At 67.1% G+C, this 57,671-nt stretch carries 55 protein-coding genes and 1 tRNA gene (3 of these 56 cut by a window edge); 25 read left to right on the top strand and 31 right to left on the bottom strand.

The genetic code is table 11. The features are described from left to right. The 3 genes from hisC to F4X41_08870 all read left to right on the top strand — a co-directional run. Nucleotides 1-514, top strand: partial view of a histidinol-phosphate transaminase gene (gene hisC, locus F4X41_08880; protein ID MYB17124.1) — the 3' portion only. 542 nt of this gene lie to the left of the window's left edge; only the last 514 of its 1,056 coding nucleotides appear in the window; its start codon lies beyond the left edge, outside the window; its stop codon occupies nt 512-514. A 128-nt stretch (nt 515-642) separates the two neighbouring features. Then, a complete protein-coding gene (locus F4X41_08875) occupies nt 643-2,778 on the top strand; it encodes a sodium-translocating pyrophosphatase (GenBank protein ID MYB17123.1) in 2,136 nt (711 codons plus the stop codon). 41 nt (nt 2,779-2,819) lie between these two features. After that, nucleotides 2,820-3,650 (top strand): undecaprenyl-diphosphate phosphatase, encoded by an 831-nt coding sequence (locus F4X41_08870; GenBank protein MYB17122.1) that lies wholly within the window; start codon nt 2,820-2,822, stop codon nt 3,648-3,650. A gap of 1 nt (nt 3,651) precedes the next feature. On the opposite strand, the gene F4X41_08865 is transcribed toward F4X41_08870, so the two are convergent. The 21 genes from F4X41_08865 to coaBC all read right to left on the bottom strand — a co-directional run bounded on the left by F4X41_08865 (nt 3,652) and on the right by coaBC (nt 27,583). Next, the gene (locus F4X41_08865; GenBank protein ID MYB17121.1) at nt 3,652-4,827 is read right to left on the bottom strand and encodes a hypothetical protein; all 1,176 of its coding nucleotides are present in this window, start codon (nt 4,825-4,827) and stop codon (nt 3,652-3,654) included. A 45-nt stretch (nt 4,828-4,872) separates the two neighbouring features. Next, nucleotides 4,873-5,859 carry a 3-phosphoglycerate dehydrogenase gene (locus F4X41_08860; GenBank protein MYB17120.1) on the bottom strand — a complete coding sequence of 329 codons (987 nt, stop codon included), beginning with the start codon at nt 5,857-5,859 and terminating at the stop codon, nt 4,873-4,875. After that, nucleotides 5,856-6,863, bottom strand: a complete 1,008-nt coding sequence (locus F4X41_08855; GenBank protein MYB17119.1) for a rod shape-determining protein — start codon at nt 6,861-6,863, stop codon at nt 5,856-5,858. Before F4X41_08855 ends, F4X41_08860 begins: the two co-directional genes overlap by 4 nt. 25 nt (nt 6,864-6,888) lie before the next feature. Next, nucleotides 6,889-8,169: a UDP-N-acetylglucosamine 1-carboxyvinyltransferase gene (gene murA / locus F4X41_08850; GenBank protein ID MYB17118.1), complete on the bottom strand. Its 1,281-nt coding sequence runs from the start codon at nt 8,167-8,169 to the stop codon at nt 6,889-6,891. 64 nt (nt 8,170-8,233) lie between these two features. Further along, nucleotides 8,234-8,650 carry a F0F1 ATP synthase subunit epsilon gene (locus tag F4X41_08845; protein MYB17117.1) on the bottom strand — a complete coding sequence of 139 codons (417 nt, stop codon included), beginning with the start codon at nt 8,648-8,650 and terminating at the stop codon, nt 8,234-8,236. A gap of 39 nt (nt 8,651-8,689) precedes the next feature. Further along, entirely contained in the window at nt 8,690-10,090 is a 1,401-nt protein-coding gene (gene atpD, locus F4X41_08840; protein ID MYB17116.1) for a F0F1 ATP synthase subunit beta, read from the bottom strand. A gap of 46 nt (nt 10,091-10,136) precedes the next feature. Further along, a complete protein-coding gene (gene atpG, locus F4X41_08835) occupies nt 10,137-11,015 on the bottom strand; it encodes an ATP synthase F1 subunit gamma (protein MYB17115.1) in 879 nt (292 codons plus the stop codon). A gap of 11 nt (nt 11,016-11,026) precedes the next feature. Next, nucleotides 11,027-12,550: a F0F1 ATP synthase subunit alpha gene (locus F4X41_08830; protein ID MYB17114.1), complete on the bottom strand. Its 1,524-nt coding sequence runs from the start codon at nt 12,548-12,550 to the stop codon at nt 11,027-11,029. A gap of 20 nt (nt 12,551-12,570) precedes the next feature. Further along, nucleotides 12,571-13,101 (bottom strand): ATP synthase F1 subunit delta, encoded by a 531-nt coding sequence (atpH, locus tag F4X41_08825; GenBank protein MYB17113.1) that lies wholly within the window; start codon nt 13,099-13,101, stop codon nt 12,571-12,573. Beyond that, nucleotides 13,098-13,607 (bottom strand): F0F1 ATP synthase subunit B, encoded by a 510-nt coding sequence (atpF, locus tag F4X41_08820; GenBank protein MYB17112.1) that lies wholly within the window; start codon nt 13,605-13,607, stop codon nt 13,098-13,100. The genes atpH and atpF overlap by 4 nt, the downstream gene beginning before the upstream one ends. Before the next feature lie 69 nt (nt 13,608-13,676). Continuing rightward, a complete protein-coding gene (locus F4X41_08815) occupies nt 13,677-13,904 on the bottom strand; it encodes an ATP synthase F0 subunit C (protein ID MYB17111.1) in 228 nt (75 codons plus the stop codon). Between the two features lie 68 nt (nt 13,905-13,972). Beyond that, nucleotides 13,973-14,752, bottom strand: a complete 780-nt coding sequence (locus F4X41_08810) for a F0F1 ATP synthase subunit A (GenBank protein ID MYB17110.1) — start codon at nt 14,750-14,752, stop codon at nt 13,973-13,975. Between the two features lie 16 nt (nt 14,753-14,768). Next, a complete protein-coding gene (locus tag F4X41_08805; GenBank protein MYB17109.1) occupies nt 14,769-14,945 on the bottom strand; it encodes an AtpZ/AtpI family protein in 177 nt (58 codons plus the stop codon). A gap of 346 nt (nt 14,946-15,291) precedes the next feature. Next, nucleotides 15,292-16,716: a hypothetical protein gene (locus F4X41_08800; GenBank protein MYB17108.1), complete on the bottom strand. Its 1,425-nt coding sequence runs from the start codon at nt 16,714-16,716 to the stop codon at nt 15,292-15,294. Beyond that, nucleotides 16,703-18,742, bottom strand: coding sequence for a hypothetical protein (locus F4X41_08795; GenBank protein ID MYB17107.1), 2,040 nt, complete (start codon nt 18,740-18,742; stop codon nt 16,703-16,705). Before F4X41_08795 ends, F4X41_08800 begins: the two co-directional genes overlap by 14 nt. A 253-nt stretch (nt 18,743-18,995) precedes the next feature. Continuing rightward, a complete protein-coding gene (locus F4X41_08790) occupies nt 18,996-19,505 on the bottom strand; it encodes a LysM peptidoglycan-binding domain-containing protein (GenBank protein ID MYB17106.1) in 510 nt (169 codons plus the stop codon). Next, nucleotides 19,502-20,824, bottom strand: a complete 1,323-nt coding sequence (locus F4X41_08785) for a DUF4147 domain-containing protein (GenBank protein ID MYB17105.1) — start codon at nt 20,822-20,824, stop codon at nt 19,502-19,504. Before F4X41_08785 ends, F4X41_08790 begins: the two co-directional genes overlap by 4 nt. Before the next feature lie 7 nt (nt 20,825-20,831). After that, nucleotides 20,832-21,947 carry a M24 family metallopeptidase gene (locus tag F4X41_08780; GenBank protein ID MYB17104.1) on the bottom strand — a complete coding sequence of 372 codons (1,116 nt, stop codon included), beginning with the start codon at nt 21,945-21,947 and terminating at the stop codon, nt 20,832-20,834. Further along, nucleotides 21,928-24,153: a bifunctional (p)ppGpp synthetase/guanosine-3',5'-bis(diphosphate) 3'-pyrophosphohydrolase gene (locus tag F4X41_08775; GenBank protein MYB17103.1), complete on the bottom strand. Its 2,226-nt coding sequence runs from the start codon at nt 24,151-24,153 to the stop codon at nt 21,928-21,930. The genes F4X41_08780 and F4X41_08775 overlap by 20 nt, the downstream gene beginning before the upstream one ends. Next, nucleotides 24,150-25,811: a hypothetical protein gene (locus F4X41_08770; protein MYB17102.1), complete on the bottom strand. Its 1,662-nt coding sequence runs from the start codon at nt 25,809-25,811 to the stop codon at nt 24,150-24,152. The genes F4X41_08775 and F4X41_08770 overlap by 4 nt, the downstream gene beginning before the upstream one ends. Beyond that, nucleotides 25,808-27,583, bottom strand: coding sequence for a bifunctional phosphopantothenoylcysteine decarboxylase/phosphopantothenate--cysteine ligase CoaBC (gene coaBC / locus F4X41_08765; GenBank protein ID MYB17101.1), 1,776 nt, complete (start codon nt 27,581-27,583; stop codon nt 25,808-25,810). Before coaBC ends, F4X41_08770 begins: the two co-directional genes overlap by 4 nt. Nucleotides 27,584-27,855: 272 nt before the next feature. Here coaBC and F4X41_08760 point away from each other — a divergent pair. Next, nucleotides 27,856-27,939 (top strand) — tRNA-Leu (locus tag F4X41_08760). Between the two features lie 5 nt (nt 27,940-27,944). Here F4X41_08760 and F4X41_08755 read toward each other — a convergent pair. After that, nucleotides 27,945-28,739: an aldo/keto reductase gene (locus F4X41_08755; GenBank protein ID MYB17100.1), complete on the bottom strand. Its 795-nt coding sequence runs from the start codon at nt 28,737-28,739 to the stop codon at nt 27,945-27,947. 11 nt (nt 28,740-28,750) lie between these two features. After that, nucleotides 28,751-29,698 carry an alpha/beta hydrolase gene (locus F4X41_08750; protein MYB17099.1) on the bottom strand — a complete coding sequence of 316 codons (948 nt, stop codon included), beginning with the start codon at nt 29,696-29,698 and terminating at the stop codon, nt 28,751-28,753. Between the two features lie 221 nt (nt 29,699-29,919). Between F4X41_08750 and rpsF the strand changes: the two genes are divergently transcribed. The 4 genes from rpsF (at nt 29,920) to F4X41_08730 (ending at nt 32,343) form a co-directional block, all read left to right on the top strand. Then, a complete protein-coding gene (gene rpsF, locus F4X41_08745) occupies nt 29,920-30,288 on the top strand; it encodes a 30S ribosomal protein S6 (GenBank protein MYB17098.1) in 369 nt (122 codons plus the stop codon). Next, nucleotides 30,285-30,800: a single-stranded DNA-binding protein gene (locus F4X41_08740; GenBank protein MYB17097.1), complete on the top strand. Its 516-nt coding sequence runs from the start codon at nt 30,285-30,287 to the stop codon at nt 30,798-30,800. Before rpsF ends, F4X41_08740 begins: the two co-directional genes overlap by 4 nt. A 117-nt stretch (nt 30,801-30,917) precedes the next feature. Next, nucleotides 30,918-31,142: a 30S ribosomal protein S18 gene (gene rpsR / locus F4X41_08735; GenBank protein ID MYB17096.1), complete on the top strand. Its 225-nt coding sequence runs from the start codon at nt 30,918-30,920 to the stop codon at nt 31,140-31,142. A 31-nt stretch (nt 31,143-31,173) separates the two neighbouring features. Then, complete coding sequence (locus F4X41_08730) at nt 31,174-32,343, top strand: hypothetical protein (GenBank protein MYB17095.1); 1,170 nt, start codon at nt 31,174-31,176, stop codon at nt 32,341-32,343. Nucleotides 32,344-32,374: 31 nt separating this feature from the next. Here the strand turns inward: F4X41_08730 and obgE are convergent, their stop codons facing one another. Further along, entirely contained in the window at nt 32,375-33,676 is a 1,302-nt protein-coding gene (obgE, locus tag F4X41_08725) for a GTPase ObgE (protein ID MYB17094.1), read from the bottom strand. A 28-nt stretch (nt 33,677-33,704) separates the two neighbouring features. Between obgE and F4X41_08720 the strand changes: the two genes are divergently transcribed. The 3 genes from F4X41_08720 to F4X41_08710 all read left to right on the top strand — a co-directional run bounded on the left by F4X41_08720 (nt 33,705) and on the right by F4X41_08710 (nt 35,690). Continuing rightward, a complete protein-coding gene (locus tag F4X41_08720) occupies nt 33,705-34,376 on the top strand; it encodes a hypothetical protein (protein ID MYB17093.1) in 672 nt (223 codons plus the stop codon). 71 nt (nt 34,377-34,447) lie between these two features. Further along, a complete protein-coding gene (locus F4X41_08715) occupies nt 34,448-34,987 on the top strand; it encodes a uracil-DNA glycosylase (GenBank protein ID MYB17092.1) in 540 nt (179 codons plus the stop codon). A gap of 175 nt (nt 34,988-35,162) precedes the next feature. Then, entirely contained in the window at nt 35,163-35,690 is a 528-nt protein-coding gene (locus F4X41_08710; GenBank protein MYB17091.1) for an adenine phosphoribosyltransferase, read from the top strand. Between the two features lie 57 nt (nt 35,691-35,747). On the opposite strand, the gene F4X41_08705 is transcribed toward F4X41_08710, so the two are convergent. Continuing rightward, nucleotides 35,748-36,848, bottom strand: coding sequence for a hypothetical protein (locus F4X41_08705; protein MYB17090.1), 1,101 nt, complete (start codon nt 36,846-36,848; stop codon nt 35,748-35,750). After that, nucleotides 36,845-37,117 carry a hypothetical protein gene (locus tag F4X41_08700; GenBank protein MYB17089.1) on the bottom strand — a complete coding sequence of 91 codons (273 nt, stop codon included), beginning with the start codon at nt 37,115-37,117 and terminating at the stop codon, nt 36,845-36,847. The genes F4X41_08705 and F4X41_08700 overlap by 4 nt, the downstream gene beginning before the upstream one ends. Before the next feature lie 156 nt (nt 37,118-37,273). Here F4X41_08700 and thyX point away from each other — a divergent pair, with 156 nt between their 5' ends. From thyX to rsgA, 8 genes are all read left to right on the top strand, one after another. Then, nucleotides 37,274-37,996, top strand: a complete 723-nt coding sequence (thyX, locus tag F4X41_08695) for an FAD-dependent thymidylate synthase (protein ID MYB17088.1) — start codon at nt 37,274-37,276, stop codon at nt 37,994-37,996. Between the two features lie 72 nt (nt 37,997-38,068). Next, a complete protein-coding gene (locus F4X41_08690) occupies nt 38,069-38,962 on the top strand; it encodes a 4-hydroxy-3-methylbut-2-enyl diphosphate reductase (GenBank protein MYB17087.1) in 894 nt (297 codons plus the stop codon). Continuing rightward, nucleotides 38,959-40,605, top strand: a complete 1,647-nt coding sequence (locus tag F4X41_08685) for a hypothetical protein (GenBank protein MYB17086.1) — start codon at nt 38,959-38,961, stop codon at nt 40,603-40,605. The genes F4X41_08690 and F4X41_08685 overlap by 4 nt, the downstream gene beginning before the upstream one ends. Before the next feature lie 16 nt (nt 40,606-40,621). Beyond that, nucleotides 40,622-41,800 carry a hypothetical protein gene (locus tag F4X41_08680; GenBank protein ID MYB17085.1) on the top strand — a complete coding sequence of 393 codons (1,179 nt, stop codon included), beginning with the start codon at nt 40,622-40,624 and terminating at the stop codon, nt 41,798-41,800. 81 nt (nt 41,801-41,881) lie between these two features. After that, nucleotides 41,882-42,337, top strand: a complete 456-nt coding sequence (locus tag F4X41_08675) for a RidA family protein (GenBank protein ID MYB17084.1) — start codon at nt 41,882-41,884, stop codon at nt 42,335-42,337. A 44-nt stretch (nt 42,338-42,381) separates the two neighbouring features. Continuing rightward, nucleotides 42,382-44,622, top strand: coding sequence for a hypothetical protein (locus tag F4X41_08670; GenBank protein MYB17083.1), 2,241 nt, complete (start codon nt 42,382-42,384; stop codon nt 44,620-44,622). Beyond that, nucleotides 44,619-46,310, top strand: coding sequence for a TIGR03663 family protein (locus F4X41_08665; GenBank protein ID MYB17082.1), 1,692 nt, complete (start codon nt 44,619-44,621; stop codon nt 46,308-46,310). The genes F4X41_08670 and F4X41_08665 overlap by 4 nt, the downstream gene beginning before the upstream one ends. Continuing rightward, complete coding sequence (gene rsgA / locus F4X41_08660) at nt 46,307-47,230, top strand: ribosome small subunit-dependent GTPase A (protein MYB17081.1); 924 nt, start codon at nt 46,307-46,309, stop codon at nt 47,228-47,230. Before F4X41_08665 ends, rsgA begins: the two co-directional genes overlap by 4 nt. Here the strand turns inward: rsgA and F4X41_08655 are convergent. The 3 genes from F4X41_08655 to F4X41_08645 are packed head-to-tail and all read right to left on the bottom strand — an operon-like array spanning nt 47,204 to nt 49,725. Then, on the bottom strand, nt 47,204-48,076 hold the full coding sequence (locus F4X41_08655; protein MYB17080.1) for a purine-nucleoside phosphorylase: 873 nt from the start codon (nt 48,074-48,076) through the stop codon (nt 47,204-47,206). The two genes, rsgA and F4X41_08655, sit on opposite strands and share 27 nt — an antisense overlap. Continuing rightward, nucleotides 48,076-48,987 carry a tyrosine-type recombinase/integrase gene (locus F4X41_08650; GenBank protein MYB17079.1) on the bottom strand — a complete coding sequence of 304 codons (912 nt, stop codon included), beginning with the start codon at nt 48,985-48,987 and terminating at the stop codon, nt 48,076-48,078. The genes F4X41_08655 and F4X41_08650 overlap by 1 nt, the downstream gene beginning before the upstream one ends. Before the next feature lie 15 nt (nt 48,988-49,002). Then, on the bottom strand, nt 49,003-49,725 hold the full coding sequence (locus tag F4X41_08645; GenBank protein MYB17078.1) for a cyclase family protein: 723 nt from the start codon (nt 49,723-49,725) through the stop codon (nt 49,003-49,005). A 77-nt stretch (nt 49,726-49,802) separates the two neighbouring features. Here F4X41_08645 and larA point away from each other — a divergent pair, with 77 nt between their 5' ends. From larA to F4X41_08615, 6 genes are all read left to right on the top strand, one after another. After that, a complete protein-coding gene (larA, locus tag F4X41_08640; protein MYB17077.1) occupies nt 49,803-51,059 on the top strand; it encodes a nickel-dependent lactate racemase in 1,257 nt (418 codons plus the stop codon). Nucleotides 51,060-51,203: 144 nt separating this feature from the next. Beyond that, nucleotides 51,204-51,494 carry a co-chaperone GroES gene (locus tag F4X41_08635; protein ID MYB17076.1) on the top strand — a complete coding sequence of 97 codons (291 nt, stop codon included), beginning with the start codon at nt 51,204-51,206 and terminating at the stop codon, nt 51,492-51,494. A 61-nt stretch (nt 51,495-51,555) separates the two neighbouring features. Then, a complete protein-coding gene (gene groL / locus F4X41_08630) occupies nt 51,556-53,211 on the top strand; it encodes a chaperonin GroEL (protein ID MYB17075.1) in 1,656 nt (551 codons plus the stop codon). 31 nt (nt 53,212-53,242) lie between these two features. Beyond that, a complete protein-coding gene (locus F4X41_08625) occupies nt 53,243-54,397 on the top strand; it encodes an FAD-binding oxidoreductase (GenBank protein ID MYB17074.1) in 1,155 nt (384 codons plus the stop codon). Continuing rightward, the gene (locus F4X41_08620) at nt 54,394-55,596 is read left to right on the top strand and encodes a PLP-dependent aminotransferase family protein (GenBank protein MYB17073.1); all 1,203 of its coding nucleotides are present in this window, start codon (nt 54,394-54,396) and stop codon (nt 55,594-55,596) included. Before F4X41_08625 ends, F4X41_08620 begins: the two co-directional genes overlap by 4 nt. Further along, nucleotides 55,362-56,702 (top strand): Ldh family oxidoreductase, encoded by a 1,341-nt coding sequence (locus tag F4X41_08615; protein MYB17072.1) that lies wholly within the window; start codon nt 55,362-55,364, stop codon nt 56,700-56,702. Before F4X41_08620 ends, F4X41_08615 begins: the two co-directional genes overlap by 235 nt. Nucleotides 56,703-56,777: 75 nt before the next feature. Here F4X41_08615 and F4X41_08610 read toward each other — a convergent pair whose 3' ends face one another. Then, nucleotides 56,778-57,671: the 3' portion of a metal ABC transporter permease gene (locus F4X41_08610; GenBank protein ID MYB17071.1), read on the bottom strand. Its footprint extends 90 nt past the window's final position; the window shows 894 of its 984 coding nt (coding positions 91-984); the start codon falls outside the window, past its right edge — the gene reads right to left on this strand; its stop codon occupies nt 56,778-56,780. Next, on the bottom strand, nt 57,617-57,671 hold the 3' end of the coding sequence (locus F4X41_08605; protein MYB17070.1) for a metal ABC transporter ATP-binding protein. The gene runs 788 nt beyond the window's last position; only the last 55 of its 843 coding nucleotides appear in the window; its start codon lies off the right edge, out of view; it ends in the stop codon at nt 57,617-57,619. The genes F4X41_08610 and F4X41_08605 overlap by 145 nt, the downstream gene beginning before the upstream one ends.

The raw sequence follows: 57,671 nt of genomic DNA, 5'->3' as shown, positions 1-57,671 counted from the left end.
CTACGCCGAATTCGCGGAATCGAACGCGCTCGGCCTTTTGGGCGAATTCCCCAATCTGGCGATTGCGCGGACGTTTTCCAAGGCCTACGGGCTGGCCGGTGCGCGGGTCGGCTACCTGCTGGGCCCGGCCGAACTGTGCCAGACCTTGCTGGCCATAAAAGATGCCTACAACATCTCGGCGGCGGCCCAGGCGGCGGCCCAGGCGGCGCTGCGCGACCGTGACTGGGCCGAAGCGATGTGGGAATCGGTACGATCCCGCCGGTCCCGTTTGATCGCCGGACTTTCCTTGATACCGGGGCTTGAACCGCACCCGTCGCAGGCAAATTTCGTGCTCGTCGACTGCGGCCCCCATAGCGCTCCCTGGCTGCTCGAGCAACTGGCCGCCCGAAAAATCCTGGTTCGCCACCTCGGCCACGTTCGGGGCGCCGAGAACGCGCTTCGCATTACCGTCGGCAAGGTCTCCGAAATCGAACGGTTGCTCGGCGAACTTTCGGCGATCTGTCACGCCTGCTGACGCAGAGTCCGCGGCCCGGCGCGGCCGCGAGTTGCCGATAATGGGTCTGCCCCAAAAAAGGTTCTTCCCATGCCCGGCCCCGGCCGGGCGTTTCTTTGCCCCCTAATCGCCGTCAGGGATAACTCGCCTTGGAAGATTTCGCCCTCTGGTTCATACCCGCCGTCGCCGTCCTGGCGCTGTTTTTCTCCGCCTATCTGGCCATCGACGTCCTCAAGTCCGATACCGGCGACGAGCGGATGCGCGAAGTCGGCGGGTACATCTACGAAGGCGCGATGGCGTTTATCCGGCGCCAGTATCGAACGATCGCCCTGCTGGCAATCCTGGTGGCGGTAGTGGTGTCCGGAATTGTCGGAATCTTCGGCAGCGAGGACACTCCCGGCGGCGGCAAGATCGAAGGATTCGACATCGCTTGGCGGACCGGGGTGGCGTTCGTGATCGGCGCCGCGATGTCAGCAATCGCCGGCATCATCGGGTTGATCACGGCGGTCAAGTCCAACGTCCGAACGGCTTCCGCCGCGACCCGTTCGCTCGGCGAGGCGCTGCGGATCGGCCTGCGTGGCGGAGCGGTAACCGGGTTCACGGTTACCAGCCTGAGCCTGCTCGGCGTCTACGTGCTTTACCTGGTCTACGGGGGCCTGGACGATCCCCAGACGACCCCGTACCTGATCGTCGGTTACGGATTCGGCGCAAGTTTCGTCGCCCTTTTCGCCCTTCTCGGCGGTGGGATCTACACCAAGGCCGCTGACGTCGCGGCCGACCTGGTGGGCAAGGTCGAAGCCCGCATCCCCGAAGACGATCCGCGCAACGCGGCGGTCGTGGCCGACCTCGTCGGCGACAACGTCGGTGACTGCGCCGGCAGGGGCGCCGACCTTTTCGAATCGACGGCGGCCGAAAACATCGGCTCGATGATCCTGGGCATTTCGCTCTACCTGGCCGACCCCGACAACTCGATCACCTGGATCCTGTTTCCGCTGGTCGTTCGGGCGGTCGGGATCCTGGCCTCGTTGGTCGGCCTGCTGGCCGTCCGCGGCGGCACCGTTTCCAGCGCCCAGCGCAACCTCGACATCGGGTTTTGGACCACCGCGCTGCTGTCCATCGCCGGCCTGGCCGCGGTTACTTTCGGCATGATCGGCAGCGCCTGGCTGTTCGCGGCCGGGGTCACCGGAATCGTGACGACGATCCTCTTTTACTACATAACCCAGTACTACACCGCCGGTGAATGGCGCCCGGTCCGCCATATCGCCGACGCCGCCCGCACCGGTCCGGCCACGATCATCATCGCCGGTATCGCGATCGGGTTCGAGAACACCGCGCTGCCGGTGCTGGTTCTGGTCAGCGCCCTGGGGAGCTCCTACTTCTTCGGCGTCCAGGCGGTGGCCGAACTGGGGCTGACCGTCCAGTCCGACTTCATCAGCGGCGTCTACGGCACCGCCGTGGCGACGATGGGAATGCTCATGTCGGCGGCCTACATCCTGGCCATGGACACCTTCGGGCCCATCTCCGACAATGCCGGCGGTATCGCCGAGTTCTCGCACGCAGGCAAGGAAACCCGCGAGATCACCGACAGCCTGGACTCGGTCGGCAACACGACCAAGGCGCTGACCAAGGGCTACGCGGTAGGTTCGGCGGCCCTGACCGCGTTCGTCCTCCTATCGGCATTCATCCAGAAGGCCGAGATTGCTTCCAACACCATCAACCTGGCCGACGTCCGGGTGTTCATCGGAGCGTTCCTGGGCGCGATGGTCGTCTACCTGTTCTGCGCCCTGGCGATCCGCGCCGTCGGCGTATCTTCCAGCACGATCATCGAGGAAGTTCGGCGCCAATTCCGTGAGCACCCCGGGATCATGACCGGCGAAGAACGCCCCGAGTACGGCCGCGCGGTCGACATCGCGGCGGCGTCGGCGCTGCGCAACATGATCCTGCCCGGACTGTTGCCGGTGATCGCGCCACTGGCGGTCGGCCTGATCCTGCGCGCCGAGGCGGCGGCCGGCTTCCTGATGATCGGGGCCATATCCGGCGTCGTGCTCGGATTGGTCCTAAACAACGGCGGCGGGGCCTGGGACAACGCCAAGAAGTTCATCGAGGCGGGCGGCCTCAAGGACGCTGACGGCAACCCCTATCCGAAGGGCTCCGATGAGCACGCCGCAGCGGTCGTTGGCGATACCGTGGGCGACCCCTTCAAGGACACCGCGGGACCTTCGCTGAACGTCCTGATCAAGATCCTGAGCACAATTACGCTGGTGCTCACGCCGCTGTTCGTGTAGGCTCGCGCGCGGCGCCGCGGCGCCGCGAAATGGGGTAGCAGCTGGTGGGAGTCGATACGGCGGAATTGCTGTGGGCCATCGGGCTCGGCATCGTTCAGGGGATTACCGAATTCGTCCCGGTCTCCAGCTCGGCGCACCTGTTGCTGATTCCGGAGCTGCTTGGCGCAGAAAACAAGGTCCTGCGGTCGCTTGATTTTTCGGTCGCGCTGCACCTGGGAACCGCGCTGGCAATCTCCGCGGCGATGGCGCCGGCCTGGTGGAGGCTGCTCCGCGCCGCCGCCCGCCCCGCGAACGATCGCGGCAAAGGCCCCGGCGCCCGGGTAATGCTGGCGGCGATCGCGCTGGCCAGCACGGTTACCGGGATCGTCGGCATCCTGGTCGAGGACCTGGCCGAGTCGGCGTTCCGCGAGCCGGCCCTGGCGGCGTCGGTGCTGGTGGTCGGCGGCGTGCTGATGTATCTGGCCGACCGCCTGCCCGGTAACCCCGATCGCTCCCGATTCCGCAATCTGGCGCTGGCCGGATCGGCCCAGGTGCTGGCGCTGGTGCCGGGGGTCTCGCGCTCGGGCGCGATCTTTACGGTCGCCCGCTCTCTGGGTATGGACCGCCGCAGCGCGATCGACTTTGCCTTCCTGCTTATGGCACCGGTGGTGATCGGAGCCGCCGCCTACCGCCTGCCGGGGCTGATCGGCAGTCCGGAATTCGGCGGCGAGAACCTGACCCTCTACGCGGTCGGCATCCTCAGCGCCGCCGGCTCGGGCTATCTTGTCGCGCGCGCCCTTCCGGGCCTGGTCGCCCGATCCGGGGTCGCCGGGTTCTGCGTATACAGGATGCTGCTGGGGGCGGTGGTATTGGTCCGCCTGGTCGTCGCCTGACTCAGGCCCCGCCGCCGCCGCCACGGCGGGCTGAGCGCCGGGCCCGGATCTGGGTCGATGAGATGTCGAGGCGGAAAGCGCCTTCCGGCAGTTCCGCGAACAGGTCGGGGGCGACCGCCAGGTTCAGCTGGTCGAAGCCGACGTAGCGACCGGCGATCTCTCGTCCTGACACCAGGAAACTGCATCCGTTCGCACGGATCCGGTCCAAACCGGTCTGCATCGCCCCGGCGTCGCCGCGGTAGTACTTTGGATCGACGATCCGGACCGCGGTGTCGGCCCCCACAACGAACACGGCCCCCGGAAAAATCGCCGACTTATCCACGAACGTGGCGGCCGAATCGATAACCAGCGGCGCTCGTCCGGCTACGGCGGCAAGACGGTCGCCCGCCTCGGAAAGGTCGAGCCGATCCTTGTCGACGTTCTGAAGCGAAAGCTCCAGTTCGACCGGCTTCCCGAGATGGACCCCCGCGGCGGCGGCCAGCCCCAGGTGGCCGTCGTGCAGAGGATCGAACGACCCGGCCAAAACCGCGGTCGGCGAAGCGCCCCGGCCCGACCAGTTGCCGTCCGGACTGCGACGCGCCCAGGCAATCCGGCCGCGAACCACCCGTTCGATCCAGTAGGCGGGGTCCTGCTCCTCGCAACTTAAGGCTTCGGCCAGCCCGTCAGGCCCCATTGGCTCATGGGGTCCGCAGCCGCCGCCGCGCCAGGCCGCCAGCAATGCGGCCGCACCGGTCAGGAGCTCCTGGCGGCCGCGATCGCCGGGCCAGGCGTCCAGTTCCAGGCGCCATCCGCGGGCCGAACCGTCGCCAACCACCGCCAGGTGGGCCCGATCGCGCCCGGCCCGCGCCGGAAAGGTCGCCAGGGCCGAGGCAACCCCCACCCCGATTCGCCGCTCGCGGTGCCGGTCGTCAAGGGCGACCGCCGAATCGTGTGCCGCCAAGGCCAGGTCCAACGCCGTCTCCGCCGAGCAGAAGCCGGCGGCGCTGTCGAAGCCGCGCAGTTCGACCGCGGCTTTTCTCGAATAGGCAAGCCGACCGGCAATCAGCACCGCCGACGCCCCCTCGCATCCGGCGAGCGCGGATAGCGCGGTCGAGCCGCCGCCGGCCAGCGCGAACGATACGCCGACGCCGCGTCGGCCGAGCGCCGCCAGCGTTTCGGAGGCCAATCGGTCAAGCACCCTCAATTCCCCTCTCGAGGCGCCGGATCGGCCGACCGCCCCGGCCTAAAGACGGTCGTAGACCTCCGGATTCACTACGGCCGCGGGCCTACCGCCCCGCAGAAATTCGGCCGTCGACGAGTGACACAGAGCCCCGATGCGGTGGAACGCTTCGTGCGAATTGGAGGCGATGTGGGGGGTGAGGGCTACCTGTTCCATCTTCAACAGGGGGTTGTCCGGTTCCGGAGGTTCGATCGTGAAGACGTCGAGTCCCGCTCCGGCAATTCGGCCTTCGGTCAAGGCGTCGATTAACGCCTGCTCGTCGAGCAGCCCCCCGCGGGAGGTGTTCACCAGGAACGCCGTGGGTTTCATCCGGTCGATCAGCGACCGCGAAATCAGTCCCTCGGTCGAGGCTTGCAGGAATACGTGCACGGTGACCACGTCGGAGGCGGACATCAACTCCTCGAGCTCCACGAATCGCCCCTCCACGCCGGCGTCGACCAGGCGCTGCGGGTCCGGGTGGGCGGTATTGACCAGCAGTTTCATGCCCAGGCCGTGCTGGCAAATCCGCGCCACGCGGGCGCCGATTTCGCCAAAGCCGACCACGCCCAGGGTTTTCGAACCGATCTCGCGGCCGAGTACGCGTGGTCGCATCGCAAATCCCTCGACCCGCACCGAGCGGTCGCCGCGGGCGACGTTGCAGCTGGTGGCCAGCATGAGGGCGACGGTGTGTTCGGCCACCGTCTGCGCGTTCACCTTGGGCGAAAAGAATATCGGAATATTCCGAGCCGTCGCCGCAGCCACGTCGATGTTGTCATAGCCGGCCCCGAAGCGGTCGATGGCCCGCAAGTCCTTGGCGGCTGAAATCACCTCGGCGGTTATCGGTTCGGTCCCGCAGACGATTACATGGGCGTCGCGGGCCTCGCGCTTGAGGACCTCGACGTCGTCGCTGTGTACGAGCTTGATCTGGCCCAACTCGCGCAGAACGGCAAGATCGGCCTCCGGCATCGGGTACGTCTGAAGGATCTTCAAGTCCATGGCCTGCCCCGTCAATCGAATTCGGAAATGCGACGAATCAATTCGAATCGCTCCAATGCGATCCCAGTGCCAAGTGCGACGCACAGCAGCGGGTGCTCGGCCCGGAAACAGGGAATGCCGGTTTCGACCGAAATCAGGGTATCAAGTTCGCTTAACAGGCAACCGCCGCCGGAGAGCACTATCCCGTTGTCAACGATGTCGGCAGCGATTTCGGGGGGCGCTTGCTCCAGCACCGACTTGACGCCGCGGACAAGTTCGGCCAGCGGATCGCTCAGCGCTTCGTGGACCTGGAACGATTGGATCTGCATGCTGCTGGGCAGACCGGTCTCCATATCCAGACCCTTTATGTCGACCACCTCGCCACCAGCCGGGGCGGTGGCCGATCCGATCGACATCTTCAGGTGTTCGGCGGTCCGATTGCCGATCAGGAAATTGAACTGGCGGCGCAGATAGGTGATGATCGCCTCGTCGAAGGCGATGCTGGCGACCCGCAGCGATCGCGATGCGACGATGCCGGAGAGCGAAAGGATGGCTATTTCAGCGGTCCCGCCACCGACGTTGACGATCATGCTGCCGAACGGTTCCTGGACTGGTAGTCGCGCCCCTAGCGCCGCCGCCAGCGATTCGGGAATGAGGACGCTGGAGCGGCAACCGGCTGCCAGGGCGGCCTCGCGCGCCGCGCGCCGCTCCACGCCTGTAGCTTCGGCCGGCACCGATATCACCACATCGGGCTGCAGTACCCGAAGCCGGCCGCACGCCCGCCGCACGAAGTACGAAAGCAGCGCCTCGGTGACGAGGTAGTCGGCGATCACGCCGTCGCGCAGCGGATTGGAAATCTCGATTCGATCCGGAGTGCGTCCGACCATGTCGTAGGCGCTGGATCCGACCGCCACTATCTGGCGGCCCGGTTTGCTCACGGCCGCGACCGACGGCTCCCGCAGCACGATGCCTCGCCCCTGCGCGTAAACGACGACGTTGACCGTGCCTAGGTCGATCCCGAGTTTGCGGGTACCGATCATCGCCCCGCCGGCCGGGATCGGTAATTCATTGGCGGGCCACCCGTATGTCGGCCCCCAGCGCGGCCAGGTCCCCTGCCAGGTCCTCGTAACCGCGGTCGATGAATGAGACGCCGGACAGCACCGACTGTCCCTCGGCCACCAAGGCGGCGATGGTAAGGGCGGCTCCGGCCCTGAGGTCGCGCTCGAGCTCTACCTGCGCCCCGCGCAGCTGCTGCGGGCCCGCGATCAGGGCGTGCGATTCGCGCCGGTCGATCTTGGCTCCCAGACGCTGCAGGCCGTCCAGGTATCCGAACCGGTTCTCAAAGACCCGGTCGGAGATGGTGCTGCGTCCGCTGGCCTGGGTGAGCAGGGCCCCCATTTCGGCCTGCTTGTCGGTGGGAAAGCCGGGATGCGGCATGCTCTGGACCTCGACCGCGCGCAGCTGCCGGTCGGAGGCGATTACGACCGAATCGCCCTCGTAGAAGACGTCCACCCCGATTTCTTCGAGTTTGAGCAGGACCGGCTCCAGGTCGTCGCGGACGACGTCGTCGAGCAGGACCTCGCCGCCGCACGCGGCGGTGGCGATGGCGATCGTCCCGGCCACCATGCGGTCCGGCATGGTCCGATAGCCGGCGCCGAACAGCCTTCGACGCCCGTGCACCGAGATCACGCTGGTGCCGGCGCCACGAATGTCGGCCCCCATTGCGCGCAGGAAACCGCACAGGTGCAGGACTTCGGGTTCGCGTGAGGCGTTTACGATCACCGTCACGCCGTCGGCCAGGGTTGCCCCCATGATCAGGTTTTCGGTGCCGGTGTGGGACGGATAGTCGAGATAGATCCGGTCCCCGCGCAAGGTCCCGGCAGTGACATCGTAGCCACCTTCGAACCGGTCGACCCGGGCCCCCATGCGCACGAACCCGTCGATGTCGACGTTGACCGGGCGGACTCCGATTTCGCATCCGCCGGGGGGCGCCACTACGACCCGTCCAAAGCGGGCCAGGAGCGGTCCGGTCACCAGGAACGAGGCTCGCATCCCGGCCACCAGGCCGGGATCGGGCTCGAAGGAATCGATATTTGCGGCGGTGATCGTCAGGCGGCGCCCGGTCCGGTCGCGCTCGACATCCGCGCCCAGCATGCCGAGCAGTTCCATCATCGCTTCGACATCCCCGATCGCGGGGACGTTGGTCAGGTGGCAGGTTTCCTCGGTGAGCAGCGTGGCCGCCATCATCGGCAGAATGGCGTTCTTGGCGCCCGGAACCCGATAGACGCCCTGAAGGCGGTTGTCGCCGCCGCCGATCCTGTAATGGCTCGCCACCGGCCGCTGCAGCCCCTGCAACCGCGTCGCCACTACCGCCCGCCTTGCTTTCCGGGAATTGCTCCCTATGTCCGGCTTAACGCGAACCCCGTTCGGCAGCCCGCAGCCGCGAGAGCGCTCGCATCAGTCGGATCCGAGCCTCGAGCATCGAATCGAAGTCTTGGGCTTCCGAAATCTGTCGCTCGGCCTCGGCGCGAGCGCGCTCGGCCCGCTCGCGGTCGACCTCGCCGGAACGTTCCGACGCGTCAGCCAATATCGTCACCCGATTTTCCTGCACCTGCAAAAATCCGCCGCTGACCGCCAGGACCTCGTCGGAACCGTCGCGTCGCACCAGTACGACACCCGGGTCCAGGATCGTCAGCAACGGCGCGTGGCGCGGCAGGATGGTCACCTGGCCGTCGACGCTCGGCGCCACCAGTTGCTCAACGCCCGTTTCGGTAATCAGGGACCGCTCCGGGGTGATCAACTCGACGGTCAGCTTGTGCTGATCCAATGCCGCAACCTCCGTGTTCTGGTGCGAGTTCTTGAAGGCCTAGGCGCTGGCCGCCATCTGCTCGGCCTTGGCCACCGCTTCGTCGATGGTTCCGACCATGTAGAAGGCCTGCTCGGGCAGGTTGTCGTGGGCGCCGGAGAGGATTTCGTCGAATCCGCGCACGGTGTCCTCGATGGCGATGGTGCGGCCCTCGAGCCCGGTGAACACCTCGGCGACGTTCATCGGCTGCGAGAGGAAGCGCTCGATCCGGCGGGCGCGGGCGACCACCAGGCGGTCCTCTTCGGAGAGTTCCTCGATCCCCAGGATCGCGATGATGTCCTGCAGGTCCTTGTAGCGCTGCAGAACCTGCTGGACCGAGCGGGCGACCCGGTAGTGGTCGTCGCCGACGATGTTCGGGTCCAGGATCCGAGATGTCGAGGTGAGCGGGTCGACGGCCGGGTATATGCCGCGGTCCACGATCGAACGCTCCAGGCGGATGGTGGCGTCGAGGTGCGAGAACGTGGTCACCGGCGCGGGGTCGGTGTAGTCGTCGGCCGGCACGTAGATCGCCTGCAGCGAGGTGATCGAGCCCTTCGTCGTCGAGGTGATTCGTTCCTGCAGCTGGCCCATTTCCGATCCCAGCGTCGGCTGGTAGCCGACCGCCGAGGGCATCCGGCCCAGTAGCGCCGAGACCTCCGAGCCGGCCATCGAGAACCGGAAAATGTTGTCGATGAACAGCAGCAGGTCCTGGTTTTCCTCGTCGCGGAAGTACTCAGCCATCGACAGGCCGGCGAGGGCCACGCGCAGGCGGGCTCCGGGCGATTCGTTCATCTGGCCGAACACCATGACGGTGTTGCCCATGACGCCCGATTCCTGCATCTCGCCGATCAGCTGGGTTCCCTCGCGGGTGCGTTCGCCGACGCCACAGAAGACCGAGTATCCGCCGTATTCCTTGGCGACGTTGTTGATCAGCTCCATGATCGTGACCGTCTTGCCGACGCCGGCGCCGCCGAAGATCCCGGTCTTGCCGCCGCGCGTGAACGGCGCAATCAGGTCGATCACCTTGAGGCCGGTGGCGAACATCTCAGTCGAAGTGGCCTGGTCGGCGACCTTGGGCGCCGGCCGGTGGATCGGGTAGTGGTTCTCGGCGTTGCAGGGCCCCTGCTCGTCAATCGGCTCGCCCACGACGTCGAACACCCGCCCCAGGGTATCGGGTCCGACCGGGACCGAGATTGGGCCGCCGGTGTCCTCGACCGGCAGGCCGCGCCGCAATCCCTCGGTGGGGCGCATGGAGATGCAGCGGACCCAGTTGTTGCCAACGTGCTGTTGGACTTCCATGACCACCTGTTCGCCATCGCCCGATTCGACAGTCAGCGCGTTGTAGATGCCGGGCATCGACTGGGAATCGAATTCGACGTCAACGACCGCACCGATTATTTGGGCGATTGTGCCGGTTGCCATGTTGTTCCTCTTTTTTGGGAGTTGCGGATAGCGGTATGGGTTAGGGTCAGCTGGCCTGGGCGTTGGCGCCCGAAGCGATATCGATCATCTCGCTGGTGATCGCACCCTGGCGCTGGCGGTTGTAGGTCAGCGTCAGCGAATCGATCAGCTCATTGGCGTTTTCGGTGGCGTTGCGCATCGCCACCATTCGCGCCGAGTGTTCGCTGGCGGCCGCGTTTAGGGCGATCTGCAACAGCCGCGACTCGACGAACCGCGGCAAAAGGGCGTCCAGCGTAGCCGACCGCGACGGTTCGTAGATGTACTGGAGGTTGTGGGCGGCGGCGCCCTCCTGCAGTTCACGCAGCGGGAAGAGGCGCTCGGCCACCGGCGTCTGCGAGACCGTGTTTACGAATGTCGGATAGACGATCTCAACCGCGTCGAAATCGGCGTTGGCGTAACCCTCGACCAGCATCGTGGCCAGCGCGCGGACGTCGTTGGCGCCGGGTTGATCGGGGAAATCGGTGAACTGGGCGTGGGTCGGCAACGAGCTGCCGAGCATGCGCACCCCGACGCGACCGATGGCGATCAGGGCGCGATCCGAGCCGGGGTGTTCCGAGGAAAGGTCGCGGGCGCGCTCGAGCGTCACCCGGGCGACGTTGGTGTTCAGCGCTCCCACCAGCCCGCGGTTGGTGGTGAACGCCACCAGCGCGGTCCGGCCGGACGGGTCGGCCGGCCGCATCAAGGGGTGGGAGCCGACCAGATCGGGATCGGCCGCCGAAAGCCCGGCCACCATCCGGCGGATCGTGTCGGCGTACGCCTGGCTGCGCCGCACCGCCTCCTGGGCTTTGAACATCTTCGAAGTTGCGACCAGCTGCATGGCCCGCGTGATCTGACGCGTGGCGTCGACCCCGTTGATCCGGGTGCGGATGTCGCGCAGGCTGGCCATGGGGCCGTTCCCTAGCCGTCCGTCCCGGGTATGAACCCGGTCGCGACAAACGCCGAAATGGTCTCGTCAAGTTCGGTCATCTGGTCATCCTCGACGCGTCCGCTCGCGGCAACCGCAGCCACCAGTTCGGCCTTGCTCGCGTGCACGTGCTCGATAAGTTCGGCGATGAATCGGCGAACGTCCTCGACCTCGACCGCGTCGGCCTGGCCGGAGGTTCCGGCCCGCAGCGAGATGACCTGATCTACGACCGACTGGGGCTGGTACTGGTCTTGCTTGAGGATCTCAAGAAGCCGCTGGCCGCGCGTTAGTTGCTGCTGGGTGGCCGGGTCCAGGTCGGAACCGAACTGGGCGAACGCGGCCACTTCCCGGTACTGGGCCAGGGCCAGCCGCAGCCCGCCGGCCACCGAACGCATGCTGCGCAGCTGGGCGTCGCCGCCGACCCGCGAGACCGAAAGCCCGGCGTTGATTGCGGGCCGGTTGCCGGCATTGAACAGACTCGGTTCCAGGTAAATCTGACCGTCGGTGATCGAGATCACGTTGGTGGGGACGTAGGTCGTCAGGTCCCCTTCCTGGGTCTCGATGATCGGCAAGGAGGTCAGCGAACCGCCTCCCTCGGCTTCGCTCATCCGGGCCGCGCGCTCCAGCAGCCGGGAGTGAAGGTAGAAGATATCCCCCGGATAGGCTTCGCGGCCGGGCGGACGCCGCAGCAGCAACGAAATCTGCCGGTAGGCCCAGGCGTGCTTGGTCAAGTCGTCGTAGATGACCAGCGCATCCTGCCCGCGGTCGCGGAAGTACTCGCCGATGGTGCAGCCCACGAACGGAGCAATGTATTGCATCCCGGCCGGGTCCGAGGCGGTCGCGGCAACGATCACGCTGTGGTCCATCGAGTTGTGCTGCTCCAGCACCGCGCGGACCTGGGCGACCTGACCGGCTTTCTGGCCGACCGCAACGTAAATGCACTTGACGCCGGTGTCGCGCTGATTGATGATCGTATCGATCGCGACCGCGGTCTTGCCGATCTGGCGGTCGCCGATGATGAGTTCGCGCTGTCCGCGCCCGATCGGGATCATCGAGTCGATCGCCCGGATCCCGGTCTGCAGCGGGGTGTCAACGTTGGCGCGGGCGGTTACCCCGGGGGCAACCTTCTCGATAACGTCGGAATCCTCGGTGGCGATCGGACCCCGGTCGTCGATCGGCTCGCCGACCGCGTTGACCACCCGTCCCAGCAGCGCCTCGCCGACCGGCACTTGGGCCACCCGCCCGGTCGCCCGGACTTCGTCGCCTTCGCGGATGTGGCCGAATTCGCCCAGCAAGACCGCCCCGACCGAGTCTTCTTCCAGATTGAGGGCCATTCCGAGCACGTTGCCGGGGAATTCGACCAGCTCGCCGGCCAAAGCCTGCGATAGGCCGTGAATGCGGGCGATACCGTCGCCGGCTTCCACGACCGTCCCGACGTTCGCCGCGTCGGTTGAGGGGTCCAGATCCTGGATGCGCTGCCGCAGCAGCGCGGCGATATCTTGCGGAGATTGGGCCATATTGCTTTACCGATTCCGTGTCAGTTGATGGATCGCCGAAGGGCTTGTAAGCGTGAGCGAATTGAAAAGTCGTAGCGCCAGTCGCCCAGTCGCACCACGACGCCGCCGATCAGACCGGGGTCCACGCGCGTCTGCAGGACCACTTCGCGACCCTCGCGGGCAAGCTGCGAAGTCAGCTCGTCCACCTGCGCCGACGGCAGCGGCTGGGCCGAGGTAATCTGCACCCGGTCCAGGGGACCGTCGGTGCTGGACCGGCGCTGAAACCGGTCCCGAATGGCTTCCAGCAACTCGAGGTGGCCGGCTCCGGATAGCACCTGGGCCAACGCGACCCCGCGTTCGCCGCAGATTCCCGCCAACAGGTCCTCGACCTGGCCGGGTCGGCCGGCGCGTTCGGCGAGCGCAGCGGAAAAATCGCGATCGGCGCCGATCCGGCCCAGCACCGCCAGATCCTCGTCCCAGGCGAGCCAACTCGCGTTGGCGCGCGCGTCGGCGATCACCGCATCGACGTAAGATCGCACCAGCCGGCGCGCCGAATGACGGTCCCGAATCAACTCGACCGGCCGCCGATCTCGGCGATCGCTTCGTCGACCAGCCGCGCTTGTTCCTCGTCGTCAATCGCCCGCCCGAGCACCTTGGTGGTCGCCTCCGCCACCAACTCGGCCAGTTCACCGCGGGCGGAAGCCAAAGCCTGCTCCCGCAATCGCTCGGATTCCTGCTGGGCTTCGGCGCGAATCCGGGCGGCGGCGTCGCGGGCGGACTGCATCTGCTGCTCTTCAAGTTCGGCCAAGCGGGCCGCCATTTCCTGGCGCATTCGCTGGGCTTCGGCCTGCTGCTCACGCAGTTCGGCCTGAAAGCGGTCCTGTTCGGCCCGGGCCTGCTCGCGGAGTTCGGCGGCCTTGTCCAGGTCGCCGGCAATGCGCTCGCGTCGCTCGCTCAGCGCCCGGGCGATCGGCTTGAACAACAGCCGATTGATTACCCAAACAAACAGCAGGAAGGTGACGAGCTGGAACAGCAGGTTGGGGAATAGGATCCCCACACCCTCAAATAGCTCAATCACTTGATTTCAACGGCCTCCCCTGCACGCATTCGGCAGCTGAATTGATGTTGGCGTCGCCTCGGTGCGTGACTAAGCACCGAGTCCGAGGGCGAGGAATAGTCCGATCAGGAACCCGTAGATCCCGATCGCTTCGGTGAGGCCGAGGGCCACGATCATGTTCGGACGGACCGTGTTTTCCGCCTCGGGGTTGCGGCCCAGGGCCGACATTGCGGCCGCGGTGCCTAATCCGAGGCCGATGCCCGAGCCGATCCCGGCCAAACCGATCGCCAGACCGGCTCCGATGGGTCCATATTCCATGTGCGGTACCTTTCCTTAAGCAGTTAAGGTGGCTGAACGCTTACGCGCAAACAGGTTGAGGTTGCGGCTCAATGGTGCTCCGCCTCGGGATCGGTTCCGATCGCCACGCCGGTGAAGCTCAAAGTCAATATCGCAAACACCAGCGCCTGGATCAGGCCGAAGAGCAATTCGAGCAGCAGGAAGATAACGCCGATTACCGGCATGTAGGTGGCAGAGAGTCCCAGCAGCACTTCACCGGCGAAGAGATTGCCGAAAAGCCGGAATGAGAGCGAAACGATCACGAACAGTTCGATCAGCACGAAGATCGGCGCCAGCAGCCAGGAATTCTGGGCCACTTCCTTGAGATGGCCGGTCAGGCCGTGCGCGGCGATCCCGGTCGAGTGGATGAGGATGAACGCGACCAGGGCCAGGGCCAGCGTCATGTTGATGTCGGCCGTGGCCGGCCGCAGGAACGGCACCAGCACCTCGTGACCGTGGTGCTCGTGGAAATAGCCGATGGTGCCCACGAAGGGCAGCAGCGAGAACCAGTTGGCCAGCAATATGAAGGTGAAGAACCCCATCAGCAAGGGGAGCCGGGGATCGGTGAAGCGCCCCAGCGCCGAACGCGTCGCCGCGCCGATCTGGTCGTAGGTTACTTCGATGATCGACTGCAGTCCGGAAGGGATGATTCCGATTCGGCTGCGCACCGCCAGCGCGACGAGGAGCATGAATGCCATGACCACGAACATGATCACCATCGAGTTGGTGATGACGAATTCGCCGTAGGGGCGGGCCACCGAGTCTCCCAGAAGCGAAAAGTGACACTCTTCGCAGATCGGTTCGGCAGGGAGAACGAATTCGGGCAGCAAGTCGGTCGGCTCTCGGTTAGTCAGACTGCCAGCGGTAGATTCGCCAGAAAACGGAGAAACTGGCCAGCAGGCCCAACAGGACGCCCGCGGTCAGGAAGAACGGTCGGCTCGACAACTGGTCATCCAGCCATCCGCCGATTTGAATTCCGGCTATCAGGAATGCTCCGACTATGAAGCCAAACTCGAGCGCCAGCGCCGCGACCTTTACCACCCGCACGGCCGCACAGCAATCCTTTTGAGCCGGACCTTGCGCCGGTAAATCCTAACATTTTGGGGAGTTTCGAGCGCCGTCCGGGGCGTAATCGAATCGTGCCGGTACTTAAGATTTGAGGAACCCCTCAACGAACCCGACCAAGACATGTACGACCCCCTGAAAAGACCTCCCATCAAACGGCCCCGGATGACGATTCCGTGGGGATTCGTTTCACTGGTGATGGCGGCGGTCGTGGTGCTGGCGATATTCGGCAGCTGGAGCTACGTAGCCTGGGCTTGACCTAGCCGGCGTTGCCCGCACCGGCCAGCCGGTGCATCGCCCGGCCTTACTGGCCCCTGTTGAAGCGGTGTTCGGATAGGGCCGCGAATGCGGCGCTGGCGGCCGATTCGGGGTTCTCGCGCCCGACCATCAGCGGCAGATCGATGTTGCGGCGCATGATCGAACGTTCCTGGCCGGGCAGCATCACCGGCTCGGCTTCGGACAGGGCCTGGTCCATGAAATCGACGTCTTCGCGGGTAATCCGCGGCTGGAGGGCCGTGATCTTGGTCACGTCTGACCTTCGCGCGGTGGGAAATACGCTGTCGCCGGCGGTTCGGGCTATCGCCTGCATGCTCGCTATCGCGGCTTCCTGGTCGCGCGCCGACGTTAGCACACCGAGCATCATGTGCATTTCCACCGGCGTGTAGTGCCCAGGTCCGGCCGGCAGGTGGGCTAGGCTGACGGGTTCCTCGCGGCCTCGCCAGAACTGCGAAAGCCATCCACTGTTGAACGGATAGGAGACCATTGCGTTGGCGTTTTCGAACAACGTGTTGCGTAGGCTGCGCCCGCCGACGCCGTCGAACTTTATGGCGCTGCGTTGATCGTGCACGAGAGCGTAAATCAGCTCGTAGGCGGCCAGCGCTTCAGCCGACTGCAGGCGCTCCTCGCCGTCATCGAGACCGGGCAGGTCGGCCCCCATTGCCAGCATCCAGATCCAGGAAGGTGGCATGGAATCGGAATTGGCGTTGGTCGAAACCAGCTGCATGAAGCCGAAAGCGCCCCGCTCGGTCGGGTTGCTGGACGGATTGGTCAGGCGGGCCACGTTGGTCAGGAACTGGCGAATGTCCCATGGGCGGTCGATTGGCGGATCGACCCCGACCGTGGACAGCAGGTCCAGCTGACACATCATCATCCAGGGGCCCAGCATCAACGGAATCGCCAATTGACGGCCGCGCACCGAACCGGCCGCCAGCGTCCGGCCCCAGTATTCGCCCGGGCGCAGCAGCGATTCGACGCCGCCGGCTTTGTCAAGCTCGATCAGCAGGCCGGCGCGATTTAGTTCGGCCAGGTCGCGGCCGGGGAAGAGCAGCAGGTCGGGTCGGGCCTCGTTCGAGAGGGTGCTCAGCGTTTCGGCGACTCCGAGGCCCTCGGCTTGGTTTATAAGGACCCGGTCGTCCCTGATCCGGGGGTAGATTTCCTGCCAGGAATTGGCGCCGATGGCCAGGTTGCGGTAGTGCTCGTTGCGGCCGCCCCAGGGCGACTGCACGTAGCCGAGTTTGACCGTCTGGTCGGCCAGGTAGTCGGCGACCAATTCGATCTGGTCGGACGAGATCGCTCCCACCGAATCGAGAATCTCGCGTTGCTGGTCATTTAGCGGCGGCAGGGACCCGTCCGCGCCGCTTCCGCAGGCCGCCAGCAGGGCGGCGAAGGATCCGGCGGCGCCCAGCAGCCGCCGCCGCGGCATAAGTCGGCGCGGCTCAGCCAATCCCATCGGGCCGGTAGATCAATTCCGTTTGATCGGGGGCTTCGAACTTGAGCGTGGCAGGGTCATCGCGATAAGACCACACTTCGCCGCCGATTGCCAGTATGTAGACCATTCGGTCGTTCCTGAAATCGGGCGACAACGCCACTTGCAATACCGACCGGTTGGCCAGCCCCTCGTTGATCGCGTGCCAGGTCCCGCCGCCGTCGCCGGAGCGGCGCACGCCGGAGCTGGTCGCGGCGAAAAGCAACGGTTCGTCGGCATAACCGGGCGCGATCGCCAGGTCGAGGACCGATGTGTTCTTGTGCGCCGGCCGCGAACCGGACCAGACATTGCGGAAGCGCCGCGCGGGCGTGAAAACCTGGTTGTGGGCCGCGAACGACCAGGACCGCCGCTCGACCGCGTCGAAGTCGTCGGGAATCGCCACGCTCGCCCATTCGGCGTGGGTGCGGTGGCGCACCACCCGGCGCCAGCTCGTGCCGGCGTTCTCGGACAAGGAAACCACCACCCGCCCGACTCCGTAAGAGGCCACCACGATGATCTCGTCGGCGGCAAAATCCGGCGAAAACTGCACGTCGAGGACCGTGTCGCCGCGGAAATCGTGATCCACGCGCTCCAGTTCGGCGCCGTTGTCGCGGCTCAGCCAGGCCTTGCCCTCGATCCCGCCGGCAAACACCGCGAAATTCCCGTCGCTGGCGCCGGATACGGCCACGCAGCGGAGCTCGCACTCCTCGACCTGGTCGGAGCGATGCCAGGTTTCGCCGCCGTCGGCGGTCGAATACAGTCCGACCGCGGTCGCCGCGAACGCGCGGCCGTCGGCGGCGAACAGGGGCGAGGGCGCGATCTGGAACACCGGGATGCCCTCGGTGCCGGGTGCCGCTTCCGACCACCCGCGACCGCCGTCGGTGGATCGGAAAAGACCCCCCTGGGAACCGCCCGCGAACATCACTGGGCGGGTGCCGAAGTCGGGAACCATGGCAAAGCTCAGCCAGTTCTGGCTGGGAATCCCGGCGGCCGAATCCGACCAGGTTTGGCCCTCGTCGTCGGATCGCGCCAGCCCGGCGCCGTAGGTCCCGGCCAGCAGCAGGGTCTTGCCACCCGGTTCGGCCAGCGCCAGCAGCGCCAGCACCGGGGCCGAGTCCGCCGGATCGGCGAGCTTTTGGAAGCTCTCGCCAGCGTCCTCGGAGCGGTAAACCGCGCCGTTGCCGGCGCCGGCATAGACGGTCGAATCGGATGCGAAGCGGGGCGAAACGGCCAGTGCGTTGATGGATTCGTCCTCAACGCCTGAAGAACGCGCCAGGGAGCGGCCGCCGTCGTGGCTGTACCATATCCCTCTTTCCTCGTCACCCAGGAAAAGAGCCGCCCCGGTCCGCCCGACCGGCGCGCAGGCGATCACCTGGATGTTCGAGGGGGCGTCCTCACCTTCGATGCCGGCCGCAATCCAGTTGCGACCGCCGTCGGACGAGCGGAACGGCCCATGACCGGCAACCGCGCAGTAGGCGCGTTGGTCGGAAGCAAAGTCGGGCGAGTAGGCGATGGCGAGAACCTCGCCGCCATCCTCGTCCTGGGGCAATCCGGCGTTGGCGGCATTCCAAGTCTTGGCGGCGTTGTCGGTGCGAAACACCCCGTCGGTCAGCGTCGCGGTCAGGGCGGCGCGGTCGCGCGCAAAATCCGGCGAGGCCGCAAACGCGGCGATCTCGGGCTTTACTCCCCAGAATCCGAGCCGGCGCCAGTTCACGCCGCCGAACGACATGAACCCGCCGACTCCGGCGGCGGTGGCGAACAACCGCGGCGAGGATCCCGGCTCAAGGGCGATCGCCAGGTTCTGAATGAAGGGACTCTGCAGCCCCTCATTGGAAACCGTCCAGGTCCGACCGTTGTCGGTCGAGGTGTACACGCCCGACATGGTGCCGGCGTAAAGAATCCGTTCGGCGCTGGTGCCGGGAGCGGCGACGATCGCCGATACGGTACCGCCGCTCTTACCGCCAACGCGCTGCCAGGTGTTGGCGGGTACGGTGATTAGTTCACTGGCCATGGGCAATTCCGGTGCTCGCCGCAGGAGGTTTGATGACCCTTGGGGTGATCCGGCTACCGGCGCGTAGGTTGGGGCGCGGTCGCAGGCAGGGCACGCTCAATCACAAACCAATTATCGGACGTTGGCCCAGTTTGCCGTCGGGCGATCCGGACCGGACCTGCTTCGCGGTCGGAGTGCTGCCGGTGCCGGGCAGGTCCCAGGCCCGCCGCCGAAGCCGGTAAACCACCGGATCGAGACTGGCCAAACCGACCCGTCAGACGATGATCGTTATCGTGTCGCCGGCAACGATCAGGTCGGGGTCCACGATGCCCGGGTTCGCCTGCAGCAGATCCTCCAGGTTCACCGAGTAGCGGGTGGCGATTTCATCGAGCGTCTCCCCCGGTTGCACCACGTGCTCAAACTCCGAGTGCGACCGGTCCGGCTCGACGGCCAACGGATCGGCCGGCGACGGCGCGGGTGGCGACTGCTCCCGCGGCGCGACCGTCGGCAGGGGCCCAAAGTCCGGGGCCGGCGCCGAGCGGCCCGGTTCCTGGCGGGCCAGGATTGCTTCCGAATTGTGGGCCGCGTCCTCGTACACGCCGGTCTGCCATTCAAGGGCCAGAAAGGCCACCGCGGCGGCGGCGGCCAGGATCATCAGCCGCACCAGGGCTACCCAGTCGAACCGACCCGCGGCAACGATCGCGTCGCCGGTCACCGGCCGCCAGCGCAGGCGGCCGTCGACCATTTGCGGGGAGACGGGCGGCTCTTGGTCTTGTTCGCTCAAGGTGCCCCCAGGACCAGCAGGAGATCGTTCACGTTCGTGTGCGTAGGACCGGTGATCACGAGATCGCCGCTGGCGCGCAGATACGAATATGCGTCATTGTCCATCAGGTGCCGCGATGCATCCAGTCCGGCCCGTGCGCCCCGCGCGATCGTTCCGCTGTCGACGAGCGCCCCGGCGGCGTCGGTCGGGCCGTCGGTGCCGTCGGTGCCAGCGGCCAAGACCGTCAACCGCGGCTCCCCGACCAGGACCTCGGCGGCCCGCAGCGCCAGTTGCTGGCAACGCCCGCCGCGACCCTGGCCGCGAACCCGAACGACGGTCTCTCCGCCGTAGACCAGGCAGAACGGGCGGTCGGCCCGTTCCAGTTCGGCGCGGCCGGCGCGGACCAGGCGCCCGGCGGCCGCTTCGGCCTGCCCGGTCACCGCCAGATCGCAGATCCGCGCCCGCACGCCGAGGGATTCGGCATGCGCCGAGGCCGCCCGGGCCGCGGTCCGAAGGTTGGCCACCACGCGATGACGGACCCGCGCGAAGGCCGCGTCACCGGGCTTGGGAGTTTCGGCCAGCTCGCCATCGCGGCCGCGCGCCAGCAGCCGGGCCACTGCCGCCGGCAGGCGTCCCCACAACTCGAAGCGATCGATCACCGCCGCCGCGTCCCGCCAGGTCGACGGATCTGGGCAAAAGGGGCCCGAGGCAATCGTCGAGAGATCGTCGCCGAGCACGTCCGATATCGCCACGACCAGCACCTCGCGCCCCTCGGCGGCCCGCGCCAGGCGGCCCGCATGGGTGGCAGATAGGTGCTTGCGGACCGAGTTGAGTTGGCCGATGTCTGCCCCGGCGCGCAGCAGAATGTCGGTCGTCGAGGCCAGATCGGCGATGCCGGCCGGCGGAATCGGATCGATCATCAGCGCCGATCCGCCGCCGGAAAAAAGGGCCAGGATCAACGCGTCCCGCGGAGCCGCGGAGATCGTCTCGCGAATCCGGCGCCCATTGCGCTGGGCGCGCGAGTCGGGCACCGGGTGCGCCGCTTCAAGCAGTCCGATCCGATCGAGCGGCAGGACGTGCCCGTCCTTGACCGCCACCACCCCGGCAGAAATCCGCGAACCGAGCCGCGCTTCGGCCTGCGCCGCCATCGCCGCCGCGGCCTTGCCCGCGCCCACGACCACTATTTCCCGGGCGACCCGCCCCGGCGCCACCGTTGCGGGTTCCAGCGCGGCGGCCAAGCACCGCTCCGGGCGCGCCGCTGCTATTCCGGCCTCGACAATGGCCAAGCCGTCCCGGCGCCGCTTTAAATCCCCCCAGCGCGGGGACTTCGCCGGCCGCATCCGCCGCCTAGCGCTGCAGGATGGCGGGCCGCCTCACCGGTCTGCCGGGCAGTTCTATCGCCGGCCACTCGCCGGTCTCGGTGATCACTTCAAAGTCGGGTTCATCGGGTCCGCCGCCGACAATCACCGTGTCCTCGCTTTTGACCCCGGCGATCGACGGATTCCAGGCGAACGAATATCCGCTGCCGATCTCCATGTCGACCCCGGCGCCGGCGAAGAACTCGCGCGACCCGTACCCGGCCGGACCGCCCTGATGGTGTTCGCGCCATTCGCCGGCGAAACCCTGGGCGGCGTACTCGGCCCGGCCGGCCGCGAACGCATCGGACACCCGATTGCCGGGCCTGCTGGCGGCGATGAAGGCCGCGTCGACGCTCGCGCAGGCCAGCGCCCGGGCCTTAAGGTCCTGGTCGATTGGGCCGAAATGGACCAGCCTGGTGATCGAGCACCAAAGCCCGTCGCGCAGCGCGCAGGAGACGAGCATCAGGTAACGCTCGATTGACTTGTTCACCGGAAGCGGGTGGCGGTGGCGGCGGATACGGTCGTCGGAGGCCACCAGCAACACCGGGGCCACGATCCCGGTACGGTTGAGTTTTTCCTGCAGCAGCGCCGCGGCCTCGAATTCGCTCTGCCCCGGACTGATCTCCCTGGCCGTGGCCTCAACCGCGGCAGCGGTGTCGGCGCCCAGGGCCCGGTACCGGGCTATGTCGGCCGGCCCCAGCCGGGAGCGCAGCTCGGAAACCGCCCGCTGGGCGTCAACCGCACAGGGGAACGGCAGGTCGCTGGCCAGGCGCGAACCGCCGGTGAGGGCGCGCACCGCCGGCTCCGGATCGGCGAAGAATTCCGTCCACGGGACGGACTCGATCGCAATCTCAAGTCCCGGCAGTTCCTCTTCGGGAAGCCGCGGCAATTCGATGTTGGCGGCCAGCAGGTGCACGCTCTGGCGGGAGATTAGCATCAGCCCCACCCCCCGCGGGTCGCCGTCGACGATGTAGGAACGTCCGCCGCCGCTGAGCCACGCGAACGACCCCGGCGACTGCAGCAGCAGCCAGTCCCAGCCGTGCCCGTCCATCAACTGGCGCACGGCCCCTAGCTTTGCATCAAACTCATCCGTGCGGGGGCGCATTGGCGACCTGCTCTCCGATTTCGCGGCGGACTTCGGTTACGTTGCGGACCAGGTGGAGGCGGTTCAAAAGCCGGGTGAGTTCGCCGATGCTGGTCAGGGCAACCACGATCCGGACACGGGCGGTGCCCGCCCGGTCGGTAAGCACTTCGGCCGATTCGATGTTGTGGCCCTCCTCGGCAACGACCGTGGCGATGTCGCGCAGCAATCCCTCGCGGTCTTCGGCGACGGCCAGGATGCGCGCCGGGAATGAGCGCGAATCGGCCTGCTTCCAGCGGACTTCCACCAGGCGGCCCTGGTCAAGCGACTTGACCACGTTGACGCATCCGGCGCGGTGCACGGTAACCCCGTGACCGCGGGTGACGTAGCCGACGATCGCATCGCCCGGCAGCGGTCCGCAGCAGGCGCCCAGCCGGGTCAGGGCATTGTCAATTTCGCCGACCGCGACGCCGCCTTCGACGTCGCGCGAGGGCGCCGATTCGGGTATCAGTACGGTGGGCGCGGCTGTCTCCAGACCGAGCCGGTTCACCACCTGCGTCGCAGTGACCGCGCCGTAGCCCACCCCCATCAATAGGCCCGGCACGTCCGGGTAGGAGAGTCGCCGGGCGGCTTTGAGCAGGATTTCCTCGGCGATGGCCGCCAGCGGTCCGTGGCCGATCCGGTTCAGTTCCCGCTCCAGGAGCCGCCGCCCGTGGGCTTCGTTTTCGGCCCGCGTCTGATGCTTGAACCACTGCCGGATCTTGTTGCGGGCGCTGCCGGTGGCCACGATCGAGAGCCAGTCCCGACTCGGGCCCTTGCTGGCCTTGTTCGTCTGGATCTCGACCGTGTCCCCGGTCGACAGCTCATAGCGCAGCGGCACCCGGCGGCCGTTTACCTGGGCGCCGACGCAACGGTGCCCTACCTCGGTGTGGATTCGGTAGGCGAAGTCGAGCGGAGTTGAACCGCGCGGCAGGTCGATCACGTCGCCGTTGGGGGTGAACACGAAGAGCTGGTCGGCGAACACGTCGGTCTTGAGCATGTCGATGAGCGGTTCGGCCGACTCCAGGTCGTCCTGCCATTCGAGCACCTGCCGGATCCAGGCCAGTTTTTCGTCGAAACTCTCCGGGTTGACCCTTCCCTCCTTGTACCGCCAGTGGGCGGCCACGCCGTATTCGGCTTCGCGGTGCATCTTTTCGGTCCGGATTTGCACTTCGAAGCGCTGCCGGCCGGGCCCCAGCACCGCAGTGTGCAGGGACTGGTAGCGGTTGGACTTGGGCGAGGAGATGTAGTCGTCGAACTGCCCCGCGATCGCCCGCCAGTTGGAGTGGACCACCGCCAGCGCGCGGTAGCACTCCTCGACCGTGCGCACGATGACGCGGACCGCGATCAGGTCGTGGATTTGTTCGAAATCGACGCTTTTGCGCCGCATCTTCCGATATATGGAATAGATGTGCTTGGCGCGCCCCGACAGATGGGCCTTCAGGTCCGCGTCGCCCAGGTGCTTGCCGAGCGTCTCGACGACCTCGTTAACCAGTGTCTCGCGCTGCCCGCGGCGCATCTCCAGCATCCCCGCGATCTTGGCGTACTCGGCGGGATCGTACTGCCGGAAGGCCTCGTCCTCGAGCTGCCAGCGCCAGGTCCACATCCCCAGCCGTCCCGCCAGCGGGGCGTATAGCTCGAGCGTTTCCTCGCAGACGTGCCGGATTTGGGCCGGGCCCAGCGCCGAGACGGTCCGGATATTGTGCAGACGGTCGGCGAGCTTTACGATCACCACTCTTATGTCGCGCGCCATGGCCAGGAACATCTTGCGCATCGTCAGCGCCCGCTCGCCCTCGATGTGGTCAAGGTCCAGGCGGGTCAACTTGGTAACGCCGTCGACCAACTCGGCCACTTCCCGGCCGAATTTCTTGCGGATCAGGCCCGATTCGACTCCGCAGTCCTCCTGCACGTCGTGCAGCAGTCCGGCGACGACGGTGTCCACGTCCATGCGCAGTTCGGCTAGCAACATCGACACCGCCAGCGGGTGCGACACGTAGGGATCGCCGGACCGGCGCATCTGCCCGGCGTGGGCCTGGGCGGCGAATTCGTAGGCGCGTCTGATCTTGGCCAGATCGGCGGCCCGGTTTTCCGACAGGTATTCGGAAACGGCGCTGAGCAACGGCTCCGGGGAGGGGTCCGGATCGGCGCGGGCGACGGTGACGCCGCCCGGCGCGTGGCTCTCGGCGCTCATGCCGGTCGCAAGTCCTCTACTATGACCACAACCCCAGCATATCCGGGGCGGGGGCGTGAGATTTCGCCAATTATGTCGACAATCGACCCGGGCACGACCTCGGATCGGTGGACGCCGCCGCTGAACCAGACCACGTCGGCCTGCGGGCAATCGCGCAGCTTCAGGCGCAGGTGGCGGCCCCTCGAAAAACCGATCACCTGACCGACGATCGCCCCGTTCAGGCGGCAGCGCGGCGGCGCGAAGCCGCGTCCGAACGGCTCCAGCGGCAGCAGCGCTTCCAGCAATTCGGGGACCAGGTCGGCGGGCGCCAGCGCGAAATCGTAGCCGAGCGGGGCAGGCGTCCACGGATCCGTTCGGTCGGCCCAGAATTCGCCGATGACCCGGGCCAATTGTTCGATCTGCGCCGGCGCAATCGTGAAACCACAGGCCTGCGGGTGGCCGCCGAGCTGCAGCGGGGCCGGCGAGAGGCGCTGCAGGGGGGCCATCGCGTCATGCCCGGCCGGAGTGCGGCCCGATCCCCGAACCACCTCGCCGGCCGGGGCGCACAGATAGACCGGTGCGTTGCGCCGGGCGCAGAGCCGGGTCGCGGTGGCCGAGATCACCCCGGGATGGAACCGCTCGTCGAATTTGAAGACCGGTCCCTGGGACCCAAGCCCGGACCGCAGGATCGCTTCCACCTGCTCGGACATTTCCCGGCGCCGCCGACCCAGGGCCACCAGATCGGCTGCCAGCGGGCGGGCCGCGGCAAGGTCCGGGCTGGCCAGCAACCGAGTAGCCAACGCCGGGTCGCCGATCCGGCCGGCGCTGTTGATCAGGGGAGCGATCCGAAAAGCCACGTCCCGCGCGCTGGGCGCCGACCCGATCCGCGCGGCCTTTAGCAGGGATTCGACCCCCGGCCGCGGCGACAAGGCGATTGCTTGCAGTCCCTGGCTCACCAGCCAGCGGTTCTCCCCGGTCAGCGGAATCGCGTCGGCCACGGTCGCGATTGCGGCCAGGTCGACCAGATCCGCGTTGTCGCCCCCGCCGCCAAGCCAACCGATCGCCTGGGCCAGCTTCAGGGCAAGGGCCCCGGCGCAGAACCGGTCCGGCAGGTCGGCCGCCAGCGGGTTCACGGCCGCGACCACGTTCGCTAGCGGCGCCTCCAGCAGGTGGTGATCAATCACCACCACGTCCATCCCCAGTTCCACCGCAAGGTCAATCTCGGCCTGGGCGTTGGCGCCCAGGTCCAGGGCCAGCAGCAACTGGGCGCCGTTTTCGGCCAGATGCCGCACGCCGCGCGGATTGAGCCCGTATCCGTCGCGCAGCCGGTCCGGAAAATAAATCAGCGGCTCCAGGCCGCGGCGCTGGAAAAGCACCGCAAGCAGGGCCGCCGCGCACATGCCATCGCAGTCAAAGTCGGCGTAGATCGCGACGCGTTCGCCGCGTTCGATCGACAACAGCAGGCGTTCGGCGGCATCCTTCAGGCCCGGAACCATGAAGGGGTTGCTGCTCGCGCCGGCAAAGATCTCCTCGGGGGCCGGTCGGTCGGCGCCGTAGCCGCGCCCCGCCAGCACCGCCGCGCGCACCGCAGCGGGGTCGGCCGGGCGGTCGTCGGCGGCGGGGTGCGCCGGCTCCCAGACGCGCCCGTCGAGTCCGCGGACGCGCGCGGTCCCGATCAACCCAGCAGCTCCTCGAGCAGATCCGTGACCCGTTCGGCGACCGCGGCCTTGGGCGCAGGACCGACCCGGTCCCAAACCCCGTCGCGGCCGTAGATGGTGACGGTGTTGGGACCGAAGCCGAACCCTGCTTGCGCGTCCGACAAATCGTTGGCCACGATCGCATCGAGCGACTTTTGCGCGATCTTTTGCCGGGCGTCGCCGGCCGGATCGCCTACCGACAGCGAGAAACCGATGCGCACCCGCGCGCGGCAGGCCGACTTGACTATGTCCAGGGTTGGTTCCAGGTCGATCCGCAATTTCTCCCGGCGACGCAACTTGCCCTGAAATCGCTCCAGCGGCCGGAAGTCACCGACCGCGGCGCACATCACCAGCGCGTCGGCACCCTCGGTGTGCTCGGCCACCGCCGACGCCAAGGCGTCGGCGTCGCCGGCGGAGACGAAATCCATGCCCGCCGGTATGCGGGTTTGCAGATGGGCGCCGATCAGGGTCACCGTTGCACCCCGGTCCCGCGCCGCTTCGGCCAGCGCCGTGCCCTGGGTCCCGGTCGAGGGATTGCTCAGGAAACGGACCGCGTCGACCGCCTCGCGCGTGGCCCCGGCAGTTACCACCACACGACGACCGCGCAGCGTCCCTTCCGTCCCTAGGGCGCGGCGCAGGTGATCGACGAGTTCGGCCGGTTCGGGCAGCCGGCCGCGGCCATCCCGGCCCGAGGCATGCCGTCCGACGGCAGGTTCCAGCACCTGCATCCCGGCCGCGGTCAGGCTGGCCAGGGCATCCCGCACCGGCGAACTGGCAAGCATGTTCTCCTCCATCGCCGGAGCCAGCAAAATCGGACCGCGCACCGAAAGCAAGGCCGCCGTGAGGATGTTCGAGGCCCGCCCGGCGGCGATCTGGGCCAGACTTTCGGCCGTCACCGGCGCCACCAGGGCCGCATCGGCCGCCAGGCCCAGTTCCACGTGGGCTATGGCCCCTTCATCGGTCATCGCCTCGATGTCGCCGTACGCGCGCCGACCGGTCAGCCCGGAAAAAGTCGCCAGGCCGACGAACTTTTGCGCCGCCGGCGTCAACAGCGCGTCCACGCCGGCGCCGGCGCGGGTGAGCATGCTGGCGACCACGGCCGCCTTGTAGGCGGAGATCGATCCGGTGACGCCGAGCAGGATCCGGCGGCCGGCAAGCACCCGCACCTTCACCCCGTCCCCTCCCCGGCAAGCGCGATCCCGCGCAGGGTCAGGTCCGGATCTATACGCTCGAGCTCGGGTACGTCTTCGGCAATCAATGCGCAGTTGCCGCCAGTGCCGACCACCGCGTCGATCGGCCCGACCTCCTCCCTGAGTCTGGCCAACAGTTCGCGCACCAAGCCCACGAACCCCCAGTAGGCGCCCGACTGCATGCAGGTCTCGGTGTCCAACCCCAGGATTCGGTCGGGGCGGGCGAATCGGACCGGCGGCAGCAATTGGGCGGCGGCGGCCAGCGCGGCTACGCTCACCCGCGGACCCGGGGCGATAACCCCGCCGCCGTAGTCGCCTGCGCCGGTCACGAAATCGAGCGTGGTGGCCGTCCCGACATCGACGACGATCGCCGGCGCGGCGTGCAGTCGGGCGCAGGCAAGGCAGTTCAGGAGGCGGTCTATTCCTACCCGCCGCGGCTCCCGCACGAGCGCCCGCACCCCGGGCAGCGCCGTCCCCTGCAGTAGCGTGACCGAGTCGCAGAAGGCTGCTGCTGCTGCTGCCAGCGATTCGGTGTGACTGGGGGCAACCGAAGCGATAAGACACCGCCCGAATTGCGGACCCGCATCGCGCACCACCCGCAATCGCTGGCGCCAGGATTCCGGGTCAGATTCGCCGTCGACGTCGATCTGCCAGCGCCTTACCAGCCGGTCGCCGTCGAATGCTCCCAGACTGACCGCGCTGTTGCCCAGGTCGACCGCCAGCAGCACGCTCAGTCAGCCTCCGCTGGGGCGGGCGGGAAGGAGCGTGGAGGCGCGACCCTCCAGGGTCAGCTCGCCCGGGGCTCGTGCACAGGCGAAAATCCGTGCGGTGACCCTGCCGGGGTGGCGGAACGGCAGACGCAGCGGACTTAAAATCCGCTGGGCCATTGGCCCGTGCGGGTTCAAATCCCGCCCCCGGTACCGTTTCAGGCGGTGCCCGCTTCCAGTAGTCGACGCTGGCGGCCGGTCAAGCGCCACCGGGTCGCAGCGGCCAGGTCGTCGACACGCTCGATCCGATCGGTTTTCGGAATCGCGGTCACGCCGCCGCCGCCAATCGCCCAGTTGAGCAGGACCTGGGCGGGTGATCGTCCGACCTCTTCGGCGATCGACTCGACAACGGGTTTTGAAGCCCCCAGTTCAAAGCGCGCCAGCGGCCGGTAGGCAATCACCAGGACTCCGTTATCGCGGCACCAGGCGACCGTATCGCGTTCCATTTGGCGATCGACCAGGTTGTAGCGGATCTGGTTCGAAACGAGCGGTATGTCGCCCAGGGCCGCCTGGGCCGCCTGCATCTGGTCGATCGAGAAATTGCTGACCCCAACGTAGCGCACCAGGCCTTCTTCCACCAGGTGCCGCATGCCGCGCATGGTCTCGTTGATCGGGATGTGCGGGTTCGGCCAATGCACCTGATACAGGTCAATCGCGGACACCCCGAGCCGCTCGATCGACCGCAGGCAATGGCGGATAACGTCCGCCAGCCGCAGGTTTTCCGGCGAGACCTTGGTGGCCAGGAACACCCGGTCTCGAACCGGCGCCAGCTCGGTCCCGACCAGGTCCTCGTTGCCGTAGGACTCGGCCGTGTCAATGAATCCGCAGCCCAGCTCGGTCGCCCGCACCAGAACGCCCGCCCCGCCCCGGTAGAGCCAGGTGCCGAATCCGATCGCCGGCATTGCGTCGATTCCACCCTTGAGCGGAATACTGGCGATCGCGTTGCCGCTCAACGGATGCGTCGCTAGGCCGCGGCGGCGCTTGAGCGCACCGCCTCAAGGCGGCGGCTAAGGAATTCGTCGATCAGGGTCGCCAGTTCGTTGGGGAATTCGCGCTGAATCACGTGCCCGCAGTGCTCCAGCTCCACCTGCTGAATGTCGGGCAGCATATTCAGCAGCCGCAGCGTCCGGGCCTGGTCGGAGGCAAGGTCGGATTCTCCGTGCACCGCCAGAACCGGCACAGATATCGACGGCAGCAACCGGTCCAGGTCATCCGGCGCCAGGTGCTTGAGGATTTCAAAGCTGGCGCGCACAAAATCCGGCGCGCCGAACGGCAGATACTGTTCGTCGATGACTTCATCGGTGACCGAGCGCGCGTCCTCCATGCCCATGATGTTGGCCAGCCCAACCACCGTGCGCAGCGAGGCGATCCGACCGGCGACCGGCGCCACCAGGTCGTTGCCGGCGATCCGGATCGCCCAGCGCGCCAGCGCCGAAGGGCTAAGGAAGGGGGCGACCAGAATCAGCGCCTTGATGCGGTCCGGCGCAATCGCCGCCGCCGCCAGTCCGGCCGGTCCGGTTCCGGAAGTCGCCATCAGCGCCCCGGCGCCGATTTCGAGTCGATCCATGACTCCCAGCAACCGCCGCGCCTGCGCCTCGGCGCTGTAATCGGCGCCCGCGGGTTTGTCAGCCAGGGCAAATCCGGGCGGATCGATCAGCAGCAATCGCCAGTTCGCGGCCAGCCGGCCGGCCAGCGGCAGCCAGGCCCGGCTGGTGCCCGCGAAACCGGGCAGCGCCAGGATGGGGGGTCCCTGGCCAACGGATTCCACCACCGCGCGCGCGTCTCCGCATTCGACCCAGTCGGCCGCGCCCAGGAATTCATTCGGGGCGATCGGGACCGGGGTCAACCCCAGGCGTTCGAGGACGCTGCGGGTGCGCATGCGCTGCTGGCGCAATCTGAAAACCGGTCCCATCAGCGGATGATCGGGCCTATAAACCGGGCGAGTTCCTGATTCGTGTCCCCGATTATCCGCGCCACCCGGTCCGTTCAATGGAAACGGGCGGTTCCTTCACCTAGAATCGCCCGGCCCGGGTCGTATGCGCCCGGACGACGTTCTACCTTTCTGTCGGCGGTCGGACCGCCGCGCGTTAACGCGCGGCCGCACGTCGACAAACCCGTAGGAAGGGGGTCCAATTGGGCCAGTACGAAATCGTGGCGCTCTTCAACGCCACGCCGGAGGGCATTGAAGCCTCGCCGGAGCAGATGGAAACGGTCGAACGCCACGTGACCGCCAACGGCGGCGCAATCACTGCCACCCACCAGTGGGGACGCCGGCGCCTGGCGTACGAGATCAACAAGATGCGCGAGGCTTTCTACACCCTGTTCAAGATCGAAATCGAACCGACGGCCATCAAGCCGGTGCAGGACGCGCTGCGCCTGGAGTCGGGCTTGATGCGCTTCTTGATCACCGTGGACGAAGGTGGAATCGGCCCGGTCCTGGAGGACGAAGAAGCCGCAGCCGACGAACAAGGCGGACTATCAAACGGGGAAGATAGGGAATGAACGCAGACGGGCGCCCGCGCCGCGCGCGCGGAGTCAAGAACATCACTCTGGTTGGCAACCTGGGCGCGGACCCGGAAAAACGGTTCACCCAGAACGGTCGCGAGTATTCGACTTTCTCGGTCGCCGTAAACGACAACGTTCGCGGCCCGGACGGGCAGTGGACAGAGCACACCGACTGGTTCAGGATCACCGCCTGGGGAAGGCTGGCCGAGGTCGCAAACCAGTACCTGGCGCGCGGATCCAAGGTCTACGTATCGGGCCGATTCCGGACCCGCGACTGGCGCGGCAATGACGGCCAGACGCGCACGGCGATGGAAGTGTCGGCGTCCGAAATGCTGATGCTCTCGGGCGATCGCGAAAGCTACGGCGGCGCTTCGCCGGGGCGGGCCCAACCGACCTCCGGAGCGGTCGAATCCTGGGAACAGGCCGGGTCCGGCCAGGACCGCAACCGACCGGCGCAGGGCGGCCGCCGCCAGGAGCAGGAAATCGACATCGACGACCTGCCCTTTTAGCCGCGCAAAACCAGCTCCATCCTGATTCACTAGCCAGAAAGATTGCCAATGTCCACCCAGTCAGGTTCCGCCGACAACCGCCCGGCCCGCACCCCAGACAACCGACGCCGCTCCGACATGCGCCGGCGCCGGCGCGGCGTGATCGGTAACGTGTTCGAGCCCGGCGAGGATGTCGTCCTCGACTACAAAGACATCGACCGGATTCGCAATTTCATCGCCCCGTCGGGCAAGATCCTGGCCAGGCGCCAGACCGGTCTCGACGCCAAGCAGCAGCGCAAGCTGTCGCGGGCGATCAAGCGTGCCCGGTACCTGGCGCTCCTGCCCTTTACGCAGCGCCGCTAAGCCAAACATCCCGCGTTAATCCTTCGCCAAGATGGCGGCACGCAGCAACCGGCCACACAACCGCGGTCAACGGCGCCGACAGCAACGCGAGAGCGAACGGGTCTCGCGTCGGACTCAGATCGAAGCCGAACACCGGCTGGCTTGGCGGCAGCTGCCCCAGGTCCTGCGAACTTGGAACCGCCAGTCGGACTTAAACCGCACCCAGGCCGGTACCAAATTAGTTCAGGCTTTTGCCTGGCTGATCACCCTTGTCTTGTTGGCGGTGCTGGGGTCGATGCTCTACTACAACCGGATCGGAATCGCCGGCAGCTCGCAGGCCCGGATCGGCGAATCGACTATCACGCTGCGCCAGGTCGCGATAGAGCGCGATCTGCAGCGCTGGCGGTCCATCAGCGGACTCAACGCGCTCGCGGCCGCGGTGCCGGAATTTGCCGATTTCGCCCCAACCGAAGAATCCGATGAGCTCGCGCGGGGATTCTTCGCCGCCGAGTCGGGCGCGATCGACGACTTGATCCACCGCCAATTGCTTGCCGACCGCTACGCTGAGACCGAATTTCCGGCCCAGGCCGAGTACGCGTCCAGACTGGCCGAATACGGGGGCGAGGGCGCGGTGACCGAAGACTTGGCCGAGCGCATCGGAGTCGATTCCGAAGACCTTGAAGCTCACCTGCGCGGCCTGGCCCTTGAGGATTACGCCCTGGCCCAGGCGCGCGCCGCGGTCCCGGTTTCCGCCGACCAGGCGAAGCTGCTGATTCTTCGCTCGACCGATCGCGTTTTGCTGGAGGAATTGGCCGACCAGCTCGAGGCCGGCGAGCGCGATCAGGTGGTCGCCAACGACGCCGAAAACACCGATTACACCGCGTTCGATTACGGGTGGAGCGTGCGCGAGCGAATCCCGGCGACATACGTGGACGACGTGTGGGAGCAACCGGTTGGCGAAGCCCGCATTTTCACCGTCGAGGATGCCAGCGACATCCTTTTCTTCGTCGAGGGGTTCGAATCCGACCGCACCATTGAAGCCGAGACGCTGGCCGACCTGCAGGCCCAGGCCGAAGACCGCTTCTACCTCGCCCTGCGGACCGAATCGGATTGGACCGGCGAGGAGTTGACGTCAACCGCCGAATCGTGGCTGACCGACAACGGATTGGACCTGCCGGCGCTGGATGCCCGCGTGGCCGACCACTACGGGATAGCTGTCTAGGAGCCAAATACCCGTCGGGCGCAGTGCATTCCTAGCCCTCTCGCCATTCGAACGCCCGGCCGCCGATCTCGACCTGGTCGCCGGCCCGCACGCCGGCGCGGCGCAGGGCCGTCATCACGCCGCCGCGTTCGAGCTGGCGCCAGTACCATGCCAGCGCATCGGGGAGCGCGAAATCAACCCGTTCGGTCAGGTTCTCGACCGTGCCGCCGGAAACCTGAAACCTCCCCTCGCCGAGGCGGTTGACGACCAGCGGCCGCTCGGCGTCGGCGGGGCGCAGGACCGGAACCAAATCCCCGGCCAAATCCGGCACGGGGGCGGTGCCGGCGCCCTCGAAGGCCGCCGCCAGCAGTTCGTTCAATCCCTCGCCGGTAACGGCCGAGATTGGAAACGCGCTCTCCCCGATATCAGCGAGCGCGCCGGCGAACGCCGGCCAGGCCGCGCGCGCGGTGAAGGTGTCCATCTTGTTGGCGGCAACTATGAAGGGGCGGTCGTCGAGCGGGTGCGGAGCGTCGCGCAACTCGCTTCGCACCTGCCGGTAGGTTTCAAGCGGGTCGCCGGACTCACCCGATAGGTCGACCACCTGGATCAGGAACCTCGTGCGTTCGAGATTGCGCAAGAACTCGTGGCCCAGCCCATGGCCAAGGTGGGAGCCCTCGATAAGCCCGGGGGCATCGGCGAACACCAGCTGGCGGTCTCCGAAGCGGACCACTCCCAGGACCGGGTGTTTGGTCGAAAAGGGATACGCGGCCACCTGAGGGCGGGCCGCCGAAATGGCCGACAGCAGCGAGGACTTGCCGGCATTTGGCGCCCCGGCCAGGCCAACATCGGCCATGAGTTTCAACTCCAGCCGCAATCTCCGCGATTGACCCGGTGAGCCTTTAAGGGCCATGCGCGGTGTCTGGTTGCGCGAGGACTTAAAGTGCGTGTTGCCGAATCCCCCCTCGCCGCCCTGCGCGACCGTCAGGACCTGGCCGTCGGCGGTCAGGTCCCCGATCAGGCCCCCGCCTTCCGCTTCCAGCACCACCGTCCCGCAGGGAACGTCCAGGTAGAGGTCGTCGCCCTGGGCGCCGGTCGCGCGGTTCCGCCCGCCGGGACCGCCGTGGCCGGCCCGGAAGCGGCGCTCGAACCGGAATTTCAGCAGGGTGTTCTCGCCCGACCTGGCCCGCAACAGCACGTGCCCGCCGCGGCCGCCGTCGCCACCGGCGGGCCCGCCCCGCGGCACGTATTTTTCGCGACGCAGCCATGCCGACCCGCGCCCGCCGCGGCCGGCCGTCACGAGAATCTCGGCGGTGTCGAGGAATTGGCTCAACTGAAAATTCAATCCATATATCAGCGACCGATGCCCAAATCAGAATTTGGCCATGCCGGCAACTCTAGCGCCTGACCGCCTCTTAAGGCCCACGATGGTCGTGGCGGCCTACCCGTACGCGGCCGAAGTCGCGGTCGGCGGGTTGCTCCTGGCGCTGGCCGAAGCTTCGGTCGCGGCCACGATCGTCGTCCTGGCTCCCCGGCTTCTTGCGGGGCCGGACCAACCAGATGATTCGTCGGAACGGGCATTCGTCGGGCTGACGGAATCGGCGGCGGCGTTCGGGGCCAGCAGCGAAGTGCTTGATTTTTCCCAGCAGACCATTCGCGATGACCCGGTCGCAGCCGCCCAGCTCGGGCAGATCCTGCGGCGACGGCGTCCTGGGAACCTGATCACCCATCCCGGCCGCTCGCCCAATCCCGACTGCTCGGCCGCGTTCGCGATAGCCTGGCGCGCCGCGGTTCTGGCCCGGTCCGGCGGCGGCTTGATCGCCGGCGCGCCGCTGGAAGAGGCGCTGCAAATATGGTCATTCGGCGACGCTGAACCCGGGCTGCCGCGGGTGCGGTTTCCGACCGGCGAATTCGCCGAACGCAAGTACGGATTGCTGGGGCAGCTCGAATCCGAAATCGGCGATCCATTGCCGGACCCGGAGCAACTGGCCCGCGATCGGGACCTTAACGATGACGGGCCGGCCGAAGAGCTGTTTCTGGTCGGCCAACCTTGGTAGCCCCAGTCCGCAATCCAACAAACTGCCAGGAACTGTTTGCCGCGGCGGCGGCCTGCCGGACCTGCCCGGAAATGGAAGGCCGCAGGCGCGTACTCTCAGCCCGCAACGGTGATACGTCGGCCCGGTTGATGCTGGTTGCCGAAGCTCCCGGTGCGCGCGGGGCCGAGCGGACCGGGATCCCCTTCTGTGGAGATGCGAGCGGCCGCAATTTCGAGAAATTGCTTGAACAGGCCGGTTTCAGCAGAGAGGAAGTATTCGTCACCAACGCGGTAATCTGTAACCCGCAAACGGCTGACGGAACCAACCGGCCGCCGTCAGCGAGCGAACTCGCGGCCTGCTCACGCTGGCTTCGGGCGACCATCGAGCTGGTCGATCCGCAAGTCGTCGCCACACTGGGCGCGGTCGCCCTGGCGGCGCTTGGGCGCGTTGACGCCCACGGGTTGGCGCTCAAACGCGATTGCGCACGGCCGCAGCGCTGGATGGGACGCTGGCTGGTTCCCCTATATCACCCCTCGCCGCGGGTGGCCGCGAGCCACCGGCGGTTCGAAAAACAGGCAAGCGATTGGCAGATCCTGAGCGCGCTAGTCGGGAAGGATTTTCCGGCGGATTAACCGGACTTGCCGATCCGGCCGGAACCTACGTGGCCGTTCTAGATCCGGGTGCCCCCGCGCGGCATCCGACGATCGGCTCAGGAATCTCGAAGGTGCCGCTGCGACCGCTCGCGCCTCGCCGACAATTCCAAGGCCAAATGCCCAGTCGCACAACCCTTCCCGGAACGCAGAAAAATTGGACCTATCCAAATACATCCGCACGATTCCCGATTTCCCAATCGAAGGGATCCTCTTCAAGGACATCACGCCCCTTCTGCTCAACGGAAAAGCGATTACCGAAGCGGCCGCGCAACTGGCCAAACCATACCGAGCCGACCCGCCCGATGTGATCGTGGCTCCCGAGGCGCGCGGCTGGGTTTTCGCCACCGCGATGTCGCCGCTGCTGGGCGACTGCGGCGTCGCGGTGGCCCGCAAAGAGGGCAAGCTTCCCGGAGCAACCGTGGCCCACACTTATGCGCTCGAATACGGTGAGTCCACCATCGAGCTGCACGCCGATTCGATCGCGTCCGGACAACGCGTGCTGCTGGTCGACGATCTTTTGGCCACCGGGGGGACGCTGGTCGCGTGCGAGCAGTTGATCGAGCAATTGGGCGGCCGGGTGGTCGGCGCGGCGTTCCTGATCGAACTCGATTTTCTTGGCGGGCGCGGGGAACTAGGGAATTACCCGGTGCACACGCTCATTCACTACGGCGCCGGCGAGTAGCCGGACGGCGGCGACCTGGCCCAGCCATTTGCGAGGCGGCCTATTCGATTCGCTCGGCTAGGGGCCGGACTCCAGACGCCGCGCCCAGCGCTGGGGTTCGGCGATCTCGGCCAGGGTGGGTAGCTGACCGGGCGATTCCCAGGCCAAGTCCAAGAAGTCCCGCCCGTAGCGGCGGTCAATCTCCTGACAGAAACGGTCGCCGAGCTGGTACTGTTCCATCTTCAGCCCCAGCCCGAGGATGCGGAGCACGATTCCCGTAATCAGTGACCGCGACTTGTCGCGGGCCCGCAATTTCGAATCGATCTGACGCCATTGCGACAGGGTCTCGCGCCCGACCTGGCGCATCAGCAGATTCGAATAGCCCTCCAGCAGGCTCATGCAGGCCTGAATCTGTTCCACGACCTGGCGCTGGCGCCCGCTGAGCGCGAACCACATGAGTTTCGAATTCCGGTTGCCGGACTTCGATTCGGATTCGGCGGGCTCGCCCACGCCGCTGAAAAAGGTCACGATCTGGCCTCGCAGGTACTCGGCCAGCCAGGGCGCGCGTTCGAATTCGAGAGCATGGGTGAGTTCGTGTACCGCCACCCAGCGCCAGAGCTGCTCGGGATCGATCTGCAGGCGCCCGGCCAGGGCGTGGATATTGGGTTCGACCAGGTAGGTCCGGCCGCTGCCGCTTTCAAACAGCGGGAGGTCGAACTGGCCCAGTACCCGAGTGGATAGGTATCCGAGCATCAGGCCCAGCTGGACGCTGATGACCGTCCTGGCCAGCGGGTTGTGCAATTCCGGCGCATGGTCGGCGCCGACCGGTTCCAGCATCTGGGCGAACCGGTGCAGGTTCAATTCCAGCCATTCATCAGGGCCGATTCCGTGGACCCGGCGATCTCCGCCCCAGGGGCGGTCGAGCACGCGGGTGATGGCGTCGGCGCAATCGCGGCCCGCCGCGGCCGAAAATTCGGCGCCGAAATACGCCGCCGGCACCGGCCTCTGCACCGAGTAGGCCACCGTGCGGGCAAGGCCCAGGTCCAGCACGCTGTCGCGGGAAAGCCAGCCGGTCAGGCCCCGGGCGGTGAGGCGCCCGACCGCGTATCCGGCGCCGAGCAGCAGCGGGGTCGCTGGCGCCAACGCGCGGGCCAGTTTCAGTCCCGGAAGGGCATTCATTCGTCTACGAACCAAATGTGCAACCGATCATGGTCGATCTCCATCGGGTGAGGTCGATTGTCGCGGTAGAGCCGCACCCGCAACCTCCCGTCGGCACGCATGTAAACCGTCGCCGCGTACCCGGCGGGGTATAGCATGCGAAGGTGCTGCCCTCCGCGTCCGTCCGGGGTGGCCTCGACCTTCCATTCGCCCTCGACCGGCGGAACGATATACCAGTCGCCCTGGGGCAGGTTGGCCGATTCGGCGGCTGCATCAGCGGACGGCGGCATCAATCATCCAGCGCAAGATCGAACCAAGACACGAGAGCGGGCTTCGTGGCCACATCAAAAGCAACCAAACCGGTACCGGCTGAACCCAATAGCCAAGCCCCCGACGACCTCGCGGTGATTACCGAACCGCAGGTCGTGCTGGTCGGCCGTCAATCGATGGTCGACGCCGGAACCGCGCAATTCCTGGCCGATCACGGCCTGGAATGGGTCTCCGACTCCGACAACGCAGCCGAGCTCCTGGCCGAAGCCGGCGGAAGACTCTGCTACATGTCATTCGGCAAGGGTCGCAAATCCAACCGGGAATATTTGGGCAACATCATCGCCTCCGGTCACGGCAGCGTGCTCGAGCACGCGGTCTGGAATTTCATTTTCAGCGGGGTATCGCGCTCATTTACGCATGAACTGATCCGCCACCGCGCCGGATTCGGCTACAGCCAGCTTTCGCAGCGCTACGTGAACGCCGCCAATTCCCAGTTCGTTGAGCCCGACGTGATCGCAAACGACCCGGAAGCCCACCGGATCTGGGTCGAGTCGATTCGCAATTCGCTGGATTCGTACCGCAAGCTCGTGCGCGCGTTGCGCGGACGCTTCGCAGATGTCGAAAGCCGCACCCTGCGCCGCAAGATGGCCCGCCAGGCGGCCCGTTCGGTGCTGCCCAACGCGACCGAGACCAAGATCTTCGTCACCGCCAACGCGCGCGCCCTGCGCCACTTCATCGAGCTGCGCGGCAACGAGCATGCCGAACCCGAGATCCGCCGCGTGGCCACCAAGGTGCTGGCGATCATGCAGGAGGAAGCCCCGAACCTGTTCGGCGACTACCAGCTCCAGTCCCTGCCCGACGGGACCAGCCAGGCGGTAACCGAGCATCGCAAAGTCTGACTTCGCGCGGTTCGGCGGCGACCCGTTCTTAAGATTTAGGGGCGGTTCGAGCACAGCGTTTGAGGTTCCTGAATGGAAGTAGTGGCGGTCAACCCGCGAGGGTACTGTCACGGGGTCGTGACCGCGGTCACGATGGCCCGCAAGGCCGCCAAATCGGTGGACGGGCCAATTTACATGCTCGGCCACCTGGTCCACAACGAGCACATGACCGCCGAGCTCGAAGAACTCGGAATCAAATTGATCGACTCGGACGATCGCATCGCCGGCCTGCAGCAAATCGAGGACGGCACCGTTCTTTACACCGCCCACGGCGTCTCTCCGCAGGTTCGCGAACTGGTCGCCGACAAAAAGCTCGAGGCGATCGACACCACCTGCCGCGACGTGCAGGTCACCCACGATTTGATCAACGATCTGGTCGCCGACGGGTTCGACGTCTTGTACGTCGGCCGCCGGGGCCACCCCGAAGCGGTCGGCTGCATCGGCGAGGCGCCGGACCGGGTCCACCTGGTGGAAACCCCGGAAGACGTCGTTAACCTCAGAATCGAGAATCGGAAACTGGCCCTAACCACCCAGACGACGCTGGGCATCTGGGACACCGCGGCGGTCATACGGGCGGCCCGCAACCGCTGGCCCGACATCCGCGTCCACAACGACATCTGCCGGGCCACGCAGGACCGCCAGGAGGCGGTCGTGGAAGCCGCCCGCACCGTCGATCTCGTCATCGTGGTCGGCTCGAAACGCAGTTCGAACTCCAACCGGCTGGTCGAGGTGGTCAAGCAAAGGGTTGGCATACCGGCCTACCTGGTCGGGACTGCCGCCGAAATGCGCGACGAGTGGTTCTCCGGCGCCCGGCGCGTGGCGGTCACCGCCGGCGCTTCCACGCCTTCGCCGCTTGGCCGCGAGGTGATAAGGCTGCTGGAGCGGTTCCGCCCCGATTCGCAAAAGATCACGGACCTGCTCAATTGAACGGCGCCGACGCGATCGTCGAAATCCTGCGCCGCGAGGGAGTGGACACCGCGTTCTGCTTTCCGATATCCAACCTGCAGGAAGCGATGGCCCGGGCCGGCCTGCGCGTGGTCATGGCCCGCCAGGAACGGGTCGCCGGCAACATGGCCGACGGCATGTCGCGGGCCACCTGGGGGCGCAAGATCGGGGTTTTCTCGGTCCAGCAGTCGGCCGGTTCCGAGAACGCCTTTTCACCGATCGCCCACGCCCGCACCGACAACTCCGCGATGCTGTTCCTGCCCGGTCACTACGGGATCGACGCGATCGGCAAGACGCCCACCTTCGACAGCCTCGACAACTACGCCGGCACCCTCAAATTCGGGACCCGGCTTTACCTGGAACGCCAGATCCAGGAGAAGCTGCGGCGCGCATTCGTCGCCCTGCGTTCGGGGCGGCCGGGACCGGTCATGGTCGAGATCCTCTCCGAGGCGGTGCGGGCTGAATTTTCCGGCGAACTCGATTACCGGCCGGTCGAGCCGATCCGCATGGCGCCCGATCAGGGCGCCGTGGAGGCGGCCGCCGATCTGATTGAGCAGGCACGGTGTCCTCTCATCTGGTCCGGAAGCGGAGTCAAGTGGGCCCGCGCCAGCGCCGGTCTGGTGGAGTTGGCCGAAACCAGCGGCACGCCGGTAATGACGACCCTGATGGGCAAAGGCGGGTTCCCCGAAGACCATCCGCTGGCGGCCGGGGTCGGCGCGTTAACTGCCACCGCGATGGCCGACCACTACCTGGAATCCTGCGACGTGCTGCTGACGATCGGCTCCAGCCTGTCGCAGTCATCGTTCACGCCCACCGTGCCGGCCGGCAAGAAGATGATCCAGTGCAACGTGTCTGCCGGCGAGTTGCACAAGAACTACCCGGCCGAGGTGGCGGTGCAGGCCGACGCCGGATTGTTCATCGCCGCCCTGAACCAGGAGCTGGAGAGCCGCGGGCGCGAACAGTTCGCCGCCCGGGGCACGGCTGCCCGGGAGAACCTGGCCGCCCTGCGCAAGCGACAGCTGGCCGAATACGAAGCCGAATTCAACGACAGCGGGACCCCCATCAACGGCTACCGGCTGTTTGCCGAGCTCTGGCGGCAGCTGCAAAGCCGGCCATCCACGCTCTTGCACGAGTCCGGTACCAGCCGGGACATTCAGGCCCCCTTCTACGTGACCCGCGAACCCGAAGACTATCTGGGCTGGGGTCAGTCCACCCAGCTCGGTTTTTCGCTCGGGGCGGCGATGGGCGCCAAGCTGGCAACTCCCGACCGCTGGGTCGTGAATGCGATGGGCGACGCGGCGGTAGGGATGACCGCGATGGACTGGGAAACCGCCGCCCGCGAGCAGATCCCGATAACCACCGTGGTCAAGCACGATTCGAAGTTTTCCGGCTACGCCGACAACCACATTCCCGAGTCGGCCGCCCGCTTTGGCTCGGACACCGCCGACGGTGACTATGCGGCGGTGGCCAGGGCGCTGGGCTGCGTCGGAATCCGGGTCACCGACCCGGGCGATATTGGGCCTGCCCTGGAGCGCGCGGCCCGGGCCAATAGCGAGGGCCAGCCGGCCGTGCTTGATGTGATAACCAAGCCGACCACCAGGCTGCCACGCCGCCGAGTCGGATGATCGGCCGGAGGGTGCTTTGAGCATTTACCGCGAACGTTACGGCCTGCGCCCGATCGTCAACGCCGCCGGAAACTACACCGCGCTGGGCGGGTCGTTGAGCGCTCCGGAAGTCGTCGAGGCGATGGGCCGGGCAGCCGCCGATTGGGTCAGTCTGCCCGACCTGCAGCGCCTCGTGGCCGAGGAAATCGGGGGGTTGCTCGGATTCACCGCCGGATCCGGGTCCGCGGTGCAGGTTACCGCCGGGGCGGGGGCGGCCAACATGCTTGCCGCGGCGGCGGCGATAGCCGGCGGCGACCGTCAACTGATGGCCAGGCTGCCCGACAGCAGCGGGCACCGCAATGAAATCGTATTCCCGGCCCAGATGGCCGGAACCTGGACCAAGACTTTCGAGATGTCGGGGGCCCGGGTGGTGGTCGCGCCCACCGAAGCGGTCTACGACCGCGGGTTGGGGGGCCGGGTGCTGGCCTCGACCGTCGACGCGGTGGAGAGCGCGATCGGGGAACAGACATGCGCGATTGGTGCCATCCTGACCTGGGAGATGCCGGGCCAGATGCTGCTCTCGATCAGGGCGCTGGCCGAGCTGGCCGAAGCGCACGGCCTGCCGCTGCTGGTCGATGCGGCCGCCGAGATTCCCCCGATCGGGCGCATCGCCGAGCTGCGTTCCGACGGCGCGACGCTGGTCTCGGTCTCCGGCGGCAAAGCCTTGGGCGGGCCCAATGCGACCGGTCTGCTAGTCGGGGCCACGGCCTACGTGCGCAGCGCCGGCATGATGGCCGCTCCGGCCGAGGGCATGCTTGGCCGGGTCGCCAAGGTCGCCCGCGAGCAGCTGGTAGGGCTGCAGGTTGCGGCCGAAATCTACATGCAGAAAGACGAATCCGTCCTACTTTCAGCCTGGTCCGATCGGTGCGCGCAGATTGAGCGCGCTCTGGGCGACGTGCCCGGCGTGCGGGTCGAGCGAGTCTGCCCGGACGAAACCGGGCTGCCGGTTCCCCGGTTGCGCGTGCACCTGGATCCGGACGGTTCGGCCAACGTTGAATCAGTGACGGCGGCCCTGCGTGCCGGTGAGGCCGACATCCGGCTGCGCGGCGGATACCCGGGGGCGACTTTCCTAAACGTCGATGTCGCTTGCCTGCGCGACGGCGAGGCCGAACTGGTCGGCCGGCGCCTCAGGGAAGAAATTGGGACGGCGTCCTGAAAGTACCGAGCATCTGCTCCGGCCAGGTTTCCGAAGCGAGGTCGGCCGGACGCGAGAACTCCAGAAAGGTAAAAAACCGCCTTGAGCGCTGAAGCCAGATTGATCGAACTGGGGATCGAATTGCCCGAACCGGCGGTGCCGGCCGGTAGCTACGTTACCTCGGTACAAAGCGGCAACATGCTCTATCTCGCCGGCCACCTGCCGGCGGCGAGCGAAGGTTCGTGGAGCGGCAAAGTCGGATCCGACCTGGACGCCGACGAAGCCGCGGTCGTGGCGCGCGCGGTCGGCATCAACCTGCTGGCCACGATCCGCGCCACGCTGGGAAATCTCGACCGGGTGGTCCGGATCGTCAAGGTCTTGGGATTCGTCAATTCGGCGCCGGGATTCTCCGATCAGCCCAAGGTCATCAACGGTTGCTCGGACCTGATGGCCCAGGTGTTCGGCGAGCGTGGGCGCCACGCACGGTCGGCTGTCGGCGCCAACGAGTTACCGCTGAATACTCCGGTCGAAATCGAAATGATCGTGCAGTTCGACTAACCGTTCGCATGCCCGTGGCCCGCTGACGGGACCGGGGTAGGCCCGTGGACCCGACCAACCCTTTCTTCTACCTGGTCGCGTGGCCGCTGCTAAGCGCCGGATGCACCTTCATCGGCGCCCCGTTGGCGATGCACGCGCTGCGAGCACTGCCAACCCGCGGGGAAATGCTGGCCAAGCCGATCGGTTGGTTCGTGTACACGTTTGCCGGCTGGGCAATCCTGCACACCGGACTGGTCGCAAACCAGCGCGGATTCAATTCCGGGCTCGGGTGGGTCATGGTGATGCTGGCGGCGGCCTGGCTCCTGCGCAGCCCGGCCCTGCGGAGTTTCTGGAAGTCGCACTGGCGGAGATTGCTGACCGCCGAACTGCTGTTCCTGGCGGCGTTCTGGGGTTACCTGGTCCTGCGGGCGCACGTGCCCGGGGTCATGGCGACCGAGGCGCCGGCGAACTTCGCGATCCTGAACACCGCCATGCGGTCGGACACCTATCCTCCGGCCGACGCCTGGCTGGCGGGCCAGCACCTGGTCTATTACTATTTCGGTCATGCCGCGGCGGCCCTTGGGGCAACCGCGGCCGGTATTCCCCGGTTGTTGGCCTTCGACTTGGCTCTGGCCAACCTGTTCGGTCTGGCGGTGCTCGGCGCGTTCGCCCTGGGTCGCGAGTTGTGCGCCCTTTTGCCGCGGACATCGGCGCGTCTGGCCGCTGCGGGCGGGGCGTCAGCGGTCCTGCTGACGCTGCTCAGCGGCAATCTGGCCGCCCTGGCCTACTGGAGCGGGCGCTTCGCCGACGATCCGTTCTTCTACCAGGGCCTCAGCTGGAACGCCACCCGCATCATTCGCAACGTCGCCGGCGGCGGGCTGCCGCCGTGTGGCGATTCCGCGGTGCGCGACTGCCCGATCACCGAAACCCCGGTATTCACATTCCTGCTGGGGGACCTGCACGCCCACGCCCTGGGACTGCCACTGGTCCTGCTGGCCGGGGTCGCTGCGATCGCCTGGTGGCGCGGGTTTTCGGGCGCGATACCGCCGGGCCCCGCCGCGGCAATCTTTTCCGGCGGCGTGGCCGGGCTGGCACTGGCGACTAACTCCTGGGATTTCCCGCTGGCGCTCGGGCTCGGACCGATCGCCGGTCTGGCCGCCAACCTCGCCCGCCCGCGCCCACTCTGGAGGAGGTACTTCCTGCACGCGGCCCTAGCCGCCCTGAGCGCTTTGTTCTGCGCGGCGCCGCAGCTGCTCTCCTACGAACCGCTGAACCTGGGCCCGGCGGGCGCGCCGCTGCGCTCCCAGCTCGGCCCCTATCTGTTGATGTGGGGTCTTCCCCTGTCTGGTTTCTACGCCTGGCGCATCTGGTCCGACTGCGCGCGGTGGGGTCCCCTGGGCGCGGCCCCCGCCGGTTCGGTGATCGCGCTTGCCGGACTAGCCGAATTAAGCTTCTCGGCCGGCGCGCTGGTGCTCTCCGGCGGCGGGGCGCTGCTGGCCCTGTGGGCGATCTCAGACTGCGCCCGCGGCGAACGTTCCGGACAACTCCCGTTCCTGATGCTGGCCGCGGCGGCGCTGCTGCTGATCGCGGTTCCGGAGGTGATCATCGTCGCCGACGGTTATTCGCCTCCGTACGTGCGCATGAACACGATGTTCAAGCTGGGGTTTGCAGCCTGGACCCTTTTCGGCGCCGCCCTGCCGGCAATGCTGATTTCCGGCTGGACCGAGCTTGCCGGCACAGGAAAAGGAATCTCCCTGGACATCTGGCGCTGGTCGGTGGCCGCCCTTCTGGCGGGGCTTCTGGCGATCTCGCTCGGTTACTCGGCCAACGCGGCGGCGGCGCGCGTCCGCGACGGCGGCGAGCCGTCTCTGAATGCCCTGCGTACAATGCAGCGCCATCGTCCCGAGGATGTCGCCGCCGCCAACTGGGCGGCTGCCAATCTGCCCCGCGACGCGGTGATCATGGAAGCCTGCTGCCGGGCTTACTCGGATGCGAACCGCATCTCCAACTGGACCGGGGTGCCCGGGGTCATCGGTTGGCTCGGCCACGGGTTCCTCAGTTACCGCAGCCAGTACGCCGAATTCGCCGCCCGCGCCGCGAACGTCGATGCGATGTACCGAAAACTAAACGACCCGCAGATCGCCCGCGAACTCGAAGCCAACCGGGTGACGCATGTCGTTCTCGGTCAGCTGGAACGCGATCTGCACCGGGCGGTCGATCCCGCCCCGGCGGGGCCGTTGCGGCCGGTGTTCACCTCGCCGCGCGGGACGCTCACCATCTACGCCCTGCCCCGGGCCGGGCCGTGAAAATGGTCACTCCGGCGCAATTGCAGCGGAAAGTGCTGACCGCAATCGGGCGGCGGCCGGTCTGGTTCGCCCTAATCGTGGGTATAGCGGTCGTGAGCCGGCTGCTGGACCTGGGCTCCCGGGCCATGCACCACGACGAATCGATTCACGCCGCGACCGCCCTGCAGCGCCTTTTCGATTTCCCCTACGTATACGATCCGCTCTACCACGGACCCTTCCTGTACTTCGCGGTCGCCCTGGTGTTCGCCCTTACCGACATCAGCGACGGCGCCGCGCGGCTCCTGCCGGCAATCTCCGGCATCGCCCTGATATGCGCCGTCGGCTACCTCCTCCGCGACGGCCTGGGGCGCTACGGTACGCCGTTGGCGATGCTCGGACTTGCCCTCTCGACCGGCTTCCTCTATTACTCCCGCTTCCTGCGCAACGACATATTCATCGCTCTGCTCACGCTCCTGGCGATGGCCGCGCTGTACCGCTACCTGCGCGAGCCGCGGCGGCGCTGGGTCCTGCTGGCCGCAACCGCGTTCGGGATCAGTCTGGTGACCAAGGAGAACGCGTACATTTCGGGCTTCATATTCACCGTGGCGCTGTCCGCGTTGGGGGCTGCCGCGCTGCTGCGCAGACAGAACGTGATCGCGCCCGGTCCAGGGATCGACGCGATCTCCGCCGCGATGACGGCGCTGGTCGTCGACCGGCGCGGCTTGGCCCTGGCGCTGGCGGCGATGGCGGCGATCCCGATCGCCCTCTACAGCTCGTTCGGGGTCAACCTGCAGCTCGTCCCGCAGGCGTTTTACGATTCGGTGGCGGTCTGGGCCGAGGTCCACCAATCGGGCCGGATCGACCAGCCCTGGTTTTTCTATCCGGCACTGACCCTGCTGCTCGAGCCCTGGGCAGCGGTTTTCGGGGCGGGGGGACTCCTGCTCTGGATCCGACGCCCGGACCTGCTCGCAAGCCTGCTGGTGTGGTGGCTGGCCGCCTCTTTCGCGATCTATACCCTCGCCGGCGAGAAGGCCGCCTGGCTCGCGCTGCACCCGCTGCTGCCGACCTACTTGCTCGCCGCCTGGGCATCGGATCGACTGCTTCGCCGAAGCGGTGGGGTGCGTCTGGCGGCGCTGGTGCTGGGGGCGATGCTTTTGGCGCTGACCGCCCGGCATTCGATCGCCTCGACCTTCCTGTACGGCGACGTGCCGCGGACCCCGATCGCCTATTCGCAGACCTCGCGCGACATCCCGGCCGCGGTCGACCTATTCGAGGAGGCGGGCGCCCGGTCCGGTTACGGATGGGCGCTTCCGATCCACGTGGGTCAGGCCGCGCACTGGCCGTTCGTCTGGTATCTGCGCGGCTACAGCGCGGTCGACTTCTTCTACGGGCAACCCGATCCGGCGACCCTGGACCAAGCGGTGCTGGTCCTTTCCGAAGAGCAGGCCGGTGCATTCGACGGCCTGCTGGACGGGTACGTGGCGGCGCCAATCCGGATTCGGGTGTGGTTCCCCGAACACATCTACCGTTACTGGACCTGGGATTCGGTCGGGGCCTTTATCGCCGAGCCCGACTACTGGCGTTCGCTGGCCGAGTTTGTAATCAGCCATAAGCCCCCGGCGCCGATCGGATCGTCCGAGATTTACCTCTACTTGCGCGAAGACTTAGCCCGTCTCGGGTTGGACCCAGCCCAGGCTCAGGCTCGATGAGCCGGCCGGCTTCCGCGTGGCAGGGCGTAGTCACCAACGTGGCGCGCTCCCGCTGTTTGGCAGCAGTCGGGGACAACGAGGTCGAATTCCACGTGCCGGGCTCGATGATCAGGGACAACGGCGGCCGCAATCCGGTGCGGGTGGGGGACCTCGTCACGCTGGCGCTGCGGTCCGGAACCCTGGTGCTGCAGAGAATCGAGGAACGGACCTCCGAGTTCCAGCGCACCCATTCCGAACAGGGGCGCAGCCCGCGGGCGGCGACCATCGCCGCCAACCTGGCGATGGCCGCGTTCGTTCTTCCCGCCACCGCCGAACGGCGTCACCTGCGCATGCTCGACCGCATGCTGGTTGGAGCTTGCTGGGCGGATATTCCGGCCCTGGTCTGCGTGAACAAATGGGACCTTGTGACCGATCCCGGAAACCTGCGGAACCGCCTGCGACCCTACCGCGACGAGGGTTGGCCGATCTGCTACACGATCGCTCCGGCCGGCGACGGGGTGTCCGGGCTGCTGGATCTGCTCCCGCCCGGGCTCTCGGCCTTCATCGGACCCTCCGGGGCCGGCAAGACCACCTTGATCAGGGCCATTACCGGTCGGGCCGACCTGAAAACGCTCGGGGTCAATTCGCGCACCGGCAAGGGTCGCCACGTGACCACCGCGGTCTCGGCGTACCAGGTCGACGCGGACCGCTGGGTGGTCGACGCCCCGGGACTGAAGACGTTCGGAGTCGCGCAGGCCCCGCAGGAAATGGTCTTGGCGGCGTTCCCTGAAATCGAACGCGCCGCCGGCAGTTGCCGGCAGCGCTGGTGTGACCACGAGGACCGCGGCGGCTGCCGGGTGGCCGCTGACATCCGGTCCGGGGCCATCAGCCGCGAACGCTGGGCGAGCTACCGCCTACTCATCGCCGAAGCGGTCGGCTGATTCCTTCACCAGACGGCGCGCAACCGAGTCCAGGATGTGCCCGACCGATGATGCGGCGCGGGTGGCGGCCGCCACAACTTCCTGGTGTTCGTCGGCGGCGAACACCTCCCCGGAGGCGTTGGTGATCGTCGAAAGGGCCAGCACGCGCACTCCGCAGTGCCTGGCCAACAGCGCCTCGGCGGCGGTGCTCATCCCCACCGCATCGGCCCCCATCCGGCCGAGTGCTCGGGCCTCGGCGCCGGTTTCGTAAGTGGGCCCTGCTACCTGGCAGTAGATTCCCGAGTGGACCGTCGTCTCGATCTCCGCAGCGGCTTCGCCGGCCCAAACGTACAGCTGCGAATCGTAGCAGTCGGCGGTGGTTAGGAATCGCGGCCCGGGGTCCTGGTTGGGGCCGGCCAGGGGGTTGGGGCCGGTCAGCGCCGGCAGGCAGATGTGGTCGCGCACGATCATCAGGTCACCGGCCCGGTAGGCCGGGTTGAGCGATCCGGCGGCGTTGCTGAGCAGCAGGGCCTCGATGCCGCAGGCGCACAGCGCCCGCACCCAGGCAGCTACCGGTTCGAAACTGGCCGATTCGTAGAAGTGCACCCGGCCCTGCAGGATTAGGGCGCACTCGCCGGCGATTTCCACGCCGAGCACGCGCCCGGCGTGGCCCTCCACGGTCGCCGCCGGCATCCCCGGCAAATCGCGGAAGGGAGTCGAGCTCAACGCCGGCCAGCGCGCGGATACGGCGCCCAGACCCGAACCCAGGACGATCGCCAGGCGCGGCCTGGTCGGCAGCTGTTGGAGGATCCCGGCGGCGGCGGCCTGGGCCGACGCCGGCATGTCAAGGCGAGGCCTGAGCGCCATCAGGACCCGTGCAGACGGTCTCCGGACTTGGGGTCCTTGCGCGCCAACCGGCGGTACATCGTCGAAGCCGATGCGCTACTGTGGCCGAGACCTTCGCGGACATCGGATGCCGAAGCGGCGCGGGCGGCCAGATTCGTGGCGAACGTGTGGCGAATGGTTCGCGGCGAGACCCGCCGGTCCAGTCCGGCGCTTTTGACGACACGCTTGAATATCAACCAGAACCCCTGGCGCGTGAGCCGTTCGCCGCGACGGTTAACGAATAGTGCCGGCTGCCCCTCGCCGGCTACCCGGCGACGCTGGCCGTGCATCCACGAGCGCAACGCCTGCCCGACCCGCGGTCCGACCGGCTGGTCGCGCTGGGCGCGCGTGCCGCGGCCGCAGCAGACCTGGCCCGCGCGCAGATCGACGTCGGCAACGTCGAGCCTCACCAATTCGCTGGCGTGTACTCCGGTGCCGTAGAGGACTTCGAACATGGCCCGCTCACGCTGTCCGGCGAATTCGCCCGGACTGGCGGTGGCAGCCTCGATCAGACGGTCGATCTCTTCCGTGGCCAGCACCGAAGGCGGGGATTGCCGCTGCCAGGAGCGGGTCAGGTCGTCGGTCGGGTTTTCGGCCACGCGCCCCCGCTCCTGCAGGAAGCGGTAAAGAGCCCGAACCGAGGCGATCTTGCGGGACTGTGTGGACATGGCGTAACCACGCCCGGCAAGCATCTCGCAGTACCGGTCGACGTCCGCCTTGGCTATTGCCCAGTCGCGGCGGCCGGATTCAAGCAGGTGCTCGACGAACTGCTGGGCGTCGGCCGCATAGGCCGAGACGGTGTTTGCCGAAAGGTCGCGTTCCGCGGACAGGTGGCGGAGGAAATCGGCTACGTCAGCCGCCAACCTCGGCGCCGCGCCCCGCTCTTGCACCATCGCCGCTGGCGGCGGTCAGAGGTCTTCCACCAGGATCACCCGCGCCGGGGCGCCGTCGCCGCGGGCGATCTTGAGCGGCAGACAGAAGAGGTTGTAGTGCCCCGGAATGATGTTGGCCAGGTCCAGGCCCTCGGCTATCGCCAAGCGGTTACCGAGGATCACGCGGTGGGTATCAAACCGTTTCGAGTCCATCGGCTCGATAGACAGATAGTCGATACCGACGACCTTTACGCCGCGATCCACGATCCAGCGGGCCCCGCCCGGCATCAGGGCCGAGTACTGCGACTGATATTCGGGTTGCTTTAGCAACTCCTTGGTGGAGTTGGAAGTCTTGATCAGCAGCCGGCGCACCCCCGGAGGAATTCGGGCGGCCTCGAGGTGGTCGCGGCCGATTTCATCGACGCCGAGGATCTCGGTCACGTAGGCCGGACCGCAAAGCATGTTCAGGTCCAGCCGGTCGACCGTCATGGTGCCGTCGAAAAAATGGGCCGGCGGGTCGACGTGGGTGCCCGAGTGGGTTCCCATTCGCAGCGTGGATACGTTGCTGTTGGCGCCGTCCGTGATCCGGGTGGCCACCTCGACTTCGATCGAGGGTTCGTCGGGATGGGAGGGGGTGTCGCGGTCGAGCGGAACCGAAATGTCGTAGATGCGCGTTTTGATTCTCCTGGGCGGTTCGGTCGGCTCGAACCGGGCGCACCGCGCTGGGCTTGATGACAGCGGGCGGGGCGGCGGCGCGATCGAGTGAAACGGAGCCTATATATTTATGTTAATTCCGCCTTCCGCCGGTTTTTCGCGCCGCGAAACGCGAGGCTGACTTGACCGCGATCGATCTGGCCTACGGGCGAGGACGCCTGCGCATCGAATTGCCCACCGGCGCGCGGACGATCAGGCCGCGCTTTCCCGCGCCGCTCAAAGATCCGCGGACAGCGCTCAGACTGGCGCTCGCCGACCCGCTGGGGGCCAGCCCGCTGGCCGATTGCGTAGGGCCGGAGGCGAGCCTGGCGATAGTTTTCTGCGACTACACCCGCCCGGCCCCGAGCCGTCTGATGATCGAGGCGGTCCTGGAGGCCCTGCCGGCCAATCACCGCGGGCCGATCAAGCTGCTCAACGCGCTTGGCCTGCACCGGCCCAACACGGATGCGGAGCTGGCGGAGATGCTGGGACCGGAGCTGCTGGCCAGGTTTTCGGTGATTCAACCGGGCAGCGGCGGCGCCGACTACGTGGACGTGGGCGCCACTTCGACCGGACGGCCGGTGCGCCTTTGCCGCGATTACGTGGAGGCCGACCACCGGGTAACGACCGGCTTCGTCGAACCACACTTTTTCGCCGGCTTCTCCGGCGGGGCAAAGCTCACCCTGCCAGGGGTGGCCGCGCCCGAATCCATCCTGGCCAACCACGACGCCGAGATGATTGACCATCCCGAATCGACCTGGGGCAGCACCGCCGCCAACCCGATCTTCCGCGAGCAGCGCGAGGCGGCCGCGCTGTGCCCGCCGGATTTGATCCTCAACGTGGCCCTTGACGCGCAGAAAAAGATCACCGACGTTTTCTGCGGCGAACTGGTGGCCGCCCACGACCGGGCCTGTCGCCGGGTGGCCGCCAGTTCAATAGTCGCGGTCGACGAGCGGTTCGACCTGGTGATCAGTTCGAACAGCGGGTTTCCCCTGGACCAGAACTTCTACCAGGCGGTCAAGGGTCTGTCGGCGGCGGCCCGCATCGTCGCCCCCGGCGGCAACCTGGTCATCGCCAGCGAATGCGCCGAGGGGCTCGGCCACGGCCATTTCGGGCGCTATCTGGAGCGCGGCCTGCAGCCTGCCGAGCTGCTTGCGAGCATCCGGGCGCAGCGGCGGCCGCTCCCCGACCAGTGGCAGGCCCAGATCCTGGCCGACATCCAATCGCGGTCGCGCGTGCATGTATTCAGCGACGGTCTCGATCCGGCGAAGGTAGCCGCAATCGGCTGCCTTCCCTGCCGCGACATCGGCGCGCTGGCCCGGCAGCTGGCGGGAGCGCGACCGGGTCTGAAGATCGCGGTGCTGCCGGAAGGCCCGCTCACCATCGCCAAGGCCGCGTAGCCGCGGCGCGCCCACGCGCGCACAGCGCTTCGGAATTTTTATAATTCCTCGGCCGCGGCGCGGCGGTATCGTCACGCCCCGCGCCAATCCGCACTTTGCCTTCGTGCCGACCGCACCCCGCCCCCGCGAAAAGGAATTCTGGCCATGTCCGACATCAAACCGCTCGGCGACCGACTGCTGATCAAGCCGATCGAGCGCGAAGAGATGACCAGTTCGGGATTGGTGCTGCCCGACACCGCCAAGGAAAAACCCATGGAGGGCGAGGTCGTGGCGGCCGGTCCGGGCGCCCGCAACGACAAGGGCGAACGCGCCGAGCTCGACGTGAAGGTCGGCGACACCGTGCTCTTTGCCAAATACGCTGGGACCGAATTCAAGTCCGACGGCGTGGACTACCTCATCATCGCCGAGCGCGACGTCCTCGCGGTGGTTGGATAACGCCTCGAACCCGCGCTTTTTAAAGCGCTGACCAAATAACAGACACAGGGATCCGTCCGCAATGCCGCCCAAGGGCGTAAAGTTCTCCGACGAAGCCCGTCGCGACCTGATCAAGGGCGTCGACCTGCTCGCCGACATCGTCGGCTCCACCTACGGGCCGCGAGGCCGCAACGTCATGTACGAGCGCTTCCAGTCCGCCGAGGTGACCAACGACGGCGACCAGATCGCCAAGCAGTTCGCCGAGTCCTACTCCGACCCCTACATGAACATCGGGGTCCAGATCGTCAAGGAAGCGGCGATGAAGACCGGCGAGGCGGTCGGCGACGGCACCACAAGTTCGGTGGTGCTTACCCAGTCGATCGCGCGTCAGGGGTTGCGCAACCTGGCCGCCGGAGCGAACGCGATGATCCTCAAGCGGGGCATTGACCGCGCCGCCAAGATGGCCCACGATCACGTCCGCTCGATCGCCCGGCCGGTGGCGAGCTCGGAAGACATCGAGCGGGTCGCCTCGATCGCGGCCAACGACCCCGAGATCGGCGAGTACATCGCCGAGGTAATGGAACGGGTCGGCAACGACGGCATGGTCCAGATCGACGAGTCGCGCAGCGGCGTGGCGCTTTCGACCCGCTACGTGGAAGGCATGCAGCTGGACAAGGGCTGGGTCTCGCCCTATTTCGTCACCAACGCCGAGCGCATGGAAGCCTATCTGGACCGGCCGCGCGTACTGCTGGCCGATTCGAAGATCTCCAGCGCCGGCGCGTTCGCGCCCTTCCTGGACAAGATCCTGGCCGCCGGAATCCGCAACCTGTTCATCGTGGCCACGAACATCGACGGCGACGCCCTAGCCCTGCTGATCATGAACAAGCTGCGCGGCAAGCTGAACGTGGCCGCGATCAAGGCGCCCTCCTACGGCGAACGGATGCGCTCCATCCTGATGGACATCGGCGCGATGACCGGCGGAACCGTCTTTTCCGACCATGTCGGCTTTTCCTGGCAGGAAGCCGATGTCAGCTGGCTCGGCCAAGCCGACCGGGTGACCATCGGACGCTTGGCCACGATCCTTTTGGAGAGCCCCGGTCACGACGCCGCGGTGCAGGCCCGCGCCGAACAGATTCGAACCCAGCTTGAAACCACCGAATCCGACTGGGACCGGGAAAAACTGGAAGAACGGCTGGCGCGCCTGACCGGCGGCGTCGGCATCATCTCGGTCGGGGCCGCCACCGAAGTGGAATTGCGCGAGCGCAAGACCCGCGCCGAAGACGGCGTATCGACTACCCGCGCGGCGGTCCACGGTGGGATCGTGCCCGGCGGCGGCGCCTGCTACCTGCGCGCAGCCGAGTCGATCGACCTTGAGCAGTTTCCGGAAGGTGACGAGCGGACCGGCGCCGCCATCGTGAAAAGGGCGCTGCACGGTCCTCTGCGGCGAATCGCCGCCAACGCCGGCGCGGTTCCCTCGCTGGTGATCGATTCGGTGCTCTCTTCCGACGACCCGTGGCACGGCTGGAATGCCGACAGCGACGAGTTCGGTGACCTGTACGAAATGGGTGTCGTCGACGCCGCCAACGTGGCCTGCATCGCCCTGGACAACGCCACCTCGGCCGGCACCATGCTGCTGACGACCGAGGCGATGGTGGCCGAACTGCCGCAGCCAGCGGCCCCGGTGTCTCCGGAGTCGATGGCCCGCGACATGCACAACATGGGCGTCGACGGGTTCTGAATCGCCGGCCGCGGGCGCCGTAATACGCCCGATGGCCAAACCGATCTACGACTTTGCGATCGTCGGCGCCGGCATAGCCGGGTCGGCGGGCGCCTACTACCTTGCCCGGGCGGGGCGGACCTGCCTGCTAATCGAAGCCGATGAGGTCGCCTCCGGCGCGTCCGGCTTTTCGGCCGGACTGATCACGCCCCCCATCGGATTGCGGCTCCAGCCGCCGCTGCGGGACCTGATGCTGGCCGCTTTCGATCTCCACCAGCAATTACCGGAGACGTTGGGGAACGGTTCCGGCTCAGGTTACGAGCTGCGGCATGGGGGAAGCGTGCTGGTAGCCACGGAGGAAGTCGCGGCCCCGGCCCTGCGTTCGCTGCTGGACGACCCGGTACCGCGCGGACGCGGCGCCCGCTGGCTGGACCCGGAGCAGGTCACGGAAGTTTGTCCCTGGATCGACCAGCCGCAGGCCGGAGGCATCTATGAACCGTCGGCCGGCAACCTGGACCCGGATCGCCTGACCCGCGCCTTTTGCGCCGCGGCGCAGCGCGCCGGCGCCCGCCTGGCGATCGATTCGGTGGTTTCGCTGGAGGAGTCGGGACCGGGATTTCGGCTGCGCGGATCGCGGGATGATTACCGCGCCGAGCAGGTGCTGCTGGCCGCCGGTCCCTGGACCGGAGCCCTGGCCGGTCAACTGGGGTTCGAGGACTCGGTTTACCCGCTCAAGGGCCAGATTCTGCGGTTGCGGCTTCCGCCGCCGCATTCCGCGGTCGGGTTCTCGTGCCCGGACGGCAGTTACCTATCACCGCGCCCCGACGGGCAGGTCTGGATCGGCACCACCGAGGAGTCGGTCGGATTCGACCGGGCAACGACCGACGCGGCGCGCGGCCTGATCCTGGCCCGGGCCCGCCGTCTTAGCGCGCGCATCGACGAATCAGGGGTGATCGCCCAGACGGCCTGCCTGCGGCCTATCTCCCGCGACGGGCTTCCCCTGATCGGCCCGGTGCCTGGTGTTCGCGGGGCCTGGATCTGCACGGGGCATGGGCGGACCGGGATGCTCCTGGGGCCGGTCAGCGCCCGCGAACTCGTCAACCTGATACTGGAACGCGACACCGCGCTGGCGCTGGCGCCTTTCGATCCGGTCCGGCTCGACGCCGCCAGCGCGCCGAGAAGTTTTCCAGCAGGGGAATCCCATTGACCTTGGCAGTTCCTGAATCCGGTCCCGCCGACGGTCCGGGGGACCTTCTTTCGGCGCACGGGCGCCTGCGGCGGCAGCTGGCCACCGACGACCCGATCGAATCGAGCACCCAGATCCGATTCCCATTGGGGGGCGGGCAGCCCGACCCGGATTCCTTCCCCATGCTCAGGTTGGCGGGTTCGGCACACCGCGTCCTGGAATCGGACCCGGGCGCATTGCTGTACGGCGCCGGACAAGGCTATCTGCCGCTGCGGGAGGCCGTCTGCCGCAAGACCGGCAGGCTTGAGGATTTGGCGCTGGATCCCGACCAGGTGCTGATTACCAACGGCGCCGCCCAGGCGCTGGGGTTGCTGGCGACCGCCCTGATCGATCCCGGCGACACGGTGCTGATTGACGAGGTGAGCTGGGGGGCTGGGTTCTTCAAGGGGTTCGGAGCCGACCTGCGACCGGTCCGCTGGGACGAATGCGGTCCGTTGCCGCAGGACATCGAGGACGCCTGCCGGGGTCGGCGGGTTAAGGCGTTCTACACGATCCCGACGTTCCAGAACCCGCTCGGGGTGACCGCCAGCGTGGAGCGGCGCCGCCAGGTCCTGGAGCTTGCCGACCGGCACGGATTCCTGATAGCCGAAGACGACGCCTACTACGAGCTGCGGTTCGCCGGGGAACGAGTGCCGAGCCTATTCGAGCTGGCCGGCGGGAACCGCGTGGTGCGGACCGGCACTTTTTCAAAGATCCTGGGCGCCGGCACCCGCCTCGGCTGGGCGATGGCCGACCGCGAAACCACCGCCTTGCTCGCCGCCCACAAATACGACCTGGGAGCCAGTCCGTTCACCAGCCGCATCGTCGCCGATTTCATGCAGCGACACATGTTCGCCCACATCCGGCGGTTGCAGGGCGTGTATTGCTCAAAACGCGATGCATTGCTTTCCGTCCTAGAGTCCGAACTGGCCGACCTGCCGGTAATTTGGTCGCGGCCCGAAGGCGGATTCTTCTGCTGGCTGCAGCTCCCGTCCGGCTGCAGCGGCGTCGAGGTGGAGCGGGCCGTGGCCGAGCGGGGCGTCGACGTCTGGGCGGGTTCCTGGTTCCGCCCCGACGGGCGCGACGACAGCTGTCTGCGAATCGCCTTTTCATTCGCAACCTTGGACCAGATCCGCGAAGGCGCCGAAATCTTCTGCCGGGAGTTGCGCAGGCTAATCTAGCCCCCGCCCATAATGGGCCGAACGCAACCGGAGGGCAACGCCAAGTGAGCGATCAGGAAAACGCCGTCCGCCTGGACGCGGGCGAGCTGGAAGACTTCAGCACGGCGCTGTTCGTCGCCTGCGGAGTTCCCGCTAAAGATGCCGGGCTGACCGCCCGCAGCCTGGTGTGGGCCGACCTGCGCGGAATCTATTCGCACGGGGTCGTTCGCCTCCAGCCCGGCTACCTGAAGGCGCTGCAGTCCGGGGCCAACAATCCGCGCCCGGAAATTTCGGTGCTGCTGGACGGCCCGGCGTTCGCGGTCTTCGACGGCGACCGGGGGATGGGCCAGGTGGCCGCCGAGCGAGCAGTGCAGACTGCCATGGGCAAGGCCCGGGAGAGCGGAATCGGCCTGACCTGCGTGCGCAACTCGCGCCACTTCGGTGCCGCCGCCTACTGGCCCTACCTGGCGGCCGAAGAACAGATGATCGGCTTCAGCAGCTCTAACGGCGGAGTGGTCAACACCGCGCCCTACGGCGGCGCCCGGTCGGTCATGGGCAACAACCCTCACGCCTGGGTGATCCCGGCCGGAAACGACCGGCCGGTCATCCTGGACATGGCCACCGGGGTGGCGGCGATGGGCAAGGTCATGATGGCCCGGCTTCACGACCAGCCGCTGCCGGAAGGGTGGTGCATGGATTCGGACGGGAACGATACGACCGACCCGCACGCGGCGGTTAGCATGCTCCCCGCCGGCGGGGCCAAGGGCTATGCCATCGGTTACGTCCTGGACCTTATATCCGGCGCCCTGGCCGGGGCGTTGACTTCACCGGTCAAGTCGCTTGGCGGAATCAGCGGCGACGAGGCCGATCAGACCGGCATGACCTTCCTGGTCATCGATATCGCCGCGGTCACCGACGCCGCCGATTTCGCCGCCACCGCCGAGCAAACCGCCGCCATCGTGCGCCAGACCCCGCCACGGCCCGGATTCGACCGCGTGTACGTCCCCGGCGAGATCGAATGGAATACCTACGACGACCGCATCGTCAACGGCATACCGGCGTCACAGGCCGAAATCAGCGTTCTGGCTCAGATGGCAAGCGAGCAGGGAATTGAGTCGATCTGCTGACGACCCGCCGCAACCATCGGGCATTCGAACCGGCCGGAACCGCACACCTCCAGAGCGGACTGGATCCCGGGTCTTTTAATCCGTTTCCTGACGCCGGGAGCCGCGCACCCACTCGTTCAAGCTCGACCAGAGCCGCGAAAGCAGCAGCAGCAGCAGCGCCGTGATCACGATCGCCCCGCCGGCTGAAAAGTCCCTGTAAAACGCGATCGTCAGGCCGGCGCCAGCGCTCACAAGGCCGGTCACGACCGCGACGCCCATGGCCATTCGGAGTCCGCGCGCCGTGTGCAGGCCGGTCAGCACCGGTATTACCAGCAAGGCCCCGATCAAAAGAACGCCGACCACCCGCATTGACATCGTGATGGTCGCCCCGGTCAGCACCGCCAGGGCGAGGTTGAGCAAGTCGGTGCGGACGCCGCTTACTTTGGCCAGTTCCTCGTCGAACGCCAGTTGCGCCAAGTCCACGTAAAACACGGCCACGAATATCACGACTCCCGCCGTCAAACCGGCCAGCAACCAAAGGTCCAGCGGCGACACGCTCAGGATCGAGCCGAAAAGGAACGAAAACAGGTCCACATTGAAGCCGCCTGCAGCGCTGATCACCACGATGGCGATCGCCAGTGAGCCGTAGAGCACAACCGCCAGAGCCGCATCCCCCGGCAGCCGGCCGCGGACGCGCAGTTGTTCGACCACGACCGCACCCAGCACCGCCGCGACCAACGCCGTCAGCGCGGGTAGGAATCTCGAGGCCATGCCGATCGCGACCCCCATCAGCGCCACGTGCGCCAGCGTGTCGGCGATAAGCGAATAACGGCGCAGCACGACGAACGTGCCCAGAATGGGCGCCAGAACGCCCACCAATGCACCGCCCGCCAGGGCGCGCAGCATGAATTCGTACTGGAAAATGCTCGGCACGGCTAGCGGTGGTGGTGCAGGACGCTTTCGAACTCGTGGCGCTCGTCGTGGACGAGG

Source organism: Chloroflexota bacterium (assembly GCA_009840625.1).
In the GTDB taxonomy this organism is placed as follows: Bacteria; Chloroflexota; UBA11872; order UBA11872; family VXNJ01; genus VXNJ01.
This window is presented reverse-complemented; position numbering and strand designations above follow the sequence as displayed.

What these genes read in the sequence shown, in the direction of transcription:
- F4X41_08855 (MYB17119.1), bottom strand. Translation starts at nt 6,863, where the DNA reads ATGATCGGTACCCGCAAACTCGGGATCGACCTAGGCACGGTCAACGTC.
- atpD (MYB17116.1), bottom strand. Translation starts at nt 10,090, where the DNA reads ATGGCAACCGGCACAATCGCCCAAATAATCGGTGCGGTCGTTGACGTC.
- atpG (MYB17115.1), bottom strand. Translation starts at nt 11,015, where the DNA reads ATGGCCAGCCTGCGCGACATCCGCACCCGGATCAACGGGGTCGACGCC.
- F4X41_08830 (MYB17114.1), bottom strand. Translation starts at nt 12,550, where the DNA reads ATGGCCCAATCTCCGCAAGATATCGCCGCGCTGCTGCGGCAGCGCATC.
- F4X41_08815 (MYB17111.1), bottom strand. Translation starts at nt 13,904, where the DNA reads ATGGAATATGGACCCATCGGAGCCGGTCTGGCGATCGGTTTGGCCGGG.
- F4X41_08800 (MYB17108.1), bottom strand. Translation starts at nt 16,716, where the DNA reads ATGGGATTGGCTGAGCCGCGCCGACTTATGCCGCGGCGGCGGCTGCTG.
- F4X41_08795 (MYB17107.1), bottom strand. Translation starts at nt 18,742, where the DNA reads ATGGCCAGTGAACTAATCACCGTACCCGCCAACACCTGGCAGCGCGTT.
- F4X41_08785 (MYB17105.1), bottom strand. Translation starts at nt 20,824, where the DNA reads ATGCGGCCGGCGAAGTCCCCGCGCTGGGGGGATTTAAAGCGGCGCCGG.
- F4X41_08780 (MYB17104.1), bottom strand. Translation starts at nt 21,947, where the DNA reads ATGCGCCCCCGCACGGATGAGTTTGATGCAAAGCTAGGGGCCGTGCGC.
- F4X41_08775 (MYB17103.1), bottom strand. Translation starts at nt 24,153, where the DNA reads ATGAGCGCCGAGAGCCACGCGCCGGGCGGCGTCACCGTCGCCCGCGCC.
- F4X41_08750 (MYB17099.1), bottom strand. Translation starts at nt 29,698, where the DNA reads ATGGGACCGGTTTTCAGATTGCGCCAGCAGCGCATGCGCACCCGCAGC.
- F4X41_08740 (MYB17097.1), top strand. Translation starts at nt 30,285, where the DNA reads ATGAACGCAGACGGGCGCCCGCGCCGCGCGCGCGGAGTCAAGAACATC.
- rpsR (MYB17096.1), top strand. Translation starts at nt 30,918, where the DNA reads ATGCGCCGGCGCCGGCGCGGCGTGATCGGTAACGTGTTCGAGCCCGGC.
- F4X41_08730 (MYB17095.1), top strand. Translation starts at nt 31,174, where the DNA reads ATGGCGGCACGCAGCAACCGGCCACACAACCGCGGTCAACGGCGCCGA.
- F4X41_08720 (MYB17093.1), top strand. Translation starts at nt 33,705, where the DNA reads ATGCCGGCAACTCTAGCGCCTGACCGCCTCTTAAGGCCCACGATGGTC.
- F4X41_08715 (MYB17092.1), top strand. Translation starts at nt 34,448, where the DNA reads ATGGAAGGCCGCAGGCGCGTACTCTCAGCCCGCAACGGTGATACGTCG.
- F4X41_08705 (MYB17090.1), bottom strand. Translation starts at nt 36,848, where the DNA reads ATGAATGCCCTTCCGGGACTGAAACTGGCCCGCGCGTTGGCGCCAGCG.
- F4X41_08700 (MYB17089.1), bottom strand. Translation starts at nt 37,117, where the DNA reads ATGCCGCCGTCCGCTGATGCAGCCGCCGAATCGGCCAACCTGCCCCAG.
- thyX (MYB17088.1), top strand. Translation starts at nt 37,274, where the DNA reads ATGGTCGACGCCGGAACCGCGCAATTCCTGGCCGATCACGGCCTGGAA.
- F4X41_08690 (MYB17087.1), top strand. Translation starts at nt 38,069, where the DNA reads ATGGAAGTAGTGGCGGTCAACCCGCGAGGGTACTGTCACGGGGTCGTG.
- rsgA (MYB17081.1), top strand. Translation starts at nt 46,307, where the DNA reads ATGAGCCGGCCGGCTTCCGCGTGGCAGGGCGTAGTCACCAACGTGGCG.
- F4X41_08655 (MYB17080.1), bottom strand. Translation starts at nt 48,076, where the DNA reads ATGGCGCTCAGGCCTCGCCTTGACATGCCGGCGTCGGCCCAGGCCGCC.
- F4X41_08650 (MYB17079.1), bottom strand. Translation starts at nt 48,987, where the DNA reads ATGGTGCAAGAGCGGGGCGCGGCGCCGAGGTTGGCGGCTGACGTAGCC.
- F4X41_08635 (MYB17076.1), top strand. Translation starts at nt 51,204, where the DNA reads ATGTCCGACATCAAACCGCTCGGCGACCGACTGCTGATCAAGCCGATC.
- groL (MYB17075.1), top strand. Translation starts at nt 51,556, where the DNA reads ATGCCGCCCAAGGGCGTAAAGTTCTCCGACGAAGCCCGTCGCGACCTG.
- F4X41_08625 (MYB17074.1), top strand. Translation starts at nt 53,243, where the DNA reads ATGGCCAAACCGATCTACGACTTTGCGATCGTCGGCGCCGGCATAGCC.